Source organism: Streptomyces sp. 8L, from assembly GCF_020176795.1.
Lineage (GTDB): Bacteria > Actinomycetota > Actinomycetes > Streptomycetales > Streptomycetaceae > Streptomyces.
In genome coordinates, this window is record NZ_JAIUKE010000028.1 from 1 (window position 1) to 50,633 (window position 50,633).

Annotated in this window: 47 protein-coding genes; 22 read left to right on the forward strand and 25 right to left on the reverse strand. The window is 72.6% G+C overall.

Annotation, left to right across the window (positions count from 1 at the left end):
- The first annotated feature begins 70 nt into the window (after positions 1–70).
- The 4 genes from LCE31_RS03460 (at position 71) to ligD (ending at position 7,068) form a co-directional block, all read left to right on the forward strand.
- The gene (locus tag LCE31_RS03460) at positions 71–1,915 is read left to right on the forward strand and encodes a transketolase (protein WP_225012488.1); all 1,845 of its coding nucleotides are present in this window, start codon (positions 71–73) and stop codon (positions 1,913–1,915) included.
- A gap of 317 nt (positions 1,916–2,232) precedes the next feature.
- Positions 2,233–3,630 (forward strand): NADP-dependent succinic semialdehyde dehydrogenase, encoded by a 1,398-nt coding sequence (locus LCE31_RS03465; RefSeq protein WP_225012447.1) that lies wholly within the window; start codon positions 2,233–2,235, stop codon positions 3,628–3,630.
- Between the two features lie 74 nt (positions 3,631–3,704).
- Entirely contained in the window at positions 3,705–6,086 is a 2,382-nt protein-coding gene (locus LCE31_RS03470; RefSeq protein WP_225012448.1) for a phosphoketolase family protein, read from the forward strand.
- Between the two features lie 52 nt (positions 6,087–6,138).
- Complete coding sequence (gene ligD, locus LCE31_RS03475) at positions 6,139–7,068, forward strand: non-homologous end-joining DNA ligase (protein ID WP_225012449.1); 930 nt, start codon at positions 6,139–6,141, stop codon at positions 7,066–7,068.
- Here ligD and LCE31_RS03480 read toward each other — a convergent pair whose 3' ends face one another.
- A complete protein-coding gene (locus LCE31_RS03480) occupies positions 7,069–7,401 on the reverse strand; it encodes a tetratricopeptide repeat protein (RefSeq protein ID WP_225012489.1) in 333 nt (110 codons plus the stop codon). It abuts the gene before it with no gap.
- 184 nt (positions 7,402–7,585) lie between these two features.
- On the opposite strand from LCE31_RS03480, the gene LCE31_RS03485 reads away from it, so the two are divergent.
- Positions 7,586–8,551 (forward strand): pirin family protein, encoded by a 966-nt coding sequence (locus tag LCE31_RS03485; RefSeq protein WP_225012450.1) that lies wholly within the window; start codon positions 7,586–7,588, stop codon positions 8,549–8,551.
- A 140-nt stretch (positions 8,552–8,691) separates the two neighbouring features.
- Here the strand turns inward: LCE31_RS03485 and LCE31_RS03490 are convergent, their stop codons facing one another.
- The 3 genes from LCE31_RS03490 to LCE31_RS03500 all read right to left on the reverse strand — a co-directional run bounded on the left by LCE31_RS03490 (position 8,692) and on the right by LCE31_RS03500 (position 11,148).
- Positions 8,692–9,360: an NADPH-dependent F420 reductase gene (locus tag LCE31_RS03490; protein WP_225012451.1), complete on the reverse strand. Its 669-nt coding sequence runs from the start codon at positions 9,358–9,360 to the stop codon at positions 8,692–8,694.
- Between the two features lie 91 nt (positions 9,361–9,451).
- Complete coding sequence (locus LCE31_RS03495) at positions 9,452–10,387, reverse strand: SDR family oxidoreductase (RefSeq protein ID WP_225012452.1); 936 nt, start codon at positions 10,385–10,387, stop codon at positions 9,452–9,454.
- Positions 10,388–10,536: 149 nt separating this feature from the next.
- Entirely contained in the window at positions 10,537–11,148 is a 612-nt protein-coding gene (locus LCE31_RS03500) for an NADPH-dependent F420 reductase (protein WP_225012453.1), read from the reverse strand.
- Positions 11,149–11,520: 372 nt separating this feature from the next.
- On the opposite strand from LCE31_RS03500, the gene LCE31_RS03505 reads away from it, so the two are divergent.
- Positions 11,521–12,432: a LysR family transcriptional regulator gene (locus LCE31_RS03505; protein WP_225012454.1), complete on the forward strand. Its 912-nt coding sequence runs from the start codon at positions 11,521–11,523 to the stop codon at positions 12,430–12,432.
- A gap of 52 nt (positions 12,433–12,484) precedes the next feature.
- On the opposite strand, the gene LCE31_RS03510 is transcribed toward LCE31_RS03505, so the two are convergent.
- Entirely contained in the window at positions 12,485–13,036 is a 552-nt protein-coding gene (locus LCE31_RS03510; RefSeq protein WP_225012490.1) for a TetR/AcrR family transcriptional regulator, read from the reverse strand.
- A 106-nt stretch (positions 13,037–13,142) separates the two neighbouring features.
- On the opposite strand from LCE31_RS03510, the gene LCE31_RS03515 reads away from it, so the two are divergent.
- The 3 genes from LCE31_RS03515 (at position 13,143) to LCE31_RS03525 (ending at position 16,470) form a co-directional block, all read left to right on the forward strand.
- On the forward strand, positions 13,143–14,192 hold the full coding sequence (locus LCE31_RS03515; protein WP_225012455.1) for a zinc-binding dehydrogenase: 1,050 nt from the start codon (positions 13,143–13,145) through the stop codon (positions 14,190–14,192).
- Between the two features lie 110 nt (positions 14,193–14,302).
- A complete protein-coding gene (locus LCE31_RS03520; RefSeq protein ID WP_225012456.1) occupies positions 14,303–14,491 on the forward strand; it encodes a hypothetical protein in 189 nt (62 codons plus the stop codon).
- 641 nt (positions 14,492–15,132) lie between these two features.
- Positions 15,133–16,470 carry an NtaA/DmoA family FMN-dependent monooxygenase gene (locus LCE31_RS03525; RefSeq protein ID WP_225012457.1) on the forward strand — a complete coding sequence of 446 codons (1,338 nt, stop codon included), beginning with the start codon at positions 15,133–15,135 and terminating at the stop codon, positions 16,468–16,470.
- A 33-nt stretch (positions 16,471–16,503) separates the two neighbouring features.
- On the opposite strand, the gene LCE31_RS03530 is transcribed toward LCE31_RS03525, so the two are convergent.
- The gene (locus LCE31_RS03530; RefSeq protein WP_225012458.1) at positions 16,504–17,436 is read right to left on the reverse strand and encodes an LLM class flavin-dependent oxidoreductase; all 933 of its coding nucleotides are present in this window, start codon (positions 17,434–17,436) and stop codon (positions 16,504–16,506) included.
- A gap of 130 nt (positions 17,437–17,566) precedes the next feature.
- Positions 17,567–18,394 carry a helix-turn-helix transcriptional regulator gene (locus LCE31_RS03535; protein WP_225012459.1) on the reverse strand — a complete coding sequence of 276 codons (828 nt, stop codon included), beginning with the start codon at positions 18,392–18,394 and terminating at the stop codon, positions 17,567–17,569.
- A 343-nt stretch (positions 18,395–18,737) separates the two neighbouring features.
- Between LCE31_RS03535 and LCE31_RS03540 the strand changes: the two genes are divergently transcribed.
- Entirely contained in the window at positions 18,738–19,517 is a 780-nt protein-coding gene (locus LCE31_RS03540) for an SDR family NAD(P)-dependent oxidoreductase (protein ID WP_225012460.1), read from the forward strand.
- Between the two features lie 219 nt (positions 19,518–19,736).
- Here the strand turns inward: LCE31_RS03540 and LCE31_RS03545 are convergent, their stop codons facing one another.
- Complete coding sequence (locus tag LCE31_RS03545) at positions 19,737–21,005, reverse strand: YeeE/YedE family protein (RefSeq protein WP_225012461.1); 1,269 nt, start codon at positions 21,003–21,005, stop codon at positions 19,737–19,739.
- A gap of 303 nt (positions 21,006–21,308) precedes the next feature.
- On the opposite strand from LCE31_RS03545, the gene LCE31_RS03550 reads away from it, so the two are divergent.
- The 3 genes from LCE31_RS03550 to LCE31_RS03560 all read left to right on the forward strand — a co-directional run bounded on the left by LCE31_RS03550 (position 21,309) and on the right by LCE31_RS03560 (position 23,771).
- Entirely contained in the window at positions 21,309–21,851 is a 543-nt protein-coding gene (locus LCE31_RS03550) for a cysteine hydrolase family protein (protein WP_225012462.1), read from the forward strand.
- A gap of 204 nt (positions 21,852–22,055) precedes the next feature.
- Positions 22,056–22,712 carry a PRC-barrel domain-containing protein gene (locus LCE31_RS03555; RefSeq protein ID WP_225012463.1) on the forward strand — a complete coding sequence of 219 codons (657 nt, stop codon included), beginning with the start codon at positions 22,056–22,058 and terminating at the stop codon, positions 22,710–22,712.
- A 231-nt stretch (positions 22,713–22,943) separates the two neighbouring features.
- On the forward strand, positions 22,944–23,771 hold the full coding sequence (locus LCE31_RS03560) for an alpha/beta fold hydrolase (RefSeq protein WP_225012464.1): 828 nt from the start codon (positions 22,944–22,946) through the stop codon (positions 23,769–23,771).
- 176 nt (positions 23,772–23,947) lie between these two features.
- On the opposite strand, the gene LCE31_RS03565 is transcribed toward LCE31_RS03560, so the two are convergent.
- Positions 23,948–24,406, reverse strand: a complete 459-nt coding sequence (locus LCE31_RS03565) for a cupin domain-containing protein (protein WP_225012465.1) — start codon at positions 24,404–24,406, stop codon at positions 23,948–23,950.
- Between the two features lie 129 nt (positions 24,407–24,535).
- On the opposite strand from LCE31_RS03565, the gene LCE31_RS03570 reads away from it, so the two are divergent.
- Positions 24,536–25,183 (forward strand): TetR/AcrR family transcriptional regulator, encoded by a 648-nt coding sequence (locus LCE31_RS03570; RefSeq protein WP_225012466.1) that lies wholly within the window; start codon positions 24,536–24,538, stop codon positions 25,181–25,183.
- A gap of 130 nt (positions 25,184–25,313) precedes the next feature.
- Positions 25,314–25,859: a GNAT family N-acetyltransferase gene (locus LCE31_RS03575; RefSeq protein ID WP_225012467.1), complete on the forward strand. Its 546-nt coding sequence runs from the start codon at positions 25,314–25,316 to the stop codon at positions 25,857–25,859.
- Between the two features lie 112 nt (positions 25,860–25,971).
- On the opposite strand, the gene LCE31_RS03580 is transcribed toward LCE31_RS03575, so the two are convergent.
- From LCE31_RS03580 to LCE31_RS03590, 3 genes are all read right to left on the reverse strand, one after another.
- Positions 25,972–27,048 (reverse strand): cytochrome P450, encoded by a 1,077-nt coding sequence (locus LCE31_RS03580; RefSeq protein WP_225012468.1) that lies wholly within the window; start codon positions 27,046–27,048, stop codon positions 25,972–25,974.
- A gap of 86 nt (positions 27,049–27,134) precedes the next feature.
- Complete coding sequence (locus tag LCE31_RS41105; protein ID WP_225012491.1) at positions 27,135–27,212, reverse strand: tryptorubin family RiPP precursor; 78 nt, start codon at positions 27,210–27,212, stop codon at positions 27,135–27,137.
- Between the two features lie 406 nt (positions 27,213–27,618).
- Positions 27,619–28,005, reverse strand: coding sequence for a hypothetical protein (locus LCE31_RS03590; protein WP_225012469.1), 387 nt, complete (start codon positions 28,003–28,005; stop codon positions 27,619–27,621).
- A 371-nt stretch (positions 28,006–28,376) separates the two neighbouring features.
- Between LCE31_RS03590 and LCE31_RS03595 the strand changes: the two genes are divergently transcribed.
- Positions 28,377–29,483 (forward strand): HoxN/HupN/NixA family nickel/cobalt transporter, encoded by a 1,107-nt coding sequence (locus tag LCE31_RS03595; protein WP_374118391.1) that lies wholly within the window; start codon positions 28,377–28,379, stop codon positions 29,481–29,483.
- A gap of 197 nt (positions 29,484–29,680) precedes the next feature.
- On the opposite strand, the gene LCE31_RS03600 is transcribed toward LCE31_RS03595, so the two are convergent.
- The 6 genes from LCE31_RS03600 to LCE31_RS03625 all read right to left on the reverse strand — a co-directional run bounded on the left by LCE31_RS03600 (position 29,681) and on the right by LCE31_RS03625 (position 35,498).
- On the reverse strand, positions 29,681–30,322 hold the full coding sequence (locus LCE31_RS03600; RefSeq protein ID WP_225012471.1) for a superoxide dismutase: 642 nt from the start codon (positions 30,320–30,322) through the stop codon (positions 29,681–29,683).
- Between the two features lie 248 nt (positions 30,323–30,570).
- Entirely contained in the window at positions 30,571–30,993 is a 423-nt protein-coding gene (locus LCE31_RS03605) for a PPOX class F420-dependent oxidoreductase (protein WP_225012472.1), read from the reverse strand.
- A 204-nt stretch (positions 30,994–31,197) separates the two neighbouring features.
- Positions 31,198–31,383, reverse strand: coding sequence for an antitoxin (locus tag LCE31_RS03610; protein ID WP_225012473.1), 186 nt, complete (start codon positions 31,381–31,383; stop codon positions 31,198–31,200).
- Between the two features lie 117 nt (positions 31,384–31,500).
- Complete coding sequence (locus LCE31_RS03615) at positions 31,501–33,162, reverse strand: ATP-binding cassette domain-containing protein (protein ID WP_225012474.1); 1,662 nt, start codon at positions 33,160–33,162, stop codon at positions 31,501–31,503.
- A 602-nt stretch (positions 33,163–33,764) separates the two neighbouring features.
- Positions 33,765–34,631: a chitosanase gene (locus LCE31_RS03620; RefSeq protein ID WP_225012475.1), complete on the reverse strand. Its 867-nt coding sequence runs from the start codon at positions 34,629–34,631 to the stop codon at positions 33,765–33,767.
- A 252-nt stretch (positions 34,632–34,883) separates the two neighbouring features.
- Positions 34,884–35,498, reverse strand: coding sequence for a TetR/AcrR family transcriptional regulator (locus LCE31_RS03625; protein WP_225012476.1), 615 nt, complete (start codon positions 35,496–35,498; stop codon positions 34,884–34,886).
- A 279-nt stretch (positions 35,499–35,777) separates the two neighbouring features.
- Here LCE31_RS03625 and LCE31_RS41110 point away from each other — a divergent pair, with 279 nt between their 5' ends.
- Both LCE31_RS41110 and LCE31_RS03635 read left to right on the forward strand, forming a co-directional pair.
- Positions 35,778–36,299 (forward strand): BlaI/MecI/CopY family transcriptional regulator, encoded by a 522-nt coding sequence (locus tag LCE31_RS41110; protein WP_374118389.1) that lies wholly within the window; start codon positions 35,778–35,780, stop codon positions 36,297–36,299.
- Positions 36,296–37,255, forward strand: a complete 960-nt coding sequence (locus LCE31_RS03635; protein WP_225012477.1) for a M48 family metalloprotease — start codon at positions 36,296–36,298, stop codon at positions 37,253–37,255. Before LCE31_RS41110 ends, LCE31_RS03635 begins: the two co-directional genes overlap by 4 nt.
- 144 nt (positions 37,256–37,399) lie before the next feature.
- Here LCE31_RS03635 and LCE31_RS03640 read toward each other — a convergent pair whose 3' ends face one another.
- Complete coding sequence (locus tag LCE31_RS03640) at positions 37,400–38,281, reverse strand: LLM class flavin-dependent oxidoreductase (RefSeq protein ID WP_225012478.1); 882 nt, start codon at positions 38,279–38,281, stop codon at positions 37,400–37,402.
- Positions 38,282–38,579: 298 nt separating this feature from the next.
- Positions 38,580–39,059 (reverse strand): winged helix-turn-helix transcriptional regulator, encoded by a 480-nt coding sequence (locus LCE31_RS03645; protein WP_225012479.1) that lies wholly within the window; start codon positions 39,057–39,059, stop codon positions 38,580–38,582.
- 60 nt (positions 39,060–39,119) lie between these two features.
- Between LCE31_RS03645 and LCE31_RS03650 the strand changes: the two genes are divergently transcribed.
- From LCE31_RS03650 to LCE31_RS03665, 4 genes are all read left to right on the forward strand, one after another.
- Positions 39,120–40,598: an MFS transporter gene (locus tag LCE31_RS03650; RefSeq protein ID WP_225012480.1), complete on the forward strand. Its 1,479-nt coding sequence runs from the start codon at positions 39,120–39,122 to the stop codon at positions 40,596–40,598.
- A 114-nt stretch (positions 40,599–40,712) separates the two neighbouring features.
- A complete protein-coding gene (gene ku, locus LCE31_RS03655; RefSeq protein WP_308042186.1) occupies positions 40,713–42,050 on the forward strand; it encodes a non-homologous end joining protein Ku in 1,338 nt (445 codons plus the stop codon).
- A 352-nt stretch (positions 42,051–42,402) separates the two neighbouring features.
- Positions 42,403–43,185: a TIGR03084 family metal-binding protein gene (locus LCE31_RS03660; protein ID WP_225012481.1), complete on the forward strand. Its 783-nt coding sequence runs from the start codon at positions 42,403–42,405 to the stop codon at positions 43,183–43,185.
- A gap of 117 nt (positions 43,186–43,302) precedes the next feature.
- A complete protein-coding gene (locus LCE31_RS03665; RefSeq protein WP_225012482.1) occupies positions 43,303–44,175 on the forward strand; it encodes an alpha/beta fold hydrolase in 873 nt (290 codons plus the stop codon).
- Between the two features lie 34 nt (positions 44,176–44,209).
- On the opposite strand, the gene LCE31_RS03670 is transcribed toward LCE31_RS03665, so the two are convergent.
- From LCE31_RS03670 to LCE31_RS03690, 5 genes are all read right to left on the reverse strand, one after another.
- Positions 44,210–45,598, reverse strand: coding sequence for an NtaA/DmoA family FMN-dependent monooxygenase (locus tag LCE31_RS03670; RefSeq protein WP_225012483.1), 1,389 nt, complete (start codon positions 45,596–45,598; stop codon positions 44,210–44,212).
- The gene (locus LCE31_RS03675) at positions 45,595–46,857 is read right to left on the reverse strand and encodes an LLM class flavin-dependent oxidoreductase (protein ID WP_225012484.1); all 1,263 of its coding nucleotides are present in this window, start codon (positions 46,855–46,857) and stop codon (positions 45,595–45,597) included. Before LCE31_RS03675 ends, LCE31_RS03670 begins: the two co-directional genes overlap by 4 nt.
- A 69-nt stretch (positions 46,858–46,926) precedes the next feature.
- Entirely contained in the window at positions 46,927–47,502 is a 576-nt protein-coding gene (gene ssuE, locus LCE31_RS03680) for an NADPH-dependent FMN reductase (RefSeq protein ID WP_225012485.1), read from the reverse strand.
- A 7-nt stretch (positions 47,503–47,509) separates the two neighbouring features.
- Positions 47,510–49,618 carry an FAD/NAD(P)-binding protein gene (locus tag LCE31_RS03685; protein ID WP_225012486.1) on the reverse strand — a complete coding sequence of 703 codons (2,109 nt, stop codon included), beginning with the start codon at positions 49,616–49,618 and terminating at the stop codon, positions 47,510–47,512.
- Positions 49,615–50,580 (reverse strand): amino acid ABC transporter permease, encoded by a 966-nt coding sequence (locus LCE31_RS03690; RefSeq protein WP_225012487.1) that lies wholly within the window; start codon positions 50,578–50,580, stop codon positions 49,615–49,617. Before LCE31_RS03690 ends, LCE31_RS03685 begins: the two co-directional genes overlap by 4 nt.
- Between the last annotated feature and the right edge of the window lie 53 nt (positions 50,581–50,633).

Genomic DNA, 50,633 nt, shown 5'->3' on the forward strand with positions numbered 1-50,633 from the left:
GCCCCGTATCGCGCCCCCGACCAGCGACCGGGTCCGCAGGACCACCCCGGAGGACCCACCAAGGAGTGACATGGAAACCCGTGAACTGACAGAGCTCGCGCAGCAGTTGAGGGTCGACTCGGTCCGGGTCGCCGACCGGGCGGGCTCGGGCCACCCGACCTCCTCGATGTCGGCCGCCGACCTGATGGCGGTCCTGCTCGCCAACCATCTGCACTACGACTTCGACCACCCCGACCACCCGGGCAACGACCGGATGATCTTCTCCAAGGGGCACGCGTCGCCGCTGCTGTACTCGATGTACCTCGCGGCGGGCGCCATCGACGAGGACGAGTTCCTGACCTACCGCACCCTGGGCAGCAGGCTGGAGGGCCACCCGACGCCCCGGCTGCCCTGGGTCGACGTCGCCACCGGATCGCTCGGGCAGGGGCTGCCCGTCGGCGTGGGCATCGCGCTGGAGGGCCAGCGCCTCGATCACACACCGCACCGCGTCTGGGTGCTGTGCGGCGACAGCGAGATGGCGGAGGGCTCCGTGTGGGAGGCCGCCGAGCACGCCGGCGACCAGCACCTCGACGCCCTCACACTGATCATCGATGTCAACCGGCTCGGCCAGCGCGGCCCCACCCGCCACCAGCACGACCTCGACGCGTACGGCAGGCGCCTGCGGGCCTTCGGCTGGCACACCGTCGAGATCGACGGCCATGACATCGACGCCGTCGAGCGCGCCTTCGAGGAGGCCGGGTCCACCGGCGGGAAGCCCACCGCGATCATCGCGAGCACCCGCAAGGGGCGCGGTGTGCGCGCCGTCGAGGACCGTGAGGGCATGCACGGCAAGCCCCTCAAGGACGCGGCCGAGGCGATCGAGGAACTCGGCGGCAGGAGGTCGATCCGCGTCTCCGTGGCCCGGCCGCCGCTCTCCGCCGAAACCGGCGAGGCGCGCCACCGGCCGCTGGCGCTCCCGCGCTACGAGGTCGGGGAGACCGTGCCCACCCGGGACGCGTTCGGCGAGGCACTCACCGCGCTCGGCCACGCGTACGAGGACGTCGTCGTGCTGGACGGCGAGGTCGGCGACTCCACCCGGGCGGAGTACTTCGCCAAGGAGCACCCCCAGCGCTACTTCGAGTGCTACATCGCGGAACAGCAGATGGTGGCCGCCGCCGTCGGCATGCAGGCGGTAGGACGGGCCCCGTACGCGGTGTCCTTCGCCGCCTTCCTGACCCGCGCCCACGACTTCCTGCGCATGGCGGCCGTCAGTCGGGCCTCGATCACCATGGCCGGCTCGCACGCGGGCGTCTCGATCGGCGAGGACGGGCCGTCCCAGATGGGCGTCGAGGACCTCGCGATGTTCCGCGCCCTGCACGGGTCCACGGTGCTCCAGCCCTGCGACGCGAACCAGGCAGCCCGCCTCGTCGCGGCGACGCACGGGCTGGAGGGCATCCGCTACCTGCGCACGATGCGTGGCGGGACCCCGGTCATCTACGGCCCCGACGAGGAGTTCCCGGTCGGCGGCAGCAAGGTCCTGCGGCAGTCCGACGCGGACCGGGTCACCCTCATCGGTTCCGGCATCACGGTGCACGAGTGCCTGGCCGCCGCCGACGCCCTCGCGGAAGAGGGCATCGCGGCACGCGTCATCGACATGTACTCGGTCAAGCCGGTGGACGAGAACGTCCTCGCGGCCGCGGCCGAGGACACCGACTGCCTGGTCACCGTCGAGGACCACCACCCGGAAGGCGGTCTGGGCGATGCCGTCGCCGAGGCCTTCGCGGACGGCAGGCCCGCGCCGAAGCGGCTGGTCAGGCTGGCGGTGCGGACCGTACCCGGCTCGGCCACCGGCGAGGAGCAGCGCCGGGCGGCGGGCATCGACGCGGACTCGATCGCCGCGGGCGTACGCCTGCTCACGGAGAAGATCATCCGCTGACCCGGGCACACGGGGCGCCCGTGCGCGGTGCCCGGGGCGTGCGCGCGTCGCCCGGGGCACGGCACCGCCCGCGGGCCGCACCCGGTGCGGGCCGCCGCCCGGTCCCCGGGCATGCGGTGCATGAACCCTCCCGATTGGTTACCCGTCCGTCGAGGGCGCGTCTCCCAACCCCTCCCGGGAGGGTTCGGCAGTGAGCTCCCCGCTCCGCCGCTCGCCGGCTCCACCGGTGGGCGGCGGAGTCCGTGCGGTGCACCCGTGTTGCGCGGCCCCGAAGCGCACACCAGGCTCGTGACCAACGACTCCAGGAGGAATCGGCCATGCCGATCGCAACGGTCAACCCCGCCACGGGCGAGACGCTCAAGACGTTCGACCCGATGGGGTCCGCGGAGGTCGAGCGCAGGATCGCCGCGGCGGACTCCACGTTCAGGACCTACCGCACCACCTCGTTCCAGGAGCGCGCGCGGCTCCTGAACCGCGCCGCCGACCTGCTGGAGCAGGACGCCCCGAGCCTCGGCCGCACCATCGCCACCGAGATGGGCAAACCCGTGGGGCAGGGCCGCGCCGAGGCCCTGAAGTGCGCCAAGTCCATGCGCTGGTACGCGGCCCACGCGCAGGACCTGCTCGCCGACGAGCACCCGGACGACGCCGACGTACGGGACTCGGGCGGCGCCGCCGCGCGCGTCGTGTACCGGCCGCTGGGCGTGGTGCTCGCCGTGATGCCGTGGAACTTCCCGCTCTGGCAGGTCGTACGGTTCGCCGCCCCTGCGCTCATGGCGGGCAACGTCGGCCTGCTCAAGCACGCCTCGAACGTGCCGCAGACCGCCCTGTACCTGGAGGAGCTCTTCCGCCGGGCGGGTTTCCCCGAGGGCTGCTTCCAGACCCTGCTGATCCGCTCGGGCGCCGTCGAGGACGTCGTGCGCGACCGGCGGGTCGTCGCCGCCACCCTCACCGGCAGCGAACCGGCGGGGCGCGCCGTGGCCGCCGCTGCGGGCGACGAGATCAAGAAGACCGTGCTGGAGCTGGGCGGCAGCGACCCGTTCGTGGTGATGCCGTCCGCCGACCTCACCAAGGCGGCGAAGACCGCGGTCACCGCGCGCGTCCAGAACACCGGGCAGTCGTGCATCGCGGCCAAGCGGTTCATCGTCCACACCGACGTGTACGACGCGTTCACCGCCCTGTTCACGGCCGCGATGCGGGAGCTGACCGTGGGCGACCCGATGGACGAGGACACCGACGTCGGCCCGCTCTCCAGCGAGCAGGGCCGCGCCGACCTGGAGGAACTCGTCGACGACGCCGTCGGCCACGGCGCGCGGGTGCTGTGCGGCGGCAGGCGTCCGCCCGGCGGCGGAGCGGGCTGGTTCTACGAGCCGACCGTCCTCGCCGACGTCACCGGCGCGATGCGCATCCACCAGGAGGAGACCTTCGGACCGGTCGCCACGCTCTACCGGGTCGCGGACCTCGACGAGGCCGTCGAGGTCGCCAACGACACACCGTTCGGACTCAGTTCCAACGCGTGGACGCGCGACGAGGGGGACATGGAGCGCTTCACCCGCGACCTGGCGGCGGGCGGTGTGTTCTTCAACGGCATGACGGCCTCGCACCCCGCCTTCCCGTTCGGCGGTGTCAAACGCTCCGGGTACGGCCGCGAGCTGGCGGGCCACGGCATCCGCGAGTTCTGCAACATCACCACCGTCTGGTACGGCCCGACCGACTGACCGCCCGCGCCGGCGGCCGTCGGGGCGCGCCCCGCGGCACCGGCAGCCACCGGGAAACGAGCAGGGAGACCCGAATGCGCAAGGCCAAGACCGCGGCGCGGCAGCTCACCGACGCCGATCTGGCGACGCTCGACGCGCACTGGCGCGCCGCCAACTACCTCGCTGTCGGCCAGATCTACCTGATGGCCAACCCCCTGCTCCTCGAACCGCTCGCGCCCGAGCACATCAAGCCGAGGCTGCTCGGGCACTGGGGCACCTCGCCGGGGCTCAACCTCGTGTACACCCACCTCAACCGGATCATCAAGGACCGCGGGATCGACGCCCTCGCCGTCTGGGGGCCCGGCCACGGCGGACCCGCCGTCCTCGCCAACTCCTGGCTCGAGGGCTCCTATTCGGAGACCTACCCGGACGTCTCACGGGACGCGGCAGGCATGGGCCGGCTGTTCAAGCAGTTCTCCTTCCCCGGCGGGGTGCCGAGCCATGTGGCACCGGAGACGCCCGGTTCGATCCACGAGGGCGGCGAGCTCGGCTACTCGCTGGCCCACGCCTACGGCGCCGCCCTCGACCACCCGGAGCTGCTGGTGGCGTGCGTCATCGGCGACGGAGAGGCGGAGACGGGGCCGCTCGCCGCGTCCTGGCACGCCAACAAGTTCCTCGACCCGGTCCACGACGGCGCCGTGCTGCCCGTACTGCACCTCAACGGGTACAAGATCGCCAACCCGACGGTCCTCGCCCGGCTGCCCGACGACGAACTCGACGAACTGCTGCGCGGCTACGGCCACGAGCCGATCCATGTCACCGGCGACCAGCCGATCGCCGTGCACCGGGCCATGGCCGAGGCCCTGGACCGGGCCGTGGACGCCATCGGCGCGATCCAGCACGCCGCCCGCGACGAGGGCGAGACGCGGCGTCCCCGCTGGCCCGTGATCGTGCTGCGCACCCCGAAGGGCTGGACCGGCCCCGCCGAGGTGGACGGACTCCCGGTGGAGGGTACGTGGCGCGCCCACCAGGTGCCGCTGAGCGGCGTCCGCACCAACCCCGACCACCTGCGCCAACTGGAGGCGTGGCTGCGCTCGTACCGCCCGGAAGAGCTGTTCGACCCGACCGGGGCGCCGGTGCCGGAGCTGCTGAGCTTCGTGCCGGAGGGGGCGCGCAGGCTCGGCGCCACCCCGTACGCGAACGGCGGGCTCCTGCTGCGCGAGCTGCCGCTGCCGCCGCTGACGAAGTACGCCGTGCCCGTCGACAAGCCGGGCACCGTCCTGCACGAGCCCACCCGGGTGCTCGGTTCGCTGCTGGAGGACGTGATGGCGGCGACGGAGGGCCGCCGCGACTTCCGCGTCGTGGGAGCCGACGAGACCGCGTCCAACCGGCTCGAAGCGCTCTACGAGGCGACCGGCAAGGCATGGCAGGCGCTCACCCTGCCCACCGACGAACACCTGGCGCCGGGCGGCCGGGTGATGGAGGTGCTCTCGGAACACCTCTGCCAGGGCTGGCTCGAGGGCTATCTGCTGACGGGCCGGCACGGCCTGTTCTCCAGCTACGAGGCGTTCGCGCACATCGTCGACTCGATGGTCAACCAGCACATCAAGTGGCTGCGCACCTCGCGCAGGCTGCCCTGGCGCCGCCCCATCGCCTCCCTCAACTACCTGCTCACCTCCCATGTGTGGCGCCAGGACCACAACGGCTTCTCGCACCAGGACCCGGGCTTCGTGGACCACGTGCTCAACAAGAGCCCGGAGGCGGTACGGGTCTACCTGCCGCCGGACACCAACACCCTGCTCTCGGTGGCCGACCACGCGCTGCGCAGCCGCGACTACGTCAACGTGATCGTGGCGGGCAAGCAGCCCACGTTCGACTGGCTCAGCATGGACGAGGCGATCGCACACTGCACCAGGGGCGCGGGCACCTGGGACTGGGCGGGCACCGAGGACGGCACCCGCGAGCCGGACGTCGTCCTCGCCTGCGCGGGCGACGTACCGACCCAGGAGACGCTGGCCGCCGCCGACCTGCTGCGCGAGCACCTGCCCGCGCTCGCCGTGCGGGTCGTGAACGTGGTCGACATGGCGCGGCTCATGCCGAACGAGGAACACCCGCACGGCATGACCGAGTCCGAGTACGACACGCTGTTCACCCGCGACAAGCCGGTCATCTTCGCCTACCACGGCTACCCGTGGCTGATCCACCGGCTCACCTACCGGCGCCTCGGCCACGCGAACCTGCATGTCCGCGGGTACAAGGAGGAGGGCACCACCACCACGCCCTTCGACATGGTCGTGAAGAACGACCTGGACCGCTACCGGCTGGTGATGGACGTACTCGACCGGGTGCCGGGTCTCGGCGTGCGGTCCGTGGGGCTGCGCCAGGCGATGACCGACGCGCGCACCCGGCACCACGCGTGGATTCGCGAACACGGGGTGGACCTCCCCGAAGTCGCGGAGTGGACCTGGCGGGGCTGACGCCGAACGGCGGCCACAAGACACCCACGATGTGCCGGGAGGGCAGGAGACGGTGAGCGGCGGAGAAAAGCGTGACGACGTCCGTACGGTACGGGCGGGGCGCAGGACGATCGAGGTGCACCGGCCGGGCAAGGTGCTCTTCCCCGACCGGCGGCCGCCCCTGACCAAGGCCGGCCTTGTGGACCACTACCACGACCTCGCGCCGTACATGCTGCCGGAGTTGAAGGGCCGCCCGCTGATGCTGGAGCGTCACCCCGACGGGCTGGCGGGGCCGCGCTTCATGCAGAAGAACACACCGGCCTCCTACCCGGAGTGGGTCCGCAGGGCCGAGCTGCCGAAGAAGGGCGGAACCGTGACGCACACGGTGTGCGACGGCGAACCCACCCTCCTCTACCTGGCCGACCAGGCGTGTGTGGCCTTCCACCGCTGGCAGTCCCGCGCGGACCGGCCCGACCATCCGGACCGGCTCGTCTTCGACCTCGACCCGCCGGGCGACGACTTCGAGCCGGTCAGGTCCGCGGCCCGGCAGCTCGGCGAGCTGCTGGCGGAACTGCGCCTGCCCGCGGCCCTGATGACGACGGGCTCGCGGGGCCTGCACGTGATCGTGCCACTGGACCGGAGGGCCGGCTTCGACGAGGTACGGGACTTCGCGGGCGAGACGGCGGACCTGCTCGCGGCGCGCGACCCGGACCACCTCACCACCGAGGTGCGGACGGACGCGCGCGGCGGCCGGCTCTACCTGGACATCCAGCGCAACGCCTACGCGCAGACCGCCGTGGCGCCGTACTCGGTGCGCGCGAAGCCCGGCGCACCGGTCGCGACACCCATCAGCTGGGACCAGCTCTCCGACCCGGCCCTGCACGGGCAGCGCTGGAGCGTCGGCTCCGTCCTGGAGCAGGCGGAGAAGAACCCCTGGTCGGACCTGCCGGCCAGGGGGAGGGGACTGGGCCCCGCGGCGCGCCGCCTCAGGGCCCTTCGCTGATCACCGGGCGGAGGTGTCAAGACGCGGGGGAGTGGTCCGAGTGGTCTCTTCGAACGCTTCACCGGCGAAGGCCGCGGCGATCCGCAGATGCGTCCCGGCCTCCTCGGCCTGCCCCTGACGCTCCAGGGTGCGGCCCAGCATGAGGTGCGCGTACGCCTCGACGGGGTCCCGCTCGATGACGGCCCGCAGCTCCGCCTCGGCCTTCCGCAGCCGCGCGGAGTGGTAGTAGGCGCGCGCCAGCAGCAGCCGCGTCGCGACCTGCTCAGGCTGCTCTTCGACCAGCCCCAGCAGGATGCGGGCGGCCGTCACGTACTCCTTGGCGTCGAAGAACATCAGCGCGCGGTCCCAGCGCTCCGCCGGCGTGCCGTACTCGTAGTAGGTCGACTCTTCCACGGGGCCTCCTCACGGGCCGTTCGTCATGGGCGAGAGCGTCAACCGGAGCAGTTGGTTGAATATTCCACAGAATTTACCGCGGCGCTGATGCGCCCCGCGGGGCGACGGGAATACGTTGTGGTCCATGAGCAATCTGGAACGCCGTGCGACCGTCACCACCTGCGGCGGCAGGCAGGAAGTGGGGGCCGCGCCGGTGCGCGAGCTGCTCAGCCCGCGCCGGGTCAGGCTCGGTGAGTCCACGGAGGTCCGCAGGCTCCTGCCCAACCTGGGCCGCCGCATGATCGGCGCCTGGGCCTTCGTCGACCACTACGGCCCCGACGACATCGCGGACGAGCCGGGGATGCAGGTTCCGCCCCACCCCCACCTGGGCCTTCAGACCGTCAGCTGGCTGCACGAGGGCGAGGTGCTGCATCGTGACAGCCTCGGCAGCCTCCAGACGATCCGCCCCCGCGAACTCGGCCTCATGACGTCGGGCCGGGCGATCTCCCACTCGGAGGAGAGCCCCCGCCCCCACGCCCGGCTGCTGCACGGCGCCCAGCTCTGGGTCGCGCTCCCGGACGCGCACCGCCACGTCGAGCCCCACTTCCAGCACCACGCGGACCTCCCGTCCGTCACGGCCCCGGGCCTGAGCGCGACGGTCGTCCTCGGCGCACTCGACGGCGCCGAGTCCCCGGGCACCGTCTACAGCCCGCTGATGGGGGCGGACCTCACTCTCACGCAGGGCACGAACGTCCGCGTCCCTCTGGACCCGGACTTCGAGTACGGCGTCCTCGCGATGTCCGGCGAGACGGAGGTCGACGGCGTCCCGGTCCTGCCGGGCTCGATGCTCTACCTCGGCACGGGCCGCCGCGAGCTCCCGCTGCGGGCCGCCACGGACGGAGCCGTGATGCTGCTCGGCGGCGAACCGTTCGAGGAGAAGCTGCTGATGTGGTGGAACTTCGTGGCAAGGACGTCCGAGGAGATCGAGCGGGCGCGGGAGGACTGGATGACGGGGACCCGGTTCGGCCAGGTCCACGGCTACGACGGTGAACGCCTCGCTGCCCCCGCCATCCCGAACGTGCCCCTGAAACCACGGGGACGTACGCGCTGACCTGGTGTCCGGCGCTCTTCGGGAGATCCCTGGAGACGCCGGACCAGAGCACGCGGGCGCCCCGGGCCCCTCGGCGCTCGCCGGACGCGGCAAGGAGACGGGGCCGACCCTGCCTGCCGCGCGCCCTGCCGGCCGCGTGCTTAGCGCGTCGCGGCGGCCAGCGCCGCTCGGACGGTGTCGGCGCCGGCCGGCCGGCCCTTCTCGTCCGAGGACGGCCCGTACGGGGTACCCCACACCGGCGTGCCCGTCGCCTGCCGCCAGCCGTCGGCCAGCGTTCCCGCGTCCACCACGCTGTACCCGAGGGATGCGATGAACGCGGTCACCGCCGCTTTCGCCGGCGCGGAGTCACCCGCGATCGGCAGGCAGGAGCGGTCGGCCGCGCCCGCCGGGCGGGCCAGTGACAGCAGGTGCTTGAAGAAGATGTTGTTGAACGCCTTCACGATCGCGGCGTCCGGGACGTACCGCCGCAGCAGCTCGCTCGAAGTGAGCGAGTTGCTGTCGAGCTCGGGGATGTGCCCGTCGCGCTCGGGGCCGTAGTTGCACGTGTCGATGACCGTCTTTCCGGCCAGTGGCGCGGCGGGCACGGCGGCGAAGGCCTTGACCGGCACCGAGACCACGACGAGGTCACCGGCCGCCGCGGCCTCCCGGCTCGTCGCCGCGGACGCCCGCGGCCCCAGTTCCGCGGCCGCGTCCGCGAGCGTTTCCGGACCGCGCGAATTGCTGAGCACGACCCGGTGCCCGGCCTCCACGGCGAGCCGCGCCATGGTCCCGCCGATGTATCCGCTTCCGATGAATCCCACAGTGGTCATATTCTCGGCGCCCCTCCAAAAGAGCCGTAACTTTTCTATCCGCCGGGCCCGTCTGTCGTTCGCCGGGTCCGGCGCTCTCCACTTTTCGCCGTCAATGGGCGGGAAAATAATGGCCGTTGTCCACATCGGCGAGCAGGCCGGGCTGAGCGGGTTCCCAGCCGAGAGTCCGGCGGGTGATGAGGTTCGACGCCGGGTAGGTCTGCGTGACTATGTTGGCGAGGAAGCCGAAGTATCCCGGCAGCATCAATGCGTCAACGGGAATGCTCACGGCGGGCAGGCCCAGACGGCTGCCGATGGCCTCGGCGATCTCGCGGAGCGGGACCGCCCCGTCCGCCACGGCGTGCCAGTACGCGCCGGCCGGCCCCTTCTCCAGCGCCAGGCGGAACAGGGAGGCGACATCGCGGACGTGCACGGCGTTCCACAGGTTCGCGCCGTCCCCGGGGTAGCCGGCGAAGCCCTTCGCCTTCGCGAGCGCGATCAGCTGCACGAGGAAGCCGGCGCGATCGGTCGTGCTGTGCGCGATGTTGGCCATCCGCACGACCGAGGACCGCACTCCCCGGTCGGCGAGGCCGATCACCGCGGTTTCCACGACGTTGCGGACCCGCAGGGTGCCCCTGTGCTCGTCACCGACGGGAAGGGCCGGGTCCTCCTCGGTGGCCGGACGGCCCAGGTTCCCCGGCGAGCCTATGCTCCCGGCCGCGACCAGCGGCTTTCCGGTTCCCGTCAGTGCCTCTCCGTACGCGAGCATGATCGGGAGTTCTGCGGCGGCCACGGCGTCCATCCCGCCGGAGGGAAGCAGGTCCTGCCGGTGCGCGACGTGGATGACGCCGTCGGAGTCCGCCGCCGCCTCCTTGAGCCCGTCGAGATCCTCAAGGCCGCCGCGACGTACCTTCGCCCCGAGCGCGGACAGCGCGGCCGCGGCCGTGTCCGACCGGGCCAGGCCGGTGACCTCGTGCCCGGCGGCGATGAGCTCGGGGATGATGTACGAACCGGAGTGGCCGGTCCCGCCAGTGACGAAAACGCGCATGCTGCTGCTCCTTCGGAAAGTAGGGGGGGGGTTGTTCTTCTCGCGGCGCGGACGAACAGAGCGGGGATTGCCCGCCGGCCGTCCTCGGCCGGCTTCAGGCGCTCCCTCCCTCCGGTCATGCGGCGCGAGAGGGCGTGGCTCGGCTGTGCTCAGCCGAGGACGCCGACGTCGAGGGAGAAGTCGAAGTTCCCCACACCGTGGCGGGCCAGGCCCAGCATCAGCAGGCCCGTCCCCTCCAGCCACCGCGCCATCTCCAGGCCGCCGACGTCCAGCGGGCGCAGCCCGAGGCTCTCGATGAACGCCGACACGCTCGCCTTGGCCCGTACGTCGTCGCCGGCGAAGAGCACGTCCAACGGACCGCCCTGGGCGAGGACATGGCCGAAGACCGTGTTGAACGCCTTGACGACCCGCGCGTCCGCGGGGGCGGCCTCGGCGATCTCCCGCGCGGCGGAACTGCCGTCGGGGGTGACGAGGCCCTGGAGATCGGGGGAGACGGGGTTGGTCACGTCGATGATGACCTTGCCGCGCAGCGCGTCCCCGTACGCGCTGACCACCGCCGCCGCGCCGGCGTACGGCACCGCGAGGATGACGATGTCCCCGGACGGTGCCGCGCCGACCGTGGCGCCGCCGAGCGTGGCGGCCAGTTTCTCGGCCTTGGCCCGGTCGCGGCCGATGATCTCGACGGCGTTGCCGCCGGCGAGCGCCCGGCCCGCCAGGGCGGCGGCCATGTTCCCCAGGCCGATGATGCTGACGCTGCTCATGGGTGTGCCTCTTTCTGGAGCTGAAGAGAACGCCGTGCCCACCCCTTCGCCGCCGACGGTTGTACCGCCGCCGACGGCTGTACCGCCGCCGACGGGTTTGCCGTCGCGGACGGGTTTGCCGTCGTGGACGGGTTTGCCGTCGTGGACGGTTGTACCGTCGACGCCGCCGAATGACGCGAGGGGTGGCACGCGATTCCTGGCGTGCCCGCTCTGGGCGTGTGTTTCGCCAGCACATCCCGAGGGCGAAGCCTTGTGCCGCATTCGCTCCGGCCCATCGGGTGCTCATTCACGATGGCATTGCTGCGAGTTGGCTGTCCAAGACCTCTTTCAGCCCCGGTGATACCCTGAAGGCATCGCCGCACAGGGGGCTCCATGGATCTGGACCTGCGCAAATTGCGTTATTTCGTCGCCGTCGCCGACACCCTGCATTTCGGCCGTGCCGCCGAGGAGCTGCACATCGCGCAGCCGGTGCTCAGCCGGCAGATCCGCGCGCTGGAACAAGACCTCGGCACCCCGCTGCTGACCAGGGACAGCCACGGCGTGGCACTGACCGAAGCGGGCCGGCAGCTGCTGGCCGACGCCGGCCTGCTGCTCGCCTCCGCGCGGGCGGTCCGTCGCCGGGGGGGCGCGGCCGCCCGTGGCAGCCGGCGGCTCATGGTCGGCTTCCGGGCGGGCATCGCGGTCACCGCGGCGGTGGAGCTGTTCGCCACCCGGCACCCGGACGTGATCGTGGACGTGCAGCGAATCGAAGGGGACGACCAGGCCCCGATGCTGCTCGACGGCCGCATCGACGTCGGTTTTGTACGGCTGCCCATCGACGAGGCGGGCCTGCGCGTCACCCCGCTGTACACCGAGCCGCGGGTGGCGGTACTGCCCGTCGGCCACCGGCTGGCAGGCAAGGAGCGGATCACCGAGGCCGACCTGGCCGGCGAGCCGCTCGTCTGGGACGCCGACACGAGCACGCAGCCCACCAGGCGCCCGCACCCCAACGCCGGGTATCTGGTGCGCGGGGTGGACGAGACGCTGGAGCATGTCGCCGCCGGCCGGGGCATCTCGTTCCTGGCCCGTTCCGCGACCGTGTTCTACTCGCATCCGAACGTCAGCTATGTGCCCGTCCCGGAACTGGCGCCCGACCAGGTGTGCCTCGCGGTGGCGGCATCGCGCGCCTCGCCGGTGGTCGACGACTTCTGCACCGCGGCTCAGGCAACCGCCGAGATCACCGCGGAATGCGGGAACTACGAGATGTGGCAGCTCGGAAGGGGTGTCATCCCGCAGGGGGACTGAGCGGACGCCCCGCCGGGGTCCTCTACGGTCCTCTACGGGCGGGGCGTCGCGTCTACGGACGGACGGCGCCCCGGACCAGGGCTCGCGCCAGCTCCATGCTGTCCGCGAGGGTGTCGAGCGCGAGCGGCTGGGTGGCGAGAGCGCCCTCGTGCAGCACGAGGAGCCGGCCGGCGAGGGTGGCGGGGCCCGTGCAGCCCGCCGCGACGGCGAGCGCCTCGAACAGGTTCAGCAGCCAGAGCTTCTGCTCCGTGGCGACGCGGTACGCGGGATGGGACGGGTCCGGGAGTTCCGCGAGGGCGTTGATGAACGCGCATCCGCGACGGTTGTCCGCGCTCCAGGTCCGCAGCGCGTCGAAGGGCGCGGTGACGGCCGCGACGGCGTCGTCGCAGGCGTCCACGGCGGCGCGGACGACGGACCGCCAGCGCTGGTCACGCTCGCCGAGGTAGGCCGCCACCAGGCGGTCCTTGGAACCGAACTGGTTGTACAGGGTCCGCTTGGTCACGCCCGCACGCTCGGAGATCAGATCCACGCCGACCGCGGTGATGCCCCGGTCGTAGAAGAGCTCCTCGGCGGCCGCCACGATGCGGCGGCCCGCCGGTGTCATGGGCTGTGCGTCGCGCGCGACCTTCATGGGCGTCCCTTTACCGATCGGTCGGTGTACCGTACTCAACGAGGTTCACAGATCAGTATACCTGGAGGGAGTGGACGTCATGGACGTGCCCGAGACCATGCGCGCGGTACGGATGGGCAGGCACGGAGGGCCGGAGGTCCTCGAATGCGTGGAGGTGCCCGTGCCGGCCCCACGGGCGGGAGAGGTGCTGGTCCGGGTGGGTGCCGTCGCGCTCAACAACACCGACCTGTGGACCCGGGAGGGTGCCTACGGCCGGCCGGGAGACCCGGAGGCGCTCTCGGGCTGGCGGGGCCCGATCGGCTTCCCGCGCATCCAGGGCGCCGACGTGGCCGGCCGGGTCGCCGTGGCCGGCGCCGGCGTGGACGAGGGGCTCGTCGGCCGCCGGGTGGTCGTCGATCCGGCGATCTACGACACCGAGGGGCCGGACGCGAATCCGGTGGGCCTGATGGGGAGCGAACGCGACGGCGGCTACGCCGAGTACGTGACCGCCCCGGCCGGGCAGGTGCACGATGTGACGGCGTCCCCGCTCACGGACGACCAGCTCGCGACGCTGCCGACCGCCTACGGCACGGCGCTCGGCATGATCGAGCGCGCCCGGCTGCGCGAGGGGGAGACCGCCCTGGTCTCGGGGGCGTCCGGCGGTGTCGGCCTCGCGCTCGTGCAGCTCGCCAGGGCGCGCGGCGCGAAGGTGCTCGCCATCAGCAGCGCGTCCAAGGCCGACGCGGTACGCGAGGCGGGCGCGCACACGGTCGCCGACCGTGCGCGGGACCTCGCCGAGCAGGTCCGGGCCGGCGCGCCTGAGGGCATCGACGTCGCGCTCGACGTCGTCGCCGGGGACCTGATGAGTGAGGGAGTGTCATGGCTGCGCGAAGGCGGCCGGTGGGTCGTCGCCGGCGCCCTCGGCGGGTACGGTGTGGCCTTCGACGTACGCCGTCTCTACCTGCACAACGCACAGGTGATCGGCTCTGCGATGCACACGCCCACCCACTTCGGCCTCCTCATGGACCTGGCGCGCCGGGCCGGGGTCCGGCCCGTCGTCGCCGCGACGTTCCCCCTGGACCAGGCCGCGCGGGCACAGGAGGAACTCGCCCGCAGGCAGCACGTGGGAAAGATCGTCATGCACCCCTGAGCTGCCGCGACCGCGCCTTGCCGACGCGGGACCCCGGCCGTCCGGTTCGCCGCCCGCCCGGACGGGAAGCATTCCGGCACACCACCCACCGAGCGAATGATCGAGGCACCATGCGCTACCTCCTGTGTCCGGCCGTCGGGTGCGGCCACAACGAACCCGTCACCGAGGGCGATCGGGGCGCGGCGGTCTCCGAACTGCGGGCCCATGTCCGCGACCGGCACACCAACGGCAGCCAGGAGAAGACGGAGATCCTCATGGCGAGGTCCCAGGAGCGCGAGTCCCAGGAACGCGAGGAGTGAGCCGTACCGGTACGGCGTGAGACGGCGCCTTACGGGCGTGCTTTTCAGGCCGCCTCGGGCGGCGGCAGGTCCGCGCGGCGCTGACACCCTCTGGACGCGGGCGCGCCGAGTCCCGCGACGTGCGCCGCGCGTCGTGGGCGTCGGGGCGGACCGGCTGATGAGACACCAAATGGTGTCCATTGACAGCCCGGGAGAGCTGCCGTCAGGATGAGCGACATGCCTACGACGCTCCGCGGTGTGGTGTGCCGGTACGTGGACCTGCGGCGTACCGCCAGCGCCCTCTGTCGCTGACCCCCTGCCGTCCACGGCCCGCGGGCGGCTGACGCCCCGGTCCGCCGACAGCCCCCGGAAGAGCCCCGGCCGACCCCTCGCCTCACCCCGCCGCGCCGCGCAAGTGCGGTGCCCCGCCGCGCCTTTGCTCCCCCCTCGGGCTTTTCCGTCCCCCGGCGTGCTGATCCTCACCACGGCACGACGCGGCTCAGCACGGCAGGCCATGCCACGCCACGACGCGTTGAGCGCGTCGGGATGCCGTACGAGAGCGGGTCCGGTGCCGGCGGGACTCGGCGCGGGCACCACCGGGCACGGGACGCCCCACGCTCGACGCCTCCCGCACGTGTGAGCCCTCACAGACAGGAAGACCCATGACACGGAAGATCCATCTCGCGCTGCATCCGTACGGCGTCGGAGGCCCCGGCCAGCACGGGCTGTGGAAGGACCCGCGCGTCGCCAAGAACGCCAGTATCGACATCAACTACTACATCCGGCTGGCCCAGGCGGCCGAGCACGCCCTCTTCGACGCTCTCTTCATCGTCGACAGCCAGTTCATCAACCACACCTATCCGGCCCACTACCTCAACCGCCTGGAGCCGCTCACACTGCTGTCCGCCGTCGCCACGCACACCACACACATCGGCCTGGTCGGCACGGCGAGTTCCACCTACAACTCGCCGTTCAACCTGGCCCGTCGCCTCGCCTCGCTCGACCACATCAGCGGCGGCCGGGCCGGCTGGAACGTCGTGACCAGTTTCGACACCGGCACCTCCAAGAACTTCGGACTCGACGAACACCTCGACTACACCACCCGCTACGGACGCGCGCTGGAGTTCGTCGAGGTGGCGCGCGGCCTGTGGGACTCCTACGAGGACGACGCCTTCCCGGCCGACGTGGAGCACAACCGCTTCCTCGACCCGGGCAAGCTGCACGAACTCAACCACACCGGGGAGCACTTCAAGGTCGCCGGTCCACTGAACATCTCGCGCTCCCCGCAGGGCCAGCCGGTGATCTTCCAGGCAGGGGTCTCCGAGGAGGGCCGCGACCTCGCCGCGCGGGTGGCCGAGGGCGTCTACGCGCCCGGTGGGCCCCTGGAACAGGCCCAGGCGTACTACTCCGACCTCAAGAAGCGCACCGCGGCCCATGGGCGCGACCCCGACCACATCAAGATATTCATCCACGGCAGCCCGGTCGTCGCCGCCACGGACGAGGACGCGAGGCGGCGCGAGCGGGAGATCTTCGAAGAGGACGACGACTTCGACCGCAACCTCGCGCTCCTCGGACGCTCCTTCGGGGCCTACGACTTCAGCGTGCACGATCTGGACGCGCCGTTCCCGGACGTGGCCCACCTCGCGGAGAAGGGCGGCAGGACGGGAGCCGGCAGGATCGTCGAACGGGCCCGAGAGGAGAACCTGACCCTGCGCCAAGTGGCGGATTCGGTCAACCAGTTCCGCCGCTCACCGTTCGTCGGCGCGCCGGAGACCGTGGCGGACACCATCGAGCGGTGGTTCAATGCCGGTACTTTCGACGGCATCAACCTCGCCTTCCGCACAGACGACGACATCAGCCTCTTCGTGGAGGGCGTGGTCCCCGTCCTGCAGAAGCGCGGCCTGTTCCGCACCGCGTACGAGGCCGAGACCTTGCGCGGAAACCTGGGCCTCCCCGTCCCCGCCAACCGGCACGCCCCCGAGTCCCGCACCGCCGGCTGACGAGCCGAAGCCCCGGAGTGCGGTGGCGCGTTCTCACCGGGCGGCCGCCGGCAGGTGGGCGCCCACCTGGTCGACCGCGTCCACGTGCGCCTCGCGGACGACGTAGCGCGTGATGCCCCAGCGCCGCTCGTGCTCGGCCGTCGCGGCCCTGATCTCCGCCACCGTGCCGATCCAGGCATAGGGGCAGGCGAGCACATCGGCCGCGTCGCAGTGGAGCCGGCCGGCGATCTCGTGTGCCACGCCCTCGGCGTCGTCGGTGACCTCCACCATCTGGACGAGTGCTTCGCGGGCCGGGGCGTCGGCGCGGCCCGCGGCGCCCTGCTCGACAAGGCCGATCTGGCGGTCGATGTCCGCACCGCTCCAGCGCACTTCGTGCAGGTGCCCGTCGGGCAGGGTGCGGCCGAGACCGCTGAGCCCCACGACGTCCGCGTGCGCCCCGGCCCAGCGCAGCAGGCCGGTGTTGCCGCCTCCGAAGGTGAAGGGCACGTGCGGCTGGACCGGCCGCGGACGGGTGAGCCGGGCCTCGCGGGTGCGCACCTCGGGGCCGTCGACGGTGACCGTCTCGCCCGCCAGCAGTGCGAGGCAGGCCTCGGCCACGGCCTGGAAACGCCGGACCCGACCCGCGACGTCGGGGCGTTCCGAGCCCAGCATGTCCCACTCGGCCGGAGTGTGTCCCGCGCCCAGCGCCAGCCGGGCGCGGCCGTGGGAGACCAGGTCCAGGGTCGCGACGTCCGACGCGAGCAGCAGCGGCTCACGAATGCCCGCGTGGGAGACGTACGGACCGAGGCCGATGTGCTCGGTGACCGCCGCCGCAGCGGCCAGCGCGACGAAGGGGGAGGCGCTGGTGCCCGGGTGGTCGGGCGTGAGCAGGGCCTCGTACCCGCCCGCCTCCACACGCCGCGCCAGAGCACTCCAGGAAGCCGCGTCCCGCGGCTGGGCCTGCACGGAAACCACCGGTGACGTCATGCCGGGACACTACGGCCGCCCGCGGGCCCCCGGACAGGCTTTGCGCGCACGGCGAACAGCTCGCGCCCACCGGACGCACGCCCGGCGCGGGGCGGACCGTGCCCCGGATCGGGCGGTGCCGCAGGGGACCTCACTCGGTCAGGGCCTGCGTGCCGATGACGGAGAGGAGAGCGAGGCGGTCCGCGTCGTCGCTGCCGGTCTGAGCGGTGTAGACCATGATGCGCAGATCGTTGCCCGCCACTTGGAGGACGTCGCAGTCGAGGGTGAGCGCGCCGACGTCGGGGTGGTCGATCGTCTTGCGCGCGGCCTGGTGCTCGGCGACCGCGCCCGTGTCCCACAGTTCGGCGAACCTCGCGCTGTGCGACCTGAGTCGGCCGAGGAGCGACTGGAGGGCGGGGTCGTTGGGATAGTGGCTTGCGGTGCGTCGCAGGTCGGCGGCGAGCAGGGTCTGGAGTGCGCCGTTGGACTCGGGGGTGTGGCGTACGCGCGTGTGGGGATTGGCGAAGGCGCGCCAGGCGGCGTTGAGGTCCCTGCCGTGCCATTCCCCCATGAGCGCGGTGTACAGGGGGTTGGCGAGCAGCTGCGTCCAGGCGGCGTCGTAGACGGCGACGGGCGTGGTGGCGAGGCGGTCGAGGATGCGGTGCACACCGGGTGTGAGGTGGCGGGGGATGGTGCCCGCGCCGGGCAGCGCGAGACCCGCGAGTCGGAAGAGGTGCCCGCGCTCGTCCTCGGTGAGTCGCAGAGCGCGTGCGAGAGCCTCGACGACCTGGGACGAGGGGTTGGCGGCGCGCCCCTGTTCGAGGCGGACGAGGTAGTCGGCGGAGATCCCGGCCAGCTGGGACAGCTCCTCGCGGCGCAGGCCCGCGGCGCGTCGGCGGCCTCCCGACGGCAGGCCGACGGTTTCGGGGCCGACGCGGTCGCGCCAGGCGCGCAGGACCTTGCCGAGTTCCGTGGACATACGCCGATTGTCGCAAGCGAGCGCGACCCTTTCCTGGTACTGGCGGTCCCAGGAAAGCGGGTCTCCTACCTGATGTGGTGTTGTGGGCCCACTGTGGAGGTGCGGGCCGCCCCGGCCCCTCAAGCGAAGGGCGCTTTCCCACCATGACATCAAGCCGCACGTGAGGGCCGTCACCTCCATCGCGAGGCGGACCCCCGTGCGGCGTACGCGAGCCGTCGCGCTGGTCCAGGTGCCCGAGTGCCTTGAGCCGTCGAGACGTCTCCACCACGACAGCCGTGCCCAGAGCCCCTGGGCCCTCCGGTCCGACGAATGATCGGAGCACCCCCTCGAAAGGCAGGACCCCATGAGCAAGCTCGCCCTCGTCACCGGTGCCACCTCCGGAATCGGCAAGGCGTTCGCGGAGCGCCTCGCGTCCGACGGCCACGACCTGATCGTCGTCGGCCGGCGCGCGGAGCGACTGGAGCGGTTCGCCGCGGACCACCCCGAGGTGACCGTACGCACGGTGGCCGCGGACCTGTCCACCGACGCGGGCGTCGACACCGTCGCCGGGCTCTGCGCCACCGAACCGCTGACCATGCTGGTCAACAACGCGGGTGTCGCGCACTACATGCCCCTGGCCGACCTGCCCGCCGACAAGGCGCGCGAACTCGTCCACGTGAAGGTCGTCGCCCCCACCATGCTCATGCGGGCCGCTGTCGGAGGCATGCGGGAGCGCGGCGAGGGAACGATCGTCAACGTCGCCGGGATGATCGCCTTCAGCGGACCCGCCGGCCCGTCCGTCATGCCGCGCCGCGCCGTCTACGCCGGGACTCTCGCCCACCTCGTCGCCATGTCCCAGACGCTCGGCGCGGAACTCGCGGACACCGGCGTCCGGGTGCAGGTCCTGTGTCCCGGAGTCGTCGCCACCGAGTTCCACAGCCGCCAGGGCCTGGACTTGAGCGCCGTACCGCGTATGAGCGCGGAAGACGTCGTCAGCGCGGGACTGCGCGGCCTCGATCTCGGGGAGGTCGTCTGCGCCCCCGGTGTCGAGGACGGCGGGCTCCTCGACGCCGTCTTCCAGGCCGACCTGGCGGCCTTCAACGGCCAGAGCCCCGAACTGGCCTCCCGGTACCGCGACAACTGAACGGCACAGAACGGCACTGAACGACGCGGATGCGGGCATGGCCGTGTGTCGTGGCGGTCCTCCGGCCACAGCCACGGTCGGGGGCCCCTGCCACGTCCGTACGCTGCGGTGCTGGTCAGGCCCCTGCGCCGAGTCCCCTGCCCTGGCCTCGCGGCAACGGGCCCTGACGCGGACGGGCCCGGACGCGCGGTCCGGCGGCCCGCACGGGTGCGCCGCCGGTCAGCAGATGCTGTCCGTCGCCTTCGGGTTCGTCAGGCCGAACAGCGGGCGCAGCCGCAGTCCGACCCAGGTGCCGGCGAGGGCCGCCGCGCCCCAGACCCAGCCGGAGGCGCTGCCGGACGCGATGCCCGCCAGGTAGGCGCCGATGTTGCAGCCCGACGCGAGCCGGGCTCCGATGCCGAGCAGGACGCCCCCGACGAGACCGGCGAGGGCGGTGCGCCACGGGACCCGCCGGTGCAGCGTCCAGGCGCCGCCCGCCGCGGCAGCCACGGCCGCCCCGACCATGATGCCGATGTCGGTGAGGCTGTTCTTGTCGGTCAGGACGGGACCGGACAGTGTGGCCGCCTGGCCGGGCTGGCGCCAGAACGACCAGCCCTGCGGGTGCCCGCCGAGCGCCTGGACCACCTTGGCACCCCAGAGGCCGAACGCGCTGGTCACTCCCCACGCGCCGCCGGACACCAGCAGGACGCCCGCGCCCAGCACGGAGAGCACGACGGCTCCCGTCCACAGCGGCCACGCGCCGCGCAGGGCCCGCAGAGCGCCGCGGGCGGTCGGGACCGCCCCGACCGGCGGCGGGTTGCGGCGCCGCTGCACCGCGAGCGAGGCGAGCACCATCAGGGCGAGCGCGGCGAGGGTGATCGCCCACGATCCGGCCCATCCGACGTGGTCGGAGAGGAGGAACGGCGGGAACGAGGGCAGGTGGTCCACCAGCGAGTACTGCCAGGTGTAGAGCGTCGAGCCGATGATGAAGCCGACGAGGGTGGTGACGATGGACGTCTGCCCCGACCCGACGGCGAAGAGCGTGCCCGACGCGCAGGCGCCGCCGATCTGCATACCGACGCCGAAGAGGAAGGCGCCGAGCACCAGGGAGACTCCGAGCGGGCCCGCGGTGGGGGCGGGACGGGCGCCGAACAGGCCCGTCCCGGTCCCGATGACGAGCGCGAAGAGCGTCGCGGTCGTACCGAGCAGCAGGGCGTGCGCGCGCAGCCCGGTCCCGTTGCCGACACCGACGAGTTGCCGCCACGCCCCGGTGAAACCGAAGCGCGAGTGGAAGAGGGTGAGGCCGAGCCCGCCGCCGAGCAGCAGCAGCGTGCCGTCGAGCGCGCCGTGGGCGGCGAACACCCAGACGGACAGTCCGGCGAGCAGAACGAGGGAGAGGACGAGCGGGACCCGGTTCACGGGCGGTGCTTCGGGTGCGGCGGGGGCCGGCACTGCGGTGCGGGCGGCGGACAGCGCGTCGCGCCGGCTCAGCAGGGTGGCGAGAGCCATGACGATGTTTCTCCGGAGCGGGGAGGGGCCGTCGGGCACAGGACAGGGCAGGACACGACGGGACGGACGGGACGGGAGCGGACGCGGAGCGTCAACACCTGTCGGCCGTCACCCGTACGTAGTCGACGACGCGCCGGCGCACGAGCAGGACGGTGCGGTACATCGCCGCTCTCCTCTCGTGGCTTCCTCCGGTGAAGTGTTCGAATTCAAGCCGCGGCCTCGCCCGTGCGTCAAATCACGGCCTCGCCGGCGGACGCGTGCCGCCGTACGCCCGTCGGCTCCCGTGGCCTGCACCATGGAGGCATGAGGAAAACGGCACTCATCGTGATCGACATGATCAACACCTACGATCACGCGGATGCCGGGCTTCTGCTGCCGTCGGCCCGTGAGGCGGTGCCCGGCGTGGTCCGGCTGATCGAACGCGCAAGGGCCGAGGACATTCCGGTGGTGTACGTGAACGACAACTTCGGAGAGTGGCGTTCGCACCACGGCGAGATCCTGGACAAGGCGCTGTCCGGCGCGCACGCGGACCTGGTCGAACCACTGCGTCCCGACGATCGCTCGCTGTTCGTGGTCAAGGCGCGGCACTCGATCTTCTACGAAACACCGCTCGCCTATCTGCTCACACAGCTCGGCGTCGAGCGGGTCGTCCTGTGCGGCCAGGTCACCGAGCAGTGTGTGCTGTATTCGGCACTGGACGCGCACATCCGCCATCTCGACGTGGCGGTGGCCCGCGACGCCGTCGCGCACATCCACTGGGATCTCGCCGACGCCGCCCTGCGGATGATGGAGCGCAACATGGCGGCCGAGGTCGGGTGGGCCGACACGCTGGCCCTGTCCGGTTGACCGTCCGCCGGACACGGTGGCCACACGCCCCCGGCGGCGCGACACGCGTCCGTGGCGCACCGGGCGGGCCAGGCTGCCCTGAACAGGCCGTACGGCAGGGGCGGCAGCCACCACAGCGCGAAGGACAACAGGCTTCCGCACGGCGATCTCGGGCACACGGCAGGCAGGCGGGCGTGAGGCACGCGCACGCGGTGAGGAGGCGTCATGGGCGAGGCAGTGCGGTACACGATCGGCTCGGAAGTGCGGTGCGCGGACGGGAAGTGCGGAAGCGTCAAGCGTGTCGTCATCGATCCGATCGCGCGGTGCGTGACGCATCTGGTGGTCGCCCCGGGCGGGGGCGAGGAGCGGCTGGTGCCCGTCTCCCTGCTGGACAGCGAAGCCGACGGTATCGAACTCTCCTGCGGGCGCGACGAGTTCGAGGCACTGGAGAGTGCCGAGGAGGATCTCTTCCTGCCCGGCGGCGCCAACGATCTGGGGTACGACCCGGCCGAGACCATGAGGTGGCCCTACTTCGGTCCCGGCATCGCCCTGGCCGGCGGCATGAACCCGCTGCCGCTCACACTGGGCGAAGCCGGTGTTCCGACGGCGCGGGAGCGGGTGCCGGCCGGCGAGGTGCAGATCCGCCGTGGCGACCCCGTACGGGCGAGCGACGGGGAGGCCGGGCGCGTACACGGTCTCGTCGTCGACGACGGCGACCACACGGTCACCCACGTACTGCTCGGCGAGGGGCACCTGTGGGGCAGGAAGACCGTGGCCGTCCCGATCGCCGATGTGGAGCGGGCGGGGGCGACGATCCGCGTCAACTACAGCAAGGACCAGCTCAAGGATCTCCCCGCGGTCGACACCGACGCGGAGGGCTGAGTGGGGGCACCGTAGATCCGCTCGACATCGCCGGTGCGTGGCGGTGGCCGGAACGCCGTACGCGGTCGTTCCGGCTACCCCCCCGCGGCGTTTCCGAGGGTTCCGGAGCCTTCGGTGTGCCGGATTCGCGAGATGACGAGCGAGTAGCCCCTCTTCGTGAGAGTGGACTTGCATGAAGGATGCGACCACTCTATGTTTATGAGAGTCAGCTCTCGCGAAAGGGTGCACACCATGACCACCTCCGCCTCCACCAGCTCCACCCGGACCATCGACCTGGCCCACGGCCTGTCCCTGACGATCAACGAGTACGGCACCGACTCCGAGGGCACCTGTGCGCTGCTGCTGCACGGCGGCGCAGGCCCGCGCACGATGACCGGCCTCGCGACCGCGCTGTCGGAGCACGCGTACGCGATCGCTCCGACCCACCCCGGGTTCGACGGGACGCCCCGGCCCCGGTGGGCCGACACGATCGCCGATCTCGCCGAGGTCTACCTGGATCTGCTCGACACCCTCGGCCTGCGCGAGGTCGCGGTGATGGGCAATTCGATCGGCGGCTGGATCGCCGCCGAGATGGCCCTGCGCGACACCAAGGGCCGTATCGGCTCCCTCGTCCTGCTCAACGCGGTCGGCATCCATGCCGTGAGGAAGGAGAACGAGGTGGTCGACGCGCGCGTCCTCGCGCCGGACGAGCTGAGCAAGCTGTCCTTCGCCAACCCGGCCCTCCGTCCGGACTTCCGCTCCTTCAGCGCCGAGCAGCGGGCCCAGATGGCCGCCAACCAGCAGGCTCTGGCGACGTACGCGGGGGAAGCCTTCACGCACGACCCGAAGCTGCGCGGGCGCCTGCACCGGGTGAGCGTGCCCGTGCTGGTCGTCTGGGGCGAGGAGGACGGCATCGCGCCCCTGACGTACGGTCGCGGCTATGCCGCCGCCTTCCCCGAGGGCCGCTTCCTCCCTGTCCCGGGCGCCGGGCACTTCCCGCACATCGAGCAGCCGGAGCGCGTCCTCGATGCCATCGGCGACTTCGCCGGCATCGGCGCGAAGCCGTCCGCGGCCGTCTGACCGCGCGGTGCGCGCAGCCGCCGGTGTGCCGGTCGTTCCTGAGCGGGCGCGGGGGTGCGGTGGGGGAGCACGGCTCGTACGCTGCCGGGGGGCGGCGGCGTGCGGCCTCGGCCTTGGACCGGGCCGTACGCCACCGGCCGGTCGCGGCCCCGCCCGCGCGTGTCCGGTGCCGAGCGTCAGTCGAAGTCGGTGGCCGTCGTCGTGGCGTACCGGCCCATCACCTCGGCGGTCGCCGGTCCGGTCAGCTCCCCGTCCCGCGCGATCGTGTCGCGAAGATCCCTGAAGTACTGCACGTACAGGTCGGGAGTGAAGGTGTTGACCATCACGACCGGCTGGTCGCCGGGGTTGGCGAAGGTGTGCGGGACGCCGGGGGGAACCATCACCAGCGTGCCGGGCGGCGCGTCGTAGTCGTCGCGGCCCACGGTGAACCTGGCGGTGCCGCACACCACGTAGAAACCCTCGTCGTGCTCGGCATGCCGGTGCTGGGGCGGGCCGTCGCTGTGCGGGGCCAGGGTGATCTCGCCGATTCCGAGGCGGTGTTCCGTCGTGTCACCGGCCTCCAGGACGCGCATCCGGGCCGGACCCAGCTCGATCACCTCGCCGCCGTCGGGGGCGACGATCGATACGTCGTTCATGGTCGGCTCCTTCGTGAGAGTTGACTCTCATGACTGTAGAAGTGTTTCGTCATATGCTGCAAGCCTCCCGGGTGCGGTGATGGCGCCCTCACCGCACCCGCCGGTGACCGAACGTCGGAAAGGTGGCACATGACCTCGTCCTCATCGCCGTCCGCGGCGGCGAACACGACCGGCCGCGCGAACCAGAAACTCCGCACCCGCCGGGCGATCGTGCAGGCCGCCGCCGAACTGAGCCGTACCGGCCGCGAGGTGAGCATGCCGGAGATCGCGGAGGCGGCCCTCGTGTCGGAGGCCACCGCCTACCGCTACTTTCCCGACCTGGTCGGTCTGCTCCAGGAGGCCATCTCCGGCCAGCTCCCCGGTCCGGACGAGGTGCTGGGCGCCGTCGAGCACTCCGCGGACCCGGTGGAACGCGTCACCGCCGCGGCCGAGTTCCTGCTGCGCCACGTACTGTCCCGCCAGGGCGTCGTCCGGGCGATGATCGCCGGCACGGTCGCCAGGCCAGGACGGTCGGCCCGCCCGGGCCTGCGCTTCGGACTGATCGATCACGCGCTGGCGCCGCTGGCCCAGGGTGAGGCGATCGGCCCCGCAGCGCTGGAGCAGCTCAGGCGCGGGCTCGCCGTGGTGGTCAGCGCCGACGCGCTGTTCAACCTGACGGACCTGTACGGCCTGGACCCGGAGGACGCGATCACCAGCATCGTCGGGACCGCCGCGGACCTCACCCGGGCCGCCGCGGACCGGGGCGCGGGCACCGGCCGCGCCCCCGGGGGCCGTTGACGGCTTCCGGCGGAGGAGCGGTGCGGAAGCCGGTGTTCCGCCGACGTGGCCAGATCGTCACCGCCGGGCCTGGGCGTCATCTCAGGGGCGCCGCACGGAGAGGCATGTGCGTAGAAGTACGATCATTCGTATGGATATCCGCCCTGCTTCTTTCGGCCATCCCGACGCCGTCCGGCTCAACGATCGCGTGCAGCGTGAGTACGCCGAGCGGTACGGCGACGACGGCGACATCACGCCCCTGGACCCGGCCATGTTCGCGCCGCCGCGCGGCCTCTACCTGATCGCCTACGACGATCTGGGCGCCCCGGTCGCGACCGGCGGCTGGCGGGCGCAGGAGAGGAACAGCCTCGGATACTCCGACGGCGACGCGGAGATCAAGCGCATGTACGTCGTTCCCGAGGCGCGCGGCCAGGGCCTGTCCCGCAGGATGCTGGCCGCGCTGGAGGACGACGCGCGGGCCGCGGGGCGCCTCCGGATGGTCCTGGAGACCGGGACCAAGCAGCCGGAGGCCGTCTCCCTCTACCTCTCCAGCGGCTACGAGCCCTGCGAGCCCCGCGACAAGTTCGGCCACTACCGCTTCGACGAGCTGAGCCTCTGCTACACCAAGCCGCTGACGCCCGACGGGGACCGGCCCACGACCCCGCAGGACGCAGACCGGATGCCGGCAGGCCGCTGAGCGGACCGGCCCACTCGGAGCGGACCTGCGGCGGGCAAGGGCGTCGCGCCAGGACGCGGCCCGCGCGGCAGGCGCCTCAGGCGGGAACGAAGGCTCACGCGGGAACGACGGCTCACGCGGCGACGGGAGAGCGCGTCCTGCCGTGTGTCACGCGGACGTCGGAGACCTCCATCAGCCCGTCCAGCTCCACGGTGGCCACGGTCTGGTCGGGACGCACCGTCAGGCCGTCCCTGCGCACGAGGTCGAGGAGGCGCTCGGCCAGCGGCAGGACCATGTGCCGTCCCCAGCAGCGTTCGTCGGCATGGCCGAACGGGAGGTACCCGGGATGGGTGTCCGGGTCCAGGTCGTTCCAGCGCTCCGGGAGGAACGTCTCGGGGTCGTCCCACAGCTTCGGGTCGCGGTGGCTCAGCAGCGGGAGCAGGAGTATGTCGTCGTGCGCGCCGATCCGCTCGTCCACGGCGGGGAACTCGGGGGAGGCCACCCGCAGGATGTTCCACGACGGCGGCAGCAGCCGGAGTGCCTCGTGGATGATGTGCCGGTTCGGCAGGGCGTCGTCGAACGGAGCCCCGAGCCAGACGGCGTTGGTGACGAGCGCCGCGACCGTGAAACACACCGGCGCCGCCACGCGCCGGTAGAGGTACATCGCGTATCTGCGGTCCTCGAACGTCGCCGAGTCGAGGACGAGGGAGGCGAGTTTCGACAGCGGAACCTGCCGCCCCGGCCGGCCGAGCAGGGCTGCTCCCGAGGTGACGGCGGACCAGGTGAGTTTCGGGGTGAGTTCGAGGCGCCGGTCCACCAGCACCCGGAAGCGCAGGCGCTCCCGGCCGAAGACGAGATCACGCAGGTACGCGTGCGGCACCTGCGGCCAGGAGCCGGTCAGGTCGACGTCGGTCTCCAGCGGGCGGCGGAGTGCCGTGCGTACGTCCGACGACACGGCCTGCATGTACGTCGAGGCGTCGGTCCTGCTGACCCGCCTGGCCCGTACGGGCTTGAACGTGGGCCGTTCCTCGGCGTTGGCGGGCCGGCTGCGCAGCAGCGCGTCCATCTGGTCCGGGCCGGCGACACCGATCGTGTCGGGTTCGAGCCGGAACACGTCCGCGCCGGTGTAGCGGTTCAGCAGAGCGTCGATCCTGGGGGCGAACCGTACGGTCCGGCCGCCGTGGCGCGCGTCGCGCGACCGCTCGGGCATGCAGCACCTCCGTGGGCGGGACGGCGGCCGGGTGGCGCCCCGTCATGGACAGGACGCCACCCGGCGTTCGTCGGCGGACGACCGATTTAGACCCAGCCGTACCACGCGTATGCCTTGAGGCTCTTCTCGGTCCGGATCTTCTTCGCGAGGCGGACAAGCTTCATGAGGACCTCCCAGACGGAACGGATGGTGTGCCGGCCGCCGGGCGATCGAGGCGCCGGTGGCCGCCTGAAGTCAATGGCCGGGGCCGAGTGGCTGTCAAGAGGACCGTGATGTGTCCGACAGTCAACACGCGGAGGTTTGAGGTGTGTTCACGCGGGCAGGGTGGCTCGGCGGCACAACGCCATTGTCGGGCTGGACCGTTGGTGTCACTGGTTGCGTCGGTGTTGTCCGGGGGGACGTGGGGACGCCGTGGCGAGGGAGGCCGTCCGGCCCGGGTTTACCGAAACTTGAGAATGCGTTGACCTGTGGCGGGCGCCGTCCCCGCCCGGGCACCCGGCCGCCGGTCGGGGCGCCGGTGCGGCAGTGCGGGGAGCGGCGACGGCGGCGGAGCTGTCGTGGCCCCGGGCGTCACTCGGTTCCGCCGAGAGCGCCACCGCCTCCGGTGGCGGCGGTGCCCTGCGGCGGGTCGGGGACGCGGGGTGTGGCGCCGGTGCGCCCGTCGGCGGTGCCGTCGTCGTCCCGATCGGTGTCGGCAGAAGGGTTCTCCTCCTGGCACTCCGTGTCGAAGAGTTTGCAGGCCGGCTCCGTGGTGGACGAGGGCGAGGCGCCGGATGCCGGATGTGTGGGCGCCGCCACCTGGGAGGCCGGCGCGGTGCGGGGGCGTGGGGGCTTGGAGTCGCTGGTGCCCGTCGGACCGCTGAGGGCCGTGAAGGCGGCGAACAGGATGGCTGCGACGGCGAGGGCGGAACCGAGGGCCAGGCCGACGGAGCGTGGGGTGGGGGATGAAACGGACATGGTGGGATCTTCCCGTAGCGGACGGCTCCACGCGGGGAGACAGCGCCGTCTCCCGTCGCTCGTGTCGCGGCGTCGGTCCGTTCGGCCGTGGCGCAGGCCCGGTCAGGAGCCCGTGCGTACGGCCGCATGGGCGGCGTACGGGCATTCGCGCGCCCGTACGGAGGGGGTGCGCGGGCGAGGTGCGGTCCCGCGGGCGCGACCAGTGACGCACGCCTCCCGAGCTTAATTGCGAACTACTTGCAACAGCGATCCCAGTGTGGCTACGCTCAGTACGTTTTGGCTGGTAAGCCGAGTTCTGGGAGAGGGAATTGAGCGCCGACACACGTGTCGAGCCGACGCTGGCTGAGCGGCTCGGACAGTTCCGTCAATCGCTGACGCGCGGAGACCGGCGATCCCTGGGCGGGATGCTGGCCTTCATCGTGCTCCTGCATGTGGTGGGGTTCGGGGTGCTGTTCGGCCTCGTCGCGCCCAAGCACTACCACCTCGGCGGTGACCACCCCGTCTTCAACATCGGGGTCGGGGTGCTCGCGTACACCTTCGGCCTCCGCCACGCCTTCGACGCCGACCACATCGCCGCCGTCGACAACACCACCCGCAAACTCCTCGCGGACAACGTCGAGCGCGACGCGCGCGGCGTCGCCAGGCAGCGCCGCCCGCTGTCGGTCGGCTTCTGGTTCTCCCTGGGCCACTCCACGATCGTCTTCGCGCTGGCGTTCCTGCTCTCCGTCGGCGTGAAGGCGCTCGTCGGGCAGGTGGAGAACGACGACTCCGGCCTGCACTCCGCGACCGGGATCATCGGCGCCTCGGTCTCCGGCGTTTTCCTGTGGGTCCTCGGCATCCTCAACCTCGCCGTCCTCGTCGGCATCATCAAGATCTTCCGCAGGATGCGCCAGGGACACTTCGACGAGAAGGAGCTGGAGGACCAGCTCAACAAGCGCGGGCTGATGAATCGCTTCCTCAACGGCCTGACCAAGTCCGTGCGCAAGGCCTGGCACATCTACCCGATCGGCGTGCTGTTCGGCCTCGGCTTCGACACCGCCACCGAGGTCGGCCTGCTCGTCCTCGCGGGCGGTGCCGCCGCGTTCAGCCTCCCCTTCTACTCCATCCTCGTGCTGCCGATCCTGTTCGCGGCGGGCATGTGCCTGATGGACACCGTCGACGGGGTCTTCATGAACGCCGCGTACGGCTGGGCCTTCGCCAAGCCCGTGCGCAAGGTCTTCTACAACATCACCATCACGTCCATCTCGGTCGCGGTCGCGCTCATCATCGGCACGATCGAGCTGATCGGCGTCCTCACCGACCAGGCGAACATCACCTCGGGGCCGCTGGCCGCGATCGCGAGCATCAACCTCGACTACGCGGGCTACGGCATCGTCGGCCTGTTCTTCCTCTCGTGGCTGGTCGCCCTGCTCGTATGGCGCTACGGGCGGATCGAGGAGAAGTGGTCCGCCGGCCTCGTCGCGGCGGACGGCGACTGAACGCGTCCGCGACGTACGGCGAGGGGCACGGCTGAGGGCCCCCGCGAGGTTCGCCTCGGGGGGGCCCTTCGTCGTTCGGTCCGGGCGGGAAGGCCGGGGAGGCCAGAAGCTGTGAAGGCCGGGAGCCGGGAAGGCCGGGGAGGCCTGGGAGGCTGCGGAAGTGGTCGCGGCCTTGCCGTCCGGGTGTGCTCGCGATGTCAGGGGGCGAGGAGCAGGGTATTGGCGCGGGCCTTGGCGGCGGTGTAGCGCTTGGCCACGTCCTGCCAGTTGACGACGTTCCACATCGCCTCGATGAAGTCCACCTTCTGGTTCTTGTACTGGAGGTAGAAGGCGTGTTCCCAGGCGTCGAAGACCAGGATCGGCACGGAGCCCTGGCCGACGTTGCCCTGGTGGTCGTAGATCTGTTCCACGATCAGCCGGCCGGAGACCGGCTCGAAGGCGAGGACGCCCCAGCCCGAGCCCTGGGTGGTCGCGGCGGCCTTCGTCAGCTGGGCCTTGAACCCGGCGAAGGAGCCGAAGGAGGCGGCGATGGCGTCGGCCAGCTCGCCCACTCCGTCGGCAGCGAGGGGCTCGCCGCCGCCGTCGCCGGTCATGTTGTGCCAGTAGATCGAGTGGAGGATGTGGCCGGAGAGGTGGAACGCGAGGTTCTTCTCCAGCCCGTTGATCGACCCCCAGGCCCCCTGGTCGCGGGCCTCTTCGAGCTGCTCCAGGGTGTCGTTGGCGCCCTTGACGTACGCGGCGTGGTGCTTGTCGTGGTGCAGCTCCACGATCTGCGGATCGATGACCGGCTCAAGGGCCGTGTAGTCGTACGGAAGTTCCGGAAGTGAGTAGATGGCCATGGCTGAGCGAGCCCTCCGTCTTCATTCCTTATTGCAAGTCGAGTGCAACTGCACATTACCAGCGACAGCCTCTCGGGCCGATCATGCGGAGGCAGGGGAGTCAGGGCGGCGCGCGTCGGCACGGCTTCAGGGGGCCGCTGTGCGCGGGCCGGACGGGCGCGGGCCGGACAGCGAGGAGGCGCCCACCCGCTGGTGGACGCCTCCGTCATGCGCTGCGCGGGGCCGTGGTCGCGCGGCCCCGGCCGGGATCAGCCGCTCTGGTTGTTGTCCTTGAGGCTGCCCCAGCCGTGCCAGCGGTCCACCTCGATCCACGCGCTGACGCGGGCGCGGTCCCGGTTCGGGTAGGCGTGGCCCTGGTACTGGCGTGACAGCCGGTCGATGTCCTCCAGCCCGGTGTCGGGGCGCATCTCGCCGACCCGCCCGATGATGCTGATGTGCGTGTACCAGTTGCCGTCGTCGAGCACCGTGAGGGTCACGCGCGGGTCGTTGCGCAGATGGCGCAGGCGCACACGTCCCTCGTCCATGTTGATCAGGACACGTCCGTCGTCCTCCCAGAGGTACCAGGTCGCCGTGGACACCGGCTGCCCGTCCGACCTCAGTGTGGTGATGACGGACGGGTTCGGCTTCCGCAGCATGGCGACGGCGGTCTCGGGAAGCGGTGGGTTGGACACGTTCTCTCCTTCTCGGTCGTACGTCCCGGCCTCAGGGGCCCTTGCCCGAGCGTCCGGTGAGGCCGCGTGACCTGGGGTGTGGCGCAAGGGCCCGTCAAGGCCATGACGGACACCGTAGGCCGAGAGGGCGTGTCCCATGGCCCCGCCACGGGCGGGGGCCGGGCGGACGACGGAGGCCGTGGCCCCCGCCGTACCGCCGCCGGGTCAGTGCTCGCCGTCGCGGTAGCTGCGGCGCACCGAGTCGGCCGCCCGGTCCGTCTGCTCGTCGTAGCGGTTGCCCGTGCGCTCGTCGACGAGCCGCTCGGTGCGCTCCACGGCCCGGTCGGCCTGGTCCGGGTGGCCCTTCGCCATCCTCTTGGCCTTGTCCGCCATGTCGCCCAGCTTGCTCATGCGTACCTCCCGAAGGTGGTAGGTGTACTGCCTTGCTCCCGTCGCGTGACCCCGCCTCGCGTTCGTAAACGGGTTGTCCGGCATACGGGCTTTCCTCGAAGGGTTTTCCCCGACGGGTCAGGGCGCCTCGGGCGCCGCGAGCAGGCCGGCGACCTCGTCCTCCGTCGTCTCCCGGAGTTCCTCTCCGACCAGCAGCCACCGCGTGATGCCGACCGACCGCAGGAACGCCAGGTCGTGGCCCGCGATCAGGAGCGCGCCCCGGTAGGCGTCGAGCGCGCCCGCCAGGTGCCGGGCGCTCGCCACGTCGAGGTTGTTCGTCGGCTCGTCCAGCATCAGCAGTTGCGGCGCGGGCGCGGCGAGCATGGTGGCCGCGAGGGCGGCCCGGAAGCGTTCACCGCCCGAGAGGGTGCCCGCAAGCTGCTCGGCGCGCGCCCCCTTGAAGAGGAACCGCGCGAGCCGCGACCTGATCTCGTTGTCGGGCACACCGGGCGCGGCGCGTGCGACGTTCGCCGCGACGCTCAGCCCGTCGTCCAGGACGTCCAGCCGCTGCGGCAGGAACCGGAGCGGCACATGCGCCCTCGCCTCGCCGGAGAGCGGCGCGAGGTCTCCCGCGAGGGTGCGCAGCAGCGTGGTCTTGCCCGCGCCGTTGCGCCCGACCAGCGCGACGCGCTCGGGGCCGTGCACCGTGAGGGTGCCCGAGCGCAGGGCTCCGTGCCGGGGCCGCAGCGCGTCCAGGGTGACGACCGTACGGCCGGCCGGGACCGCGGTGCCCGGGAGGTCCACCCGGATCTCGGCGTCATCGCGGATCGCGTCCGCCGCCTCGTCGCGCCGTACCCGTGCCTCGTCCAGCCGGTCCTCGTGCAGCCCCCGCAGCTTGTCGCCGGACTCCTGCGCCGACCGCTTGCGCTCGCCCGCGACGATCCGGGGCGCGCGCCGCTGGGCATCCAGCTTCCTGCTCTGGCGCTGGCGCCGCGCCACCTTGGTCCTGGTCTCCTCCAACTCACGCTTCTGGCGCCGTACATCGGCCTCCGCGGCGCGCAGGGTGCGGCCCGCCGCCTCCTGCTGGACCGCGAGCGCCTCCTGGTACGCGGACCAGCCCCCGCCGTACCACCTCACCTCGCCCGAGCGGAGTTCGGCGATCCGGTCCACCCGCTCCAGCAGGTCGCGGTCGTGGCTGACCACGACCAGGATTCCGGAGCGCCAGGAGTCGACGGCGTCGTAGAGCCTGCGGCGCGCGAACAGGTCGAGATTGTTGGTGGGTTCGTCCAGGAGCAGTACGTCAGGGCGTTCGAGCAGCAGAGCCGCGAGCCGCAGCAGGACGGTCTCCCCGCCGGACATCTCCCCGACGGTGCGGTCGAGGGCGAGACCGCCGAGGCCGAGGGAGCCGAGTGTGGCGTGGGCCCGCTCCTCCACGTCCCAGTCGTCGCCGACCGCCTCGAAGTTCTCCTCGCGCGCGTCTCCCGCTTCGATCGCCGCGAGCGCGGCGCGCCGCTTCGCGATGCCGAGGGCCTCGTCGACGCGGAGCGCGGTGTCGAGTGTGATGTTCTGCGGCAGGTGGGCCAGGTGCCCCCCCACGGTCACCGACCCCTGGAAAGGCTCCAGTTGGCCCGCAAGGAGCCGCAGCAGAGTGGATTTCCCACTGCCGTTGACACCGGCGAGCCCGGTGCGTCCCCGGGGGACGGTGAGGGAGAGCCCGTCGAAGACGGTGGTGCCGTCGGCCCACCGGAAGGACAGGGCGGAACAGGTCAGCAGAGCGCCGGGGGCGCCGGTTTCGGGCATGGTTTCTCGCAGTCGGGAGCGCGATGGTCAGGTGACTTCGTGTGCGAGCACCACGCGGCGACCGGCCCGGGGGAGTGTGAGGTGCGGTCCTGGCCGCTCCGAGAGGACGGGGAGGGACGGCTCATGCACCGAGGTCGCAGTCCACGCGGTCGCCACGGCCGGCGGCAGGCACTCGGCCTACTGCTCCCGTGACGGGCGTACGGCGATGCCGTACCGCGTGATGGTCGCGGACCTCAGATGCGCAACGTCCACCTCGATCGGAGACAACAAGGACAGGTGCAAGGTAACGCCCGGCGAGGAGGAAGGCAAAGCCTTTGCGCGGGCTCTGGCGCGGCGCTGTGTCGTGGCCCGGGCGGGCCGGGGCCGCCCGCCGGCGGGTGCCCGTGTCCGGCGCCGCGGGAGGACCCGGGGGAGCGCGGAGAGCCCGCCCCCGGCGCGGTGTGTTTCCGCCCGCAGGAGAACGGGACGGGGGACACACACTGCGGGGACGGGCTTTCCGGGGCGGCGACTACGGGCGGGCCCTACGCGTACGGGCAGGATGCGCGCGTCCTGCCCGTACGGTGCTGCCGGGCCCCGGCCGGGCCGCTGCTTTGGGCTCGGTGTCAGCCGTCGATGTGGTAGCTGTCGCCGTAGACCTTCCAGTCGAGCGGCGGGTCGAGGTTCAGGTTGCCGTCCTTGAGGAACACGCGCTGCTCCGTGTCGACCCGGCTGGTGTCCTCGTGGGCCTCCTCCTGCTTCATGGCCCAGACGCGGGCGTCCAGGAACGCGTTGAGGTAGGTCGTCTCGTCGCCGCCCTGGGCCGGTGTCCTGGCGTTCGACAGCGCGCGATCGCGGATGCCGCCGAAGCTGGTGCCGCCGTCGCCGGGGCCGTGCATCACGATCGCGTCGTAGTAGATGAACTGCCCGAGCGTGCCGAGCCCGTCCGCCTTGGCCTGGCTGACGGCGGGGTCGAAGTACACCCGGTCGCGCTCGTCGTTCTGCGCGGTCTGGAAGACCGTGTCGGACGCGGCCTTCTTCCAGGCCGTGGTGAACGCGGAGCCGAGCCCGGAGTGCGAGTCGGTGCCGTTCACCTTCTTGAGGGCGGGCAGGAACGAGGCCAGCGGGTTGCCGGGTTCGCGGTCGGTGTAGAGCTGCACCAGGTCCAGCATGTCGCCCGTGCCGGAACAGAATCCGATGATGCCGGCGGTGTAGCCGCGGCCGTCGCCGATGTCCTCGATGTACTTGTACTGGGCCTTCCAGTCCAGCGAGGAGTTCTCCGCGCTGGAGACGAGCTCCATCGCGATCTCCTTCTTCGCGGGGTCGTCAAGTCCGGCCGACGCGGCGGGTGCCTGGGCCGCCGCCGCGTGGACGGCGGCGGTCGCGCCGGACGCGGAGACGGGCTGGGCGCCTGCCACGGCCGGTACGGCGGCGAGCGCCATGCCGAGCAGAGCGGCGGGCACCAGCCGGAGAGTGCTCTTGCGGGGGTGCATGTTGCCTCCATTGGGGGTGGGGGCTATCTGTTAGGAAGCTTTCCTATCAGAGTTCCCCGGGCGCCGTACACCCGTCCGCGCAAGGAAGTTGGGCGCTTCGGCGCGAGCCCGGCCGGTAGCCGCGAGAGGGTGCGCGTCGCGTCGTGCGCCCCCGGACGCCCGCCGCGCGTCGCCACACACCGGCCGTCCGTGGTGTCTTTCCCGAGGGCGGGTCCACGGGCCTCCGGTTCCCGGGGCGGCGGCCGGGGCTGATCAGCCGGCGTTGATCACCCGGCGCCAGACCTCCGTGCACGTGGCGGCGGCCCGGTCGAGCCCTGCGTCCGCGCCGGATGCCCCGGCCGCCGCGGAGGCCGTGTAGAACATGCGCTCCGTCATCCAGCACAGCGCGGTCGCGAGGGCGTGCGCACCGTCCGGGGCGGCGGTGCCCGGGACGCCCGCGGCCACCAGGTTCCGTGCCGTCGCGGCGGCGAAACCCTCGACCGTCGCGTTCCACGCGGCCCCCACTTCCGGGATCAGCGCCGTGTACTCGACGGCCGCGCGCATCACCCGGCCATGGGCGCGCCAGGTGTCCCGCGTACGTCGGACGGCTTCGGCGACAGCGGTCATCGGGTCGCCCGCCGGGCTCTCGGTACCGGCCGGGGCGGCGGAGTTGAGCCGGGACATGGTCCGCACGACCAGAGCGGCCAGGACGTCCTGCTTGGAGCCGAAGTAGAAGTAGAGCGCCCCCCGGGAGATCCCGGCGCCGTTGGCGATGGCCTCCACCGTCATCCGCTCGAACCCCTCGGTGTCCAGCAGGGCCTCCGCGGTGTCGAGGATCGCCTGCTCCCTGAGGTCGCCCTTGGTCGGAGTCTCGCGCCGCCGTCCCACGTCGTACGTTCCCTTCCGCGTCGTCGCCCCGACCCTATCGCCGGGCAGGACCGGTCTGAGCCGGGCAGGGCCGGGCAGGGGACCGTGTGCCGGCGCGTGGCCACGACGCGACCGCCCGCTCGGCGGCCCTGGTCGTCGGCCGATAATGAAGGGTCCGAAAGCGCGGCGAAGTGCCCGTACGGTACGGAACGGTGTTGACTACAGGAATGTAGTCGCTGAAGAGTGGTCGACGGAGAGAAGGGGAAGGCCTTGGCCGGAACGGGTGCGGAGCGGCGTCCCATGGGCGACTTGGAGTCCGCGGTGCTGGCCGTGCTCTGGGCTGCGCCGGGACCCCTGACCGCCCGGCGGGTGCAGGAAGACCTGCCGATGCCGCTTGCGCGGACGACCGTCGCGACGCTGCTGGCCAGGCTGTACGAGAAGGGCGCGGTGGTCAGGGAGCGCGCGGGCCGCGGATACGCCTACGCCGCGGCGCAGGACCGCCAGGGGCTGACGGCCCGGCGCATGCACCGCGAACTGGACAGGGACGCGGACCGGGAAGTGGTGCTGGCCCGGTTCGTCTCCCAGCTCGGCCCCGAGGACGAGCGGATTCTGCGGGAGCTGCTTGAGACGGAGACGGAGACAGACACGGCGGCGGAGACGGAGACGGAGGCGGAGCCCGGTACGGCAGTGGCTACGGACGCCGCCACGCGCACCGCCGGCCCGGCGTCGCGTATCTCCACGAGCGGCTCGGCCCGGCAGGGGCACGCGGACCAGGACCGGCCTGGGGCGTCCGGGGGAGCGGAAGCCGGTGGCCGGAAATGATCGCACTGCTCGTCCTTCCGCTCCTCCTGCCCTGCGCGGCGCCCCGGCTCGCCCGGGGGCTCGCGGGACGCCTCGAACCGACCGCCGCGCTGTGGGCCCTGACCGTGGCGGCCGTCGTACTCGGCGGCAGTACCGTCGCCGCGCTCCTCGGCCTCGTCCTGGCCGGAGCGCTGCGACTGCCCGTCGTCGCCCGGCTCGGCAAGATGATCCACCCGATGGCCACGGGCCCGGCGTACGTGCTGGTGCCGGCCGCCGTTCTGGCCGCCGCCGCCCTCGTGGCCTGCGTGGGGACGGCCGTGCGGAGCGCCGCGCGTGAGCGGCGTGCCTTGCGCGCCGCGCACGCCGAGGCGGACCGGGCGCGCGCCGCGCACGGGCTGCGCGTCGTGGCCGACGACCGGATCGACGCGTACGCGCTGCCCGGCAGGCCGCGCCCCGGCCGGGTCGTGGTGACCGAAGGGATGCTGGACTGCCTCGGCGCGGACGAGTGCGACGCGCTCATCGCCCATGAACGCGCGCACCTCGCGGGCCGCCACCATCTGTTCCTGGCCGCCGCCGAACTGTCCCGGCACTGCCACCCCGGCCTGCGGGCCCTGCGCGAGGACGTCGCACTCGCCGTCGAACGCGCCGCGGACGAGGCGGCCGCCCGCGCCACCGGCGACCGCAGGCTGACCGCGAGGGCCGTCGGGAGGGCCGCACTCGCGGCGCACGCCGCGCCCGTGCGGCGGGGGTCCGTACTGCCGTCGGCCACCGCGGGGCCCGTGCCGCAACGTGTCGCGGCGCTGCTGAACCGGCCTGAGCCGGCCGGCTGGCGGCCGTTCGCCGCCTCGTTCGCCGTGCTGCTGCTCCTGTGCGCGGGTGCCTCCTCCGCGGCGGCCCTGACCGGCGCCGTCGACCTCCACAGCGGCGTCGAGGTCGCCCAGGGCGAGAGCACCGCGCACCACCACCTCCCGCGCTGACCGTGCCCCGCCGGGCCGGGCCGCTTGCGGAGATAGGCGGAGATGCGCGGCGGCGGAGGGGCGGGATGCACGGCGGCGGACCGGCAGTGTACGTGGCGGCGGACCGGCGCACGGCCCGTCATGTCCGCATGCCCGTGGGCGCCGTCAGGCGATGCGCGGTGGGCCCTGTTCGACGCGGCGCAGTACGGGCCCGAGCTTGTCCACCTGGTCGTCCTGGATGTGCCGCTCGTCCCACCAGGTGGCTCCCGCGTCGGCGAGCGGGCCGATCAGATCGCGGGCGCGGCCCTGCTCGGCGGGGCTGACCCCGCCGAGGACGATCTCGAAGGGGCGGGCCTCCCCTTCCTGCTCACGCAGCTGCTCCTGGCGCTGTGCGCGCAGATAGCCGACCAGGTCGCGTACCTCGTCCACCGGCGGGGCGTAGCCGTGCCGAGCGGACTCGAACAGCGGCGCCGCGCCGTCCCAGCGGGCCGCTCGGCGCATCGGCCGCCGCTTCGGCCAGTACCCGGCGATCCAGACGGGGGGACGTGGACGCTGCACCGTAGCGGGGAGCAGCTCCACGTCGTCGGCGTGGAAGTGGCGGCCGTGGTGTGTGACCGGCTCGCCCGTCCAGTAGTCGGCCAGCAGGCCGAGCCCCTCGTCGAGCCGCTCCGCGAGCACCACGGGGTCCGTGGACTCGCCGAAGCTGCCGTACTCGTCGTCGATCGGCCCGCCGAGCCCCGCGCCGAAGACCACCCGGCCGCCGCTCAGCGCGTCGAGCGTGGCCACCTGGCGGGCGAGTTGTTCGGGGCGGCGGCGGGGGACCGGTGTGACGAGGGTGCCGAGCTTGATGCTGCTGGTCGCCAGCGCCGCCGCCGTCAGCAGCATCCATGGATCGCCGAAGACGCGGCGGTTCCGCTTGACGTGGACGACGTGGTCCCAGACGAAGAGCCCGTCCCAGCCGGCCGTCTCGGCAGCGGCGGCGAGGGAAGCGACCGTCCGCGGGTCGGCGAAGTCGCCGAAGTTGGGGATATTGATGGAGTAGCGCACCCAGGGATCGTCCGCCACGGTCCGCGGCGGGGCAAGGGCGACGCTCCGGGGCAGCCGGGTCGGCCGTGGCGAGGGTGACGCGCCGGGTCGGCCGCGCGCCGCGTTCAGCGAGGGCGCCGAGCGGCCCGACGTGGTGTCGGCGGTGGGCTCGCGGCCCGGTAGGGGTGTGTCTCGGTGCGCTGTCGGCGGTGGGCTCGTGGCCCAATAGGTGCGTGCCTCGGTGCGGTGTCGGCGGTGTCGGCGGTGTCGGTGGTGGCTCCGCGGCCCGGTGGGTGCGTGGTCACCTGGCCGGTCCTGGTCAGATGTCCTCGACGGGTCCCGTCTCGTTCCAGGTCGGTACCAGGCTCTCGGGGTGGATCTCAGGACCGTGCGCCTCGTCGCCGCAGGTCACGCAGACCGTGCGGGTACGCAGCTCGTGGTCGCCGTGCCAGAACCGTACGGGCGAGGCGGTGACCGCCCATCTGTCTCCCCACGCCATCAGCTCGCGCATGGCCCCCGTCAGGTCCCGGCCTGCCTCGGTCAGGTGATAGCCCTGGTAGCGCGGGTTGTCCGGATTGGCGCGGCGTTCCAGCACACCGGCCGCGACCAGGTCCTTGAGGCGGGCCGACAGCCGGTCGGTGGGCGCGCCCGTATTCCGGGCGATCTGGCCGAACTGGTGGTTGCCGAGGGCCACTTCGCGCACCGAGAGCAGCGCCCACCGGTCTCCGACGAGGTGCAGCGCGGAGGCGAGCGGGCAGGGCCTGCCGGGCAGTGTCGTGGGGTCGATCCTCTCGGTCATGGCGGAAGTCTCCCACATGCGGGGTTTGATTTTCAAAGTCCGACCTGCTTCGGTACCTCCATGACCTCAACGCTTGGACTTTCAAAGCGCGAAAGAACGGCCTCGGTCGTCATCGTCCTCGCCGTCTTCATGACCAACCTGGACCTCTGGATCGTCAACGTGGCGCTGCCCGCGATGGGCGCGAGCTTCGAGAGCGGCGGGCGTCCGGCGTCTCTGGCGGGCCTGTCGTGGGTCCTCAACGCGTACGCGATCACACTGGCGGCGCTGCTGGTGGTGGCCGGGAGGCTCGGTGACCGGGTGGGCCAGAAGCCCGTGTTCCTGGCCGGAGTCGTCGTCTTCACCCTCGCGTCGGTCGCCTGCGCGCTCGCCCCGACGCTCGGAGTGCTGGTCGCCGCAAGGGTGGTCCAGGCGATCGGCGCGGCGGCCCAACTGCCCACGTCACTCGCCTTGTTGCTGGCGACCGTGCCCGTCGAGGGCCGTACCCGCGCCACGCGCGGCTGGGCGGCGGTCGGCGGACTCGCGGCAGCGGCGGGGCCGGTCTTCGGCGGCCTGCTCGTGGAGGTCGACTGGCGGTGGGTCTTCGTGGTGAACGTGCCCATCGGAGCCGCCGCGCTGATCGCGGGCCTCGCCACACTTCCCCGGCCCGCGGCGCGCGAGAGCGGGCCGCTGCCCGACCTGTGGGGCGCGGTGCTGGTCACGGTCGCCGTGGCCGCGCTGTCGGGCGCGCTGGTGGAGGCGCCCTCCTGGGGCTGGTCCTCCCTACGCGTGTACGCGCTGACAGCCCTCGCGCTCGTGGCGGGGGCGTGGTTCTGGCGCAGGTCGTCCCTGCACCGCTCGCCCCTCATGGAACTCGATCTGCTGAGGCTGCCGCGCTTCGCGTCGGCGGGCGCGGGCACCTTCGTCTTCGCCGTCGCCTTCGCGATTATGCTGCTGTCGAATGTGCTGTGGTGCCAGGACGTCTGGCACTGGAGCGCGCTGGACACCGGTCTCGCCCTCGTACCGGGGCCCGCCCTGGTACCCGTGGTGACCGTGCTCACGGCACGCGCGGCCCACCGGTTCGGACACGGCCCGCTGGTCGCCGTGGGCGGTGGGCTGTTCGCCTGCGGGATGGTGTGGCGCACGGTGACGGTGTCGGCCGACCCCGACTACGCGCGCGACCTGCTGCCCAGCCTCGTCCTGACCGGCGCGGGCGTGGGTTTCGCGCTGGGCACGCTCGTGGCGGCGGGCGTCCAGGCGCTCCCCCCCCCCCGCGCCGCCACCGGGTCGGCCCTCGTCAACTCCCTGCGGCAACTGGCCTCCACGGTCGGCGTGGCGGTCCTGGTCACCCTCCTCGGCTCACGGGTGACACCACGCTCCGTCGATGACTTCCGGCTCGCGTGGGGACTGGCCGCCGTGCTCTCGCTCGCCACCGCCGCGGTGGGGCTCCGTCTCGCCCGTACCTCCGAAACGGGCGCGGCGCCCCCGGCGGCAGGCACCGTGCCCGCGACCGGGACGGACGGCGCAGCCGGTACCGCGAAGGCCGCACCGCCGACCCCCTGAGCCGCCCCCCGAGCCGGCCGGCCCGGACCGCGGTGTCGCAGGGGCTTCGAGGTGCCGGAGGCCGCCCGCCGCCCTACGCTGACCGCGTCAGGGGGGTGAGCTGGAGGTCTGCGCATGCCCCGCCCCATCTGGACCGGTGCCGTGTCGTTCGGGCTCGTGACGATCCCGATCCGGATCACCGGCGCGTCCGAGAACCGCGCAGTGCGCTTCCACCGCATCCATCTGGAGGACGGGGGGCGCGTCCGCAACCAGAAACGCTGCGAACTCGACGACGAGGTCGTCACGGACGACGACATCGGCAAGGGCTACGAACTCAGCAAGGACCAGATCGTCCCGGTCACCGACGAGGAACTCGACGCCATACCGCTGCCCACTGCCAGAACCGTCGAGATCATCGCCTTCATGGACCGCGACGCCATCGACCCGGTACGCCTCGGGCAGAGCTTCTACCTGGAGGCGTCGGGCGAGGCAGCCGCCAAACCCTACGTACTGCTGCGCCGCGCACTGGAGCGCAGCGGGCAGGTCGCCGTCACCAAACTCGCGCTGCGCGGGCGCGAGCGCCTCGCCGTCCTCGACATCCGCGGGGACGCGCTGACCCTCCACACCATGCACTGGCCCGACGAGGTGCGCTCGCCCGCGGAGCTGGCGCCCCGCCCCGTCGAGCTGTCCGAGGACGAGATCGCGCAGGCCATGTCCCTGATCGACGGGATGACGACGGACGACCTGTCCGGGTTCCACGACGAGTACCGGCACGCGGTGGAGGAACTGCTCGCGGCGAAGGCCGAGGGCCGGGAACCGCAGAAGGCCGAGGACGGCGAGGAGCCCGGCAGGGTGGTCGACCTGATGGCCGCCCTGGAGCAGAGCGTCGAGAAGGCCCGCTCGTCACGCGGCGAGAGCGACGGCGACGGCAACGGTGACGCGACCGTCCACGAGCTGCCGAGGAAGCGGGCAGGGGGCGGTAGGAAGGCCGCAGACGGGGCGCCCGCCGCGAAGAGGTCCGCCCGCGAGAGCACGGGGAAGAAGACCGCGGCCAGGAAGACGGCGGAGTCGAAGCCCGCTGGGAAGAAGGCATCCGAAGGGTCGTCGGGAGCGGGCCGGTCGGCGTCGGCGAAGAGCAGGCCGCAGCAGAGCGCGGCGGAGAAGAGCACGTCGGCCGGCGGCGGGACCGCGAAGACGGCGGCCGGGTCGTCCGGGGGCCGGAAGGCCACCGCCAAGAAGACCGCGTCCAAGAAGACCGCCGCCGGGAGCGAGGCCACCTCGGGAGAGCGGGCGTCCCAGGCCGAGAAGGCCACCCCGAAGAAGGAGTCCGCGCGGAAGTCTCCCGCCAAGAAGACCGCATCCGGGAAGACCGCCGCCAAGAAGTCCACGGCCAAGAAGACCGCGTCCAAGAAGGCGGCGGCCAAGAAGGCGGCGCCGGGCAAGTCCTCGCAGCCGCGGCGCGCGGCGTCCTGACGCCCACGTTCCGGCACGCCCCCGGGGCACCGTCAACGTCCGCCCGACGCGGGCACCGGTGGGCACGACGACGGCGCTCCACCGGCAGGGCACACACAGTGACGCTCCCCCCGTCCGGCCAGGAGCATGGCCGCCCGTGCGCGTCCCGAAGCGGCACCCGGCCGCGCGCCCCGCCGCCTCGCCGCACAGCGCCGTCACAATCGGTGACGGTATTCTTGGCCGTGCCGGTGTCTCCCTGTCGACACAACAGGCGCCGGCGACGACCGGCCGGGGCGCGGCAGAGACGGCGGCGGACCCCGGAGCCGCGCACCGCGTGCCGCCCGCACCGGCGGTGGGAGGAGGGCCGCACCGTATGGCCGTATCGATGTCCGCGCTCGCCGCCGACCTCACGGCGGAGACCGAGGACCTGCGGACCCTGCTCGTCCCGCTCGGCGAGGAGGAGTGGCTCAGCCCGACGCCCTCCCCGGGCTGGACCATCCTCGACCAGGTCACCCACCTCGCGTACTACGACGGGGAGGCCGTGCGCGCCGTGCTCGAACCGGACGACTTCGCCGCGGAGCAGCGCCGTATCGGATTCGTCGCCCCCGACGTGTTCGCCGTGCGCAACCGCCACCGCAGCGGGGCCGCGGCGCTCGCCTGGTTCGCGGACGCGAGGAGCCGCCTTCTCGGCGTCTACACCGGTCTCGATCCCGCGCAGCGGCTGCCCTGGTTCGGTCCCACGATGAGCGCCGCGTCCGCGCTCACCGCCCGGATCATGGAGACCTGGGCGCACGGCCAGGACGTCGCCGACGCGCTGGGCGCGACCAGGACGCCGACGGCGCGCCTGCGGCACATCGCGCACCTCGGCGTGCATACCCGCCCCTACAGCTACGCGGTGCACGGCAAGCGGGACCCGGAGGCGCCCGTCTACGTGCGGCTCACCGCGCCCGACGGTGACGAGTGGGCCTGGGGCCCGCCGGACGCGGTCGACCGGGTGGAGGGCAGCGCACTCGACTTCTGTCTCGTCGTCACCCAGCGGCGCCACCCCGCGGACACCGCCCTGCGCACCACGGGCCCCGGCGCCGCGGAATGGCTGACGCTCGCTCAGGCCTTCGGCGGCCCCGCGGGCAGGGGCCGCCCGCCGGCCGGCGGATAGCGCAGCCGCCACGGGCGCCCGCGAAGCTGGGCCCGCGGGGCGTGCGACGGCGTCGCAGCGTGCCGCCCCGCGGTTCTGCGAGGGTCTTGTCACAGGCGCCCGGTACCTTCAGCCCGCATGAGGGAAACCGATCTGCCGCTGCCCGACGGCGGCGTCCTGCACATCTACGACAGCGGTGACGACGGCCACGCGGACGCGGCGGGAGGGAGCGGCCCGCGCCTGCCTCTGCCCGTCCTGTGGCACCACGGCACACCGAACACGGGTACGCCTCCGCGCCCGCTCTTTCCCGACGCCGCCCGGCTCGGCATCCGCTGGGTGTCCTACGACCGCCCCGGCTACGGCGGTTCCACGCCGAGGCCCGGCCGGGACGTGTCCTCGGCGGCCGGGTACGCGACGGTGCTGGCCGATGCCCTCGGCATCGAGCGGTTCGCGGTCATGGGGCACTCCGGCGGCGGTCCGCACGCCCTGGCCTGCGCCGCGCTGCTCCCCGACCGGGTGATCGCCGCCGTCGTTGCCTCCGGCCTCGCCCCGTACGGCGCGCCGGGCCTCGACTGGTTCGACGGCATGGCCGCGTCCGGCGTCAGGGCGCTGCGCGCCGCGGGACAGGGGCGGGCCGCGGCGGAGCGGCTGCACGCGTCCGGCGCGCCCTACGACCCGGAGTTCGTGCCCGCCGACCTCGAAGCGCTCGCCGGCCCCTGGTCGTGGTTCGACGGTGTGGTGCGGGCCGGCTCCGCCGCCGGCCCCGGCCCGCACATCGACGACGACCTGGCCTACGTCGGCCCCTGGGGCTTCGACCCGGCCGAGGTGCGCGCCCCCGTGCTGCTCCTGCACGGCGCCCTGGACCGGATCGCACCCGTCGCCCACGCCCGTTGGCTCGCGGGACGCCTGCCTTCGGCAGCGCTGCGTGTCGGCCCCGAGGACGGCCACATCTCCGCGCTGAACGGCGGCGGAGAGGCGCTGGCCTGGATCAGGGACCGCGCGGGGGACTGATCCCCGGCGTTGCCGTTGCCGCCGTCGCCGGTGCTCAGCGCGCGGGCGGCTCCGCCGGCTTCGCGAGCCCCAGATGGTCCCGGAGCGTGGTGCCGGTGTAGTCCGTGCGGTACACGCCGCGCTCCTGGAGCAGGGGCACGACGGTGTCGGCGAACCCGTCGAGACCGCCCGGCGTGATGTGCGGGACGAGGATGAAGCCGTCGCTCGCGTCGCTCTGCACGAAGGCGTCGATGGTCTCCGCGACCGTCGCGGGCGAGCCGACGAACGACTGGCGGCCCGTCGTCTCGATCACCAGCTCGCGGATGGAGAGGTGCTCGGCCTCGGCCTTCTCCCGCCACTCCTTGGCGACCTCGACCGGGTCCCGGTGTATCCGCACACTGGCCCGGCCCTTGGCGACGGTGTTCTCGCCGGGAGCCGGGTCGATGTCCGGCAGCGGCCCGTCGGGGTCGTACGCCGACAGGTCGCGGTTCCAGATGTGTTCCAGGTACGCGATCGCGGTCGCCCCCGAGACCTGCTGTTTGCGCACCTCGTGCGCCCTCTCGCGGGCCTCGTCGTCGGTGTCGCCCAGCACGAACGTCGCCGCGGGCAGGATCAGCAGCTGGTCGGGGCGCCGGCCGTACCGGGCCAGACGGCTCTTCACATCGGTGTAGAACGTCTGGCCCGCGTCCAGAGTCGAGTGCCGGCTGAAGATCGCGTCGGCGCCCGACGCGGCGAACTCCCTGCCCTCCTCCGAGTCGCCCGCCTGGAAGATCACCGGGCGCCCCTGCGGGCTGCGCGGCACGTTGAACCGGCCCCGGATGCCGAACTCCTCGCCGTGGTGCTCGAACGCGCCCGCGCGGGCGTCCCTCAGGAACTGGCCCGTCGCCGGGTCGCCGACGAGGTCGTCAGAACGCCAGGAGTCGAACAGCTCGTTCGCCGTGGCCAGGAACTCCTTGGCGCGCGCGTACCGCCGGTCCTGCGCCAGGAAGCCGCCCCGGCGGAAGTTCTCGCCGGTGAACGCGTCCCACGAGGTCACCACGTTCCACGCGGCCCGCCCGTCCGTGAGATGGTCCAGGCTCGCGAACTGCCGTGCCACCTCGTACGGTTCGTTGAACGTCGAGTTGATCGTGCCGGTGAGGCCGAGGTGTTCGGTGACGGCGCCGAGCGCCGCCAGCACGGTGAACGTGTCGGGCCGTCCCACCACGTCCAAGTCGTATATCTTTCCGCCCTGTTCGCGCAGCCGCAGGCCCTCGGCGAGGAAGAGGAAGTCGAACTTCGCCCGCTCCGCGGTCCGTGCGAAGTGCTCGAACGACGCGAAGTCGATATGGCTGCCCGCCGCCGGGTCGCTCCACACCGTGGTGTTGTTGACTCCGGGAAAGTGCGCCGCGAGGTGGATCTGCTTGACGGGTTTGCCGGACGTGCCGGTCGTACGGGGCTGGCTCATGACGCGGACACCTCTGCGTTCCTGGCGGTGGCGTAGCGGTTGGCGGGGCGGGCGAGACCGAGCAGGCCGCGCAGCGTGCCGGCCTCGTAGGCGCGCCGGAACGCGCCCCGGCGCTGGAGTTCGGGCACCAGCCCCCGGGTGATCGCCGGCAGGTCGTGGCCGTGCACACCGGGGCGCAGCCGGAAGCCGGAGAGGCCGGCGCGCCGCCGGTCCAGGAGCAGGTCGGCGAGGCCCTCGGGGGTGCCGGTGAACACCTCGGCGTCGCTCGTGTACACGGCCCCCGCCCGTTCGTCGAGGCGTGCCTTGCGATCGGCTGCGGCGCCCGGCGTGTCGTCCAGGAACACCACGAGTTCGCCGAAGACGTGCAGCGGATCTTCCGCCCGTCCCGCGGCCGCCTGCGCCGCGCGCACCTCCGCCACGATCGCGCGCGCACCCTCCGTGTCGTGGGGGGTGACGTAGCCGACGTCGGCGGCCTGCGCCACCAGCGCGTACGGCACACTGCTGTGCGCGAGCGCCGTGACCAGCGGCTGGCCCTGCGGCGGGCGCGGTGTGATGGAGGGGCCCTTGACGCGGAAGTGCGGGCCCGCGAAGTCGATGTAGTGCAGCCGGTCCCGGTCGATGAAGCGGCCGGTGGCGGCATCGCGGATCTCCGCGTCGTCCTCCCAGCTGTCCCACAGGCGCCGTGTGACCTCGACGTAGTCGCCGGCCTCCTGGAACAGTTCGGACGCCGCCCGCTGGCCCTCCGGCGTGCCGATCGTGTCGAGCGACAGGCGCGGCGGGGTCCTGCGCCCGAAGTGGGCGGCCTCGTCGGGGCGTACGGACACCCGCACGCGCACGCCCGCGCGGCCACGCGTGACATGGTCCAGGGTGGCGACGGCCTTGGAGAGGTGGAACGGCTCGGTGTGCGTGACGACCACGGTCGGGACGAGACCGATGTGCCGGGTGAGCGGCGCGACCCGGGCAGCCACGAGTACCGCGTCGAGCCTGCCGCGCACCTGGTCGGTGCGGTCGTCCGCCGCGTCGAACAGGGACGACTGCGGGGCGAGCGCGTCCTCGAACGTCACGAAGTCCAGCAGGCCGCGCTCGGCCTCCGCGACCAGCCCGGCCCAGTGGCGGGCGGTGAACAGGCCGGCGGCGGGTCCGGTGGCCGGATCGCGCCAGGCTGCCGGGTGCCAGCCCGCGTCGTCGAACGCCACGGCGAGATGGAGCGGCGCGTTCCCCAAGGACGCGGCGTCGGGCACGGGTTCGGGGTCGGGCATGAGGGGTTCCTTTCGGTTCTTGCGCGGGCTGGTTGTCGCTCCGCCGTCGGATCGCGGGCGCCGGCGGAGTCAGACGGCAGCGGACACGGGCGCGGAGGACACCGCGGCGGCGTCCGACCGCGCCACCGCCTCGGAGAAGGCGTCGGCCACCCGGTACAGGTCGCCGCGTGCCGCCTCGTCCAGGAAGACCGAGCCGTCCTCGCGCACGGTGATGTGCCGGTCCAGCACGAACCACCCCCGCACGATGTGGTCGGCGCCCATCGACGACAGCACGGGCCGCAGCGCGTAGTCGACGGCGAGCGTGTGCGCGGCGCTGCCGCCCGTCGCGAGCGGCAGCACGGTCTTGCCGGCGAGCACCGACTGCGGCAGCAGGTCGAGCAGCGACTTCAACAGCCCCGAATAGGCGGCCTTGTAGACCGGAGTGCCCACCACCACGGCGTCCGCCCGCTCGAACAGCTCCTTGGCGCGCACGATCTCGGGGTGTGCGAAGTCCGCGCCGAGCAGCGCCCCCGCGGGCAGGGTGCGCACGTCGAGGGGGACCACCTGGTGACCCCGCCCGGCGAGCCTGCCGTCCAGGTGCCTGAGCAGCCGTGCGGTACGGGACGCGGGGGAGGGGCTGCCGGAGACGGAGAGAATCGTGGCCATACGGGTTTCACCTCGGTACGTGTTGGTACGTGTGGACAGGGTCGTGATGGGGCGGCGCGGGGTCAGGACGGCGCCCCACCGCGGACGGGTCCGGACGCCGCTCCACCGCGGGCGGCTCCGGGGCCGGGCGCTCCGGTGCGCGTGCGGGCACCGCGGTCGGCCGGTTCGGTGCGGGCCGCGCCCCGGTTCCCGGCCCGGCCGCCAGCGAGCGCAGGAAGCTCCGTACGACGGCGTCGTTCTGCCGGAACGAGGGCGCGTTGGTGCGGGGCCTGGCGAACGCCGCCACCGACCGTCCCGTGGTGTGGTGGCCGAGCGCGAGCCTGCGCGGGTGCGGACCGCCGAGCGAGGGATCGAGGACCCGGCCGTCCGGTGTCACGGCCAGGCGCCCCGACTCCTCGATCGCCGCGCCCGCCGCGTACAGGTCCCGCAGCAGCCGGTCCTCGGACCGGGACAGCGAGGGGCTCGGGAGGTATGCCTCCACCAGTGCCGTCGCGGTGACCGTATGGCCGGGGACGCTCGGGCTCGACGCCCGGAAGGTGCCGGTCCGCTCGTCCGCCTCGACCCGCAGCCCGGCCCCGGCGAAGCGGACCACCCCGGCCCGGGACAGGGCGTGCAGCTCGCGCAGCCGGAAACCGGGCGGCCCCGATGCGAGGAAGCTGAAGAACCCCTGCCACCAGCCGTCCAGATGCTCGCGCACGGAGGCGTGGCTCAGGCCGCCGGAGGAGCCGGGCTCCGCCGCACCGGCCGGGAGGTACTGCGGCAGCTGGCCGTAGACCGAGAGCAGCGCGAGGAACGCGCCCAGGTCCGCGCTGTGGGCGGGGTCCGCGCGCCGGGCTCCGTCCGCCGTCACATAGGCGCGCATATGGTCCTGGAACGCCTCCGTACCCGCGAACACGCGCCCCTCCAGTGGATGGTCGAGCGCCTCGAAGTCCAGCCGGTCCGCCGGCTCCGGCACCGCCGCGCGCACCAGTTCCGCCATCGCGGGCGCGTACCAGTGCAGCCGGTCGTACGCGGCGCGGAACTCCGGCCAGGACATCGCCGTGCGCTCCGGGTGGCCGTGGAACAGCTCGTGGTAGTGGCCGTAGCCGATCTCCTTGGCCATCAGCGGCCACAGGTCGCGCCGCAGGTCGAGCGGCTCACCCGGGCCCAGCAGCCGGCGCGCCTGCTCGGGACCGAAGTAGCGGGGCAGGTCGGGCCGCGGGCCCACCAGCCGGTAGCCGGTCTTCGAGTGGTACGGGACCCCGCGCCGCGAGCCCGCGTGCACCACCGGCTCACGGCCCGAGGGCAGATAGGTCAGCGTCCCGTCGTCCTCCTCGCGGTAGCGGCCGCCGCGGCCCTCGGTGAGCAGGACCACCAGGTCCACGAAGGCGAGCCCGAGACCGCGCAGCACCACCTGCTCGCCCGGGGCGATCGCGTCGAGGTCGTCCGCCGCGTCGGCGGAGAACGCGGGCGGCACATAGGTACGGCCGTGGCGCGCGGCGAACGCGGCGAGCTCCCGGTGGGCGGGGTCCGGCGCCGAGCCGAGATGGCCCTGCGTCAGGATCACCAGGTCCGCGGCGAGCGGTGCCGCCTCGCCCGCGAGGTGCACGAACTGCGTGCCGTCGGCGGGCCCGTGCACCGCGGTGGCCGTGGTGCGGTGCGTGTGCACCGTGATGTGCGGCGGCAGCGCGTCGAGGGTGTGCCGCAGCGCCCAGTCGAGATACGCGCTCTGCGCGCGCCGGGTCGGGAAGTCCGTCGGCGCGAGAGAGGCGAGCTCGGCCCGTACGTCCGGGTCTCCGGCCGGTATGTGCGGGGCATACGGTTCGCCGCCCGGCCCGGTGGCCGCGGCCCACGCGGCGAGCGAGGGACCCGGGCGCACCGGGCCCTGGAGCACGGAGCTCTCGTCAGTGAACACGGTGACGTCCTCGGCCATCGAGTTCATCCGCAGCAGCGGCGCCTGCTCACGCCGCCAGACGCGGCCCGCCCCCGGCGGATGCGGGTCCACCAGATGGAACTCCAACGGCCGCTCCGCCGGCCACAGTTCGGGAGCGTTCGCGGCGACCCGCTCCAGCAGACCCGTGGCGCGCGGCCCCGCTCCGACCAGCACCACCACGGCCGGCGGCGCGGCGGGGGTCATGCCGCGCTCCTCGCGACGGCCGCGCGCAGCCGCTGGAGCGGTGTGGGCGGCAGGGCGCGCTGCGCACCGCGGGCGTAGTACCGCTCCACGTAGTACTGGCCGAACGACAGCACGCTCGTGACGATGATGTACCAGATGGTGGCGACCATCAGCAGCGGGATGATCTGGTACGTGCGGTTGTAGACCAACTGCACGGAGTACAGCAGGTCCTGGACGGCGAGGACGCTGACGATGCTGGTGCCCTTGAGGGTGCCGATCAGCATGTTGCCCGCGGTCGGCACGATGGACCGCATCGCCTGCGGCACCACGATCCGCCGCAGTACCCGCCACCGGCTCAGCCCGAGCGCGGCGGCGGCCTCGCTCTGCCCGGCGTCCACGGACAGGATGCCGCCGCGCACCACCTCGGCCGCGTACGCGGATTCGTGCAGGGTGAGGCCGATCAGCGCGGTCAGGCCCGCGCCGAACAGGTTCACCGTCTTGACCGTGACGAACTCGGGGCCGAACGGGATGCCGAGGCCGAGCCGCGGGTACAGCGCCCCGATGTTGAACCAGAACAGCAGCTGCACCAGGATCGGAGTGGACCGGAAGATCCACACGTAACCCCAGCTCAGCGTCCGGAGAACCGGGTTGGCCGAGAGGCGCAGCACGGCCAGCAGGGTGCCGATCAGGAACCCGAGCGCCATCACCGCGGCCGTCAGCCACAGCGTCAGCACCAGTCCGTCCAGGACGGCACGGGTGGTGAAGTACTGGCCGACCACGTGCCACTGGAAGTGCGGGTTGCGCACGACCGAGTTCACGACCATGGCGAAGACCAGCAGCGCCACCGCCGCGGACAGCAGCCGGCCCGGATGGCGGCGGGGCACGATACGGTCCGGCGCTTCCTCATCGACGCGCGCGGCTGGACGGCCGGAGGGGGCGGAGGGCGGCGGAGGCAGGGGTACGACATCGGAGGACGCGCTCATGAGAGAAGACTCCGGCGGGGTTCGCGGGCGGCGGTGGGCGACGAGTCCCGGGG

Bases quoted from the DNA above. Each gene is read 5' to 3' on its own strand.
- LCE31_RS03540 (WP_225012460.1), top strand. From the start codon at position 18,738: ATGAGCAAGCTCGCCCTCGTCACCGGTGCCACCTCCGGAATCGGCAAG.
- ssuE (WP_225012485.1), bottom strand. From the start codon at position 47,502: ATGGCCACGATTCTCTCCGTCTCCGGCAGCCCCTCCCCCGCGTCCCGT.
- LCE31_RS03495 (WP_225012452.1), bottom strand. From the start codon at position 10,387: ATGCGCGTTTTCGTCACTGGCGGGACCGGCCACTCCGGTTCGTACATC.
- LCE31_RS03690 (WP_225012487.1), bottom strand. From the start codon at position 50,580: ATGAGCGCGTCCTCCGATGTCGTACCCCTGCCTCCGCCGCCCTCCGCC.
- LCE31_RS03560 (WP_225012464.1), top strand. From the start codon at position 22,944: ATGACCACCTCCGCCTCCACCAGCTCCACCCGGACCATCGACCTGGCC.
- LCE31_RS03590 (WP_225012469.1), bottom strand. From the start codon at position 28,005: ATGTCCGTTTCATCCCCCACCCCACGCTCCGTCGGCCTGGCCCTCGGT.
- LCE31_RS03520 (WP_225012456.1), top strand. From the start codon at position 14,303: ATGCGCTACCTCCTGTGTCCGGCCGTCGGGTGCGGCCACAACGAACCC.
- LCE31_RS03465 (WP_225012447.1), top strand. From the start codon at position 2,233: ATGCCGATCGCAACGGTCAACCCCGCCACGGGCGAGACGCTCAAGACG.
- LCE31_RS03610 (WP_225012473.1), bottom strand. From the start codon at position 31,383: ATGAGCAAGCTGGGCGACATGGCGGACAAGGCCAAGAGGATGGCGAAG.
- LCE31_RS03670 (WP_225012483.1), bottom strand. From the start codon at position 45,598: ATGAGCCAGCCCCGTACGACCGGCACGTCCGGCAAACCCGTCAAGCAG.
- LCE31_RS03575 (WP_225012467.1), top strand. From the start codon at position 25,314: ATGGATATCCGCCCTGCTTCTTTCGGCCATCCCGACGCCGTCCGGCTC.
- LCE31_RS03580 (WP_225012468.1), bottom strand. From the start codon at position 27,048: ATGCCCGAGCGGTCGCGCGACGCGCGCCACGGCGGCCGGACCGTACGG.
- LCE31_RS03650 (WP_225012480.1), top strand. From the start codon at position 39,120: ATGACCTCAACGCTTGGACTTTCAAAGCGCGAAAGAACGGCCTCGGTC.
- LCE31_RS03635 (WP_225012477.1), top strand. From the start codon at position 36,296: ATGATCGCACTGCTCGTCCTTCCGCTCCTCCTGCCCTGCGCGGCGCCC.
- ku (WP_308042186.1), top strand. From the start codon at position 40,713: ATGCCCCGCCCCATCTGGACCGGTGCCGTGTCGTTCGGGCTCGTGACG.
- LCE31_RS03545 (WP_225012461.1), bottom strand. From the start codon at position 21,005: ATGGCTCTCGCCACCCTGCTGAGCCGGCGCGACGCGCTGTCCGCCGCC.
- LCE31_RS41110 (WP_374118389.1), top strand. From the start codon at position 35,778: ATGGGCGACTTGGAGTCCGCGGTGCTGGCCGTGCTCTGGGCTGCGCCG.
- LCE31_RS03685 (WP_225012486.1), bottom strand. From the start codon at position 49,618: ATGACCCCCGCCGCGCCGCCGGCCGTGGTGGTGCTGGTCGGAGCGGGG.
- LCE31_RS03675 (WP_225012484.1), bottom strand. From the start codon at position 46,857: ATGCCCGACCCCGAACCCGTGCCCGACGCCGCGTCCTTGGGGAACGCG.
- LCE31_RS03615 (WP_225012474.1), bottom strand. From the start codon at position 33,162: ATGCCCGAAACCGGCGCCCCCGGCGCTCTGCTGACCTGTTCCGCCCTG.
- LCE31_RS03515 (WP_225012455.1), top strand. From the start codon at position 13,143: ATGGACGTGCCCGAGACCATGCGCGCGGTACGGATGGGCAGGCACGGA.
- LCE31_RS03490 (WP_225012451.1), bottom strand. From the start codon at position 9,360: ATGACCACTGTGGGATTCATCGGAAGCGGATACATCGGCGGGACCATG.
- LCE31_RS03555 (WP_225012463.1), top strand. From the start codon at position 22,056: ATGGGCGAGGCAGTGCGGTACACGATCGGCTCGGAAGTGCGGTGCGCG.
- LCE31_RS03570 (WP_225012466.1), top strand. From the start codon at position 24,536: ATGACCTCGTCCTCATCGCCGTCCGCGGCGGCGAACACGACCGGCCGC.
- LCE31_RS03470 (WP_225012448.1), top strand. From the start codon at position 3,705: ATGCGCAAGGCCAAGACCGCGGCGCGGCAGCTCACCGACGCCGATCTG.
- LCE31_RS03510 (WP_225012490.1), bottom strand. From the start codon at position 13,036: ATGACACCGGCGGGCCGCCGCATCGTGGCGGCCGCCGAGGAGCTCTTC.
- LCE31_RS03525 (WP_225012457.1), top strand. From the start codon at position 15,133: ATGACACGGAAGATCCATCTCGCGCTGCATCCGTACGGCGTCGGAGGC.
- LCE31_RS03565 (WP_225012465.1), bottom strand. From the start codon at position 24,406: ATGAACGACGTATCGATCGTCGCCCCCGACGGCGGCGAGGTGATCGAG.
- LCE31_RS03530 (WP_225012458.1), bottom strand. From the start codon at position 17,436: ATGACGTCACCGGTGGTTTCCGTGCAGGCCCAGCCGCGGGACGCGGCT.
- LCE31_RS03535 (WP_225012459.1), bottom strand. From the start codon at position 18,394: ATGTCCACGGAACTCGGCAAGGTCCTGCGCGCCTGGCGCGACCGCGTC.
- LCE31_RS03500 (WP_225012453.1), bottom strand. From the start codon at position 11,148: ATGAGCAGCGTCAGCATCATCGGCCTGGGGAACATGGCCGCCGCCCTG.
- LCE31_RS03620 (WP_225012475.1), bottom strand. From the start codon at position 34,631: ATGCACCCCCGCAAGAGCACTCTCCGGCTGGTGCCCGCCGCTCTGCTC.
- LCE31_RS03485 (WP_225012450.1), top strand. From the start codon at position 7,586: ATGAGCAATCTGGAACGCCGTGCGACCGTCACCACCTGCGGCGGCAGG.
- LCE31_RS03660 (WP_225012481.1), top strand. From the start codon at position 42,403: ATGGCCGTATCGATGTCCGCGCTCGCCGCCGACCTCACGGCGGAGACC.
- LCE31_RS03600 (WP_225012471.1), bottom strand. From the start codon at position 30,322: ATGGCCATCTACTCACTTCCGGAACTTCCGTACGACTACACGGCCCTT.
- LCE31_RS03480 (WP_225012489.1), bottom strand. From the start codon at position 7,401: ATGTTCTTCGACGCCAAGGAGTACGTGACGGCCGCCCGCATCCTGCTG.
- LCE31_RS03645 (WP_225012479.1), bottom strand. From the start codon at position 39,059: ATGACCGAGAGGATCGACCCCACGACACTGCCCGGCAGGCCCTGCCCG.
- LCE31_RS41105 (WP_225012491.1), bottom strand. From the start codon at position 27,212: ATGAAGCTTGTCCGCCTCGCGAAGAAGATCCGGACCGAGAAGAGCCTC.
- LCE31_RS03460 (WP_225012488.1), top strand. From the start codon at position 71: ATGGAAACCCGTGAACTGACAGAGCTCGCGCAGCAGTTGAGGGTCGAC.
- LCE31_RS03550 (WP_225012462.1), top strand. From the start codon at position 21,309: ATGAGGAAAACGGCACTCATCGTGATCGACATGATCAACACCTACGAT.
- LCE31_RS03505 (WP_225012454.1), top strand. From the start codon at position 11,521: ATGGATCTGGACCTGCGCAAATTGCGTTATTTCGTCGCCGTCGCCGAC.
- LCE31_RS03665 (WP_225012482.1), top strand. From the start codon at position 43,303: ATGAGGGAAACCGATCTGCCGCTGCCCGACGGCGGCGTCCTGCACATC.